Raw genomic sequence first — 57,671 nt, forward strand, 5'->3', positions numbered from 1 at the left:
GGTGTACGTCCCGTAGGTGCCACAGGCGGCGGAGGTGGTCTGGATCGCGGTGATCACCCAGCCGGCCGGGACGGCGGACTGTCCGCAGTCCTGGAGGGTGCTCTGGGTGGTGACCTTCAACAGCGAATACAGCGGGTAGCTGCCACAGCCCGCGCCGTTCTGCATCGCCGTGATCACCCAGCCCGCCGGAACCGGGGAGTTGCCGCAGGCCTGGATGCTCGTCTGGTTCGTCAACTGGACGATGGTGTACGTCCCGTAGGTGCCACAGGCGGCGGAGGTGGTCTGGATCGCGGTGATCACCCAGCCGGCCGGGACGGCGGACTGTCCGCAGTCCTGGAGGCTGGTCTGGGTGGTGACCTTCAACAGCGAATACAGCGGGTAGCTGCCACAGCCCGCGCCGTTCTGCATCGCGGTGATCACCCAGCCCGCCGGAACCGGCCAGTTGCCGCAGGCCTGGACGGAGGTCCGGTCGCCCAGCGGCACGAGGGTGTAGGTGCCGTAGGTGCCGCAGGCCGGGGAGACGGTCTGGATCGCCGTGATCACCCAGCCCGGCGGGATCGGGGACTGCCCGCAGTCCTGGAGGACGGTCTGGTCGGTGACCTTCAGCAGCGAGTACAGCGGGTAGCTCCCGCAGGTGCCGGCGCCGCTCTGCATCGCGGTGATCACCCAGCCGGCGGGTATCGGCCCGTTCGAGCAGGCCTGGACCGAGGTCAGGGCCGAGGCGTCGGCGATGGTGAAGAGCCCGTAGCCGCTGCAGCCGGACCACTGCTCGCTGACGATCACCCAGCCGGTGGGCACCGGGGTGTAGCCACAGATCGTCGTCGTCCCGCCGGCCTGCGGCGCGGTCCGCACGGCCTGCACCGCCCCGGCCGTCCGCGCGGCCGGCGAACCGACCGTCTGCGCGGCCGCCTGCGCGACCGGCGCACCGGCCAGGGTCAGACCTCCCAGCAGCAGCGCGGCCACCGCCAGTCGGCGGGACAAAAACCGTCTCAGTCCGGGCATGCGCATCCTTGATCCTCCCGATCGTTCCGGCCTGTTGGCGCCTGAGATCTTGTCAGGCCCACACCCTCGTGACCAGACCTGCGGGGACGGGGGACGGTGTGCTGCGGGCCCCGGCGGACCGCGATGTCCGACCCGCTGCCTACTCTGGGTCCGAGTCGACGATCAAGGGGGCAGGACCGTGCGGATCGAACGTCACCAGGTGGACGGGGAGCGGGTGGCGCAGGCCCGCGAGGACTTCGTGAACCGGATCGGCAGGCAGGTCCACTCCTACTCCCGCGCCGGCCTGATGACCACGACCGAGTGGCAGCTGATCGCCGACTCCTTCCTCGACTACCTCGGAGCGCTCTCCACCACCCGGCCGGACCTGGACTCCGCCGAGGCCAAGGCCGTCCTCGCGGACGCCGCCGAGGCCGCCGCCGGCGCCGTCTCCTTCGCCGCCTACTACCCACACGACCGCTTCAGCGTCTTCCTCGACTACCCGAACTTCGGGATGGGTTACGACCCGGAGTACGGGCAGGAGCGCGACCCCCGCCACCGGGTCACCGCCCGGGAGTGGCTCGACGCCTTCTGCCTGGCGATCGTCGCCGACAAGGACTCCGTCCACGTCGAGGCCTTCAGCTGGGCACGGCAGTTGATGCCGGACGAGCCGGTCACCCCCGCCCTCGAACTCGTCGACGGCTTCGTCGCGCACTTCTTCGAGGAGGCCGGCCTCCCCGCCGCGTCCACCGAACCGCAGCCTGGTCTGCGCGCGCTGCGCGCCCTGACCGACGGGGACCGCGACGCCTTCGACGCCGCCCTCCTCGCGCTCGTCCAGGACGGCCCGCACGGCACCGGACCGGCGAGCCTCCTGCCGCTCGTCCCGATCGCCCTCGCCGCTCTCGCGTACCGCACCCACGGCTGGACCCCGGCGGTCGACACCGACTACCTCCCCCACGCCCTGGTCACCGGCTTCGAGACCCCCGGCCCGCGTGTCCGGGCCCTGGGCCGCGACCCGCGCCCCGACGCCGTGGCCCGGCTCGCCGCCGGGCCCGTCGACCTCGACCGACCGTTCCCGGCCCGGCCGCTCAGCCCGGACGGCGCGGCGCGGTTCGAGCGGCTCACCCTGGAGGCCATCACCCCGAAGGAGGGCGAGCCGCTGGACGCGTGGGAGCTCACGGGCGCCCTGCGCTACCAGAGCCACCTCCTGTCGGCGCGCGCCTCGGAGTCCGCCGACGCCACCGATGCCCTGCTCGCCGACCTGCGGCTCGGCTCCCAGCTGGGGGCCGCCGTGTTCCGGGTCGCCCTCGCCAAGCCGGGCACCGAGGCCGAGGTGACGATCGACGGGCGGATGCTGCGCTTCCCCGCCCGCCGGGACAGGGACTTCGGCCCGACCTTCTGGGAGAGGGCCCTGTCCTTCGCCCTGATCACCGGCAGCTACGAGGACCTCGAACCGCTCGTGCTGGCCGGTCCGGCGATCGCCGCCGAGGACCGCTACCCGTTCGCCTCGTACCGCACCGCCCTGCACGACCACCTGCGCGGAGCCGACCCGGTCCCGGCCACCGAGCGGGCCCTGGAGGAACTGGAGCGAACCAGGGGCCACGGCTTCCTCCCGCCCCCGGTCGTCCTCTTCTCACAGCTGGTCCGGGGTGACGAGACCAGCTTCAACCTCGCCCTGCTGGACGCCCTGGAAGCCCACAGTGACCACCACTCCGTCGCCGACCGCGCCACCTACCCGGGTGCCGCGCTCAGCCTCGACGTCCTCGGTCTCGCCTGCCACGCGCGCCGCAGCCGCGGCTGGGCCGTCCACGTCCGGTCGCCCTACCTCCCGTCGCGCCTGCTCCGGGCGGCCGGGCGCGCCCGAGGGGGTGTTCGGGAGCCGAAGGCCGCACTCTGACCGCCCGACGGTCCGGCAGGTGTCGACGGCACCCGGGCCGTCAGCCGTGAGGAACGGGAGAACGGGGTGGTCGGCCAGGCGGTTCCGGCTGGTGGCTTCGGAGCGTCGGTCACACCCCCGGGCAGCCCGGCCGCCCGCCCGGCTGTCAGTGGCGAGCGCTATGTTCACGAACGTCGATCAGACCTGGTGGAGGGGCATCGTGACGGATCCCGAGAGCGGGACGATCAGCTGGGAGGAGGTGCGCGCGCTCATCGCCGCGCGGGTTCCGCAGGGGGTCATCGAGCGGCTCTCCCCCGTCCCCGCCGCCGAGCTGGGCCATCTGCGCGCTCCGCTGCGCAAGCTTCGCGCCGAGCTCTCGCGCGAGCTCTCCTCGGGCGACACGACCCGGTATTCCGCCGCCTACGATCAGCTCGCCGCGCTCCAGTTCGCCGGAATCCACTCCGCCGCCACTGCCGCCCAGGCCCTCGAGTGGCTGACGACCCGCCCGCTCCTCGACATCACCTGGCCCCTGCCCGGCGGCGGTTCCACCAACCCGGACCACCACGTCCTGCTGACCGCCCTGCTCTCACCGCACCGGGATCAGGCGTTCCACCGCGAACTCGCGGTCCGGCTCGCCGAGTGGCTGCCCGCGCGGGGCCGCCACGACCGGTGGCTGATCACCCACGGCCTCGCCGTCTGGTCGGGCGCCGAAGTCCCCGTCACCGACGGCTACGTGATCGGCTGGTTGCGCGAAGGTGACTCGATCCGCTACCCGTACCACCGCGAGATCGGCGAGTGGTTCGCCCTGCGGGGCCTGCGCGAGCCGGTGCCGCACCACGACACCCTGCTCTCCTGGCTGCGCGCCCAGCCCAGGCTGGCCGAGTTCGTCCGCCGCCTGTTCGAAGTCCCGGACGTGGGCACCGAGTTCACCGATCCCTACGCCGCCCGCTTCGGGCCGGACAACGAATGGCCCAAGGCGCTCACCGCTCTGGCGGGCGAGGGCGTGCTCGACCGCGCCGAGCTGATCGACCTCTGCCTCGGAAAACTCCTGCGCGGCGACCGGCCCGGCAACCTGCGAGGTTTCCTCCAGCTGTACGCCGCGCTGGCGCTCGACTCCGAGGAGGTCCTCGCCCGGGCCCGCGATCACGTCCGGCTGGCCGCCGACGGCGCACCGACCGCCGCCAAGGCCGCCCAGGCGGCGCTGGTGCCCGTCGACGACCGGCTCTCCGCCGAAGTGTTCACCGAGTTGACGGCCACCGTCCTGGCCCGCCCGGAGAAGACCCTCGCCACCACCCAGCTGAGCCGCGCCGCCGCCGCCCTGCGCCGCGACCCCGCCACGGCGGACGGCCTGCTGCCCGCCGTCGGCGTGGCCTTCGCCCACCCGGCTCCGGCCGTCCAGGAGCGCGCCCTGCGTCTCGCCGCCCAGCACCTGTCCGGCGTCGCACCGGCCACCGCCGAGGCCGTGCGCAGCGCCGCCGCCGCCCTCGGCCCGGCCCTGCGGCCCGAGTCCCACCGTTTGCTGGCCATCCGGGCCCCAGGGGTGGCGGAAGCCGCCGAACCGCACGCCGCCGAACCGCTCGTGAGCCAGGTCGCGCTGCCTGCCGCACCCGCCGGCCCGCTCGACCTCGCCGAGCGGCTGGCGGCCCTGACGGCCGACCGGGTGCCGGACCCGGGCGAGTTCGAGGTGGTCCTCGCCGCCCTCGTCACCGAGCACCACCGTGACGCCGCGGCTCTCCACGCCGCCCTCGCTCCGCTCACCGCGGGCCGGCGCGACGAGCCGATCACGGTCTGGCAGGCCCACCGCCTCGAGGAAGCGCTCGGCTGTCTGCTCGACGCCCTGACCGGCCGCGGCCACCCGGCAGCGCGGCACGCCGCCGAGATGCTCGAGTGGCCCGCTCACCTCCGCAGTCCGGGGACCATCCCGGTGCTGCGCGTGCTGGAGGCCGCGGCCCGGATCGGGCAGGCACCGGTGCCGCTGCTGCTCGCCACCCCGACCGCCGCCGACGGCGCCGTCGATCCGGCGGTGTTCACCGAGCGGTTGGCGGCGCACCGGGCCGCCGGGGCCGTGCCCTGGCCCGCCGACCTGGCCCAGTCCCTGCTCCGGCTGCCCCCGCACGCGTCGGCGGCGGCCCGTTCGGCCGCCGCCGAACTCGGCTGCGAGCTGCCGGCCGACACCCCGCCGCCCACGCCGGACGCCTTCCACATCCAGGTGCCGGGCCAGGTCGAGCGGGCCGCCCCGTACGGGGTGCTCGACACGATCGTCCGTATCGCGCCGTTCGTCCGCGCCCCCGAACCCGCTCCCGAAGGCGTCACCGGTCTGCTCCACGCCCTCCCCGACCCGGCCGAAGCCGGTCTGTTCGTCGGCATGATGGGACCGCGTCCCGGCCTGCTCGCCCAGCTGCCCTGGGTGGCGCCCTGGCATCCGGAGACCGTCGCCGCACACGGCCTGCCCTCCCTGGTGTCCCGGACGAACTCCTCCGGCCACCACGTCCTCAACCCCTGGCTGCCCCGGCTCGCCGAGGTCCCGGGTGAGCCCGCGGCGGTCTACCACCTGGCGCTCGTTTACGGGCTGACGGCCGCCCGTGCGGAGAACCGCACCGTGGCGCTGGACGCCCTGCTGGTCCTGAACGCGCGCGGGCGGTTGCGTCCCGAGGTGCTCGGCCAGTGGATCGCGGCGCTGTGGCGGCTGACGGCGGCCAAGCCGAACCGGTTCCTGCCCGTCCTGGCCGACGCCGCGCGCAGCGGTGCGGGCCGACCGGTCTGGGAGGTGCTCGCTGCCCTGATCTCCGTGCTCGCCACCGAGGAACCGGGTGTGCGCGGACTGGCGGACGCCCTCGCACTGGGCGCCGAATGCGCGGCGGCGGACGGCATCCGGACCGCTCTGCCCGCCCTCGACGCCCTCACCGTCTCGACCGCGCCCCGCCGCGTGCGGACGGAGGCCGCCCGGCTGGCCCGAATACTCGCCTCGTGACGCGCCCGCGGCCCCGGGCGGAAGGTCGGCGGGTGGGCGGGCCGACTGGTCGACAGGTCGGCGGGTCGGTGGGTCCGCGCCGGGGAGCGTGTGCGGTTGCTGTCGGGGACGCGGTGCCCTGCTCGGCGTGTCGCCGGCGGTCATGGGGACTGCAGGGAAGGCGCGGCGGTGGGTCCGTCGGCGGACAACCGCTGGGCCAGGTAGATCGGGACGACGGAGATCAGGACCAGGACGGCGGCCACGACGTTGACGACCGGGGCCTGGTTGGGCCGGGCCAGGTTCGCGTAGATCCAGACGGGCAGGGTCTGGAGGCCTGGTCCGGCGGTGAACGTGGTCACCACGATCTCGTCGAAGGACAGCGCGAAGGCCAGGATTCCGCCCGCCAGGAGTGCGGGCCGCAGGGCCGGGAAGGTGACGTGTCGGAAGGTCTGGAAGGTGTGTGCGCCCAGATCGGCCGAGGCCTCCTCGGCCGAGGGCGAGGTCCGGCGCAGCCTGGCGACGACGTTGTTGAAGACGACGACGATGCAGAAGGTGGCGTGCCCGATGACGACGGTGAGCATGCCGAACCCGATGCCGGCCGGACCGAGCACCGTACGGAAGGCTGCGTTGAGAGCGATGCCGGTGACGATGCCGGGCAGCGCGATCGGGAGGATCACGAGGAAGGAGACTGCTCGCCGGCCGAAGAACCGGTACCGCTGGACGGCGAGGGCGGTCATGGTTCCCAGGACCAGTGCCACCGGGGTGGCCCCGGCTCCCGCCTGCAGTGAGGCGACGAGTGCGTGGCGGACGCCGTCGGACTGCCAGGCGCGCACCCACCACTCGGTGGTGATTCCGGCCGGGGGCCAGGCGAAGGAGCGGTTTCGGTTGAACGAGTTGAGGAGGACCAGCAGCAGTGGCAGGTAGATGACGGCGAGGCCGCCGATCATGGCCACGCGCAGCACGATCCGGGTGCGGCGGGAGAGGATCACGGCTGTCCGGTTCCCTCACAGCGAGTCCAGGGCGCCCGAGCGACGCACGGCGAGCAGGTAGCCGACGATGATCACCACCGGTACGCAGGACAGGGCGGCGGCCAGCGGCAGGTTGAGCGTGACGTTGTCGGCGATCGCCGTGCCCAGCATCTGGGTCCTGCCGCCGACGATCCGCACGGCGATGTAGTCCCCCAGGCTCAGGGAGAACGTGAGGACGGATCCGGCGAGCACCGAGGGCTTGACCAGTGGGAGGACCACCGAGCGGAAGGTCCTCCCGGCGGAGGCGCCGAGGTCGGCCGAGGCGTCGAGGAGGCCGGGAGGCAGGTTCTCCAGACCGGCGAGGATCGGCAGGATCATGTAGGGCAGCCACAGGTAGGAGAGGACGACGACGATCGCCGCCGTGCCGTACCCCGGGCTGGTCAGTCCGAAGGGGCTGCCGAGCCAGTCGAGGATGCCGCCCCGGCTGAAGACGACCCGCCAGGCGTACGCCTTGACCAGGTAGCCGGCCCAGAGCGGGGTCAGCACGGCGACCACCAGGAGCCTGCGGGTGCGCGGCCGGACGACCAGGGCCATGGCGAAGGCCATGGGGAACGCCACCGCGGTATCGATCGCCGTGACCGCGGCGGCGATGGCGAGCGTGCGCAGTGCGATGGTGCGGTAGACCGGGTCGGTGAGGACGGTGGTGAAGTTGGTGGTGTCCCAGACCCGGACGACGTTGTAGGTGAAGCTGTCGACCGTCCAGAAGGCAGAGAGGAGCAGGACGGCGAGCGAGCCGAGGTAGGCGAGCACCAGCCAGGCCATCGGCGCCGCCAGCAGCAGTGTCAGCCGCAGCCCGGCGTGCCGGTGCAGGACGGAGGCCGTCCGCCGCAGGCCTCCCCGCCGCGGTGGCGGGGCGGTCACGTCGTTCGCCACCGGTCAACCCTTGATCCCGGTCCAGGCGGCGGTCCAGGCGGCGTAGTCGGTGCAGGACGCCCCGCGGCCGTCCAGGCAGTTCTTGACGGGTGTGGTCCAGGAGTGGACGTTCCTCCAGTAGGCGTCGTCGGAGGCGTGGAAGACGGTGCAGAAGGCCTTGTCGGATGTGTGGTCGCAGGCCTTGGCGTTGGCGGGGGCCTCGCCGAACCATTCGGCGACCCGGGCGTTGGCCTCCGGCGAGACGATCCAGTCCATCCACCGGTAGGCGCAGTTGGGGTGTGCGGCCTTCGCCGACACCATCCAGGTGTCGGACCAGCCGGTCGCGCCTTCCTTGGGGAGCACCGCCCGGACGGGCACCTGGTCGACCTGTGCCATGTTGGCGATCACCTGCCAGGTGGTTCCGATCACCGTGTCGCCGGTCTTGAAGGAGTTCTCGGCCTTCTGGTAGTCGCTCCAGTACTCGCCGATCGCCTTGTGCTGGGCCTTCAACAGGTCGACGGCGGCCTTGAGTTGGGCATCGTCCAGGGCGTAGGGGTTCTTGATGCCCAGGTCCGGTTCGGTCTTCATGAGGTACAGCGCCGCGTCGGCGATGGAGATCGGGGAGTCATAGGCGGTGACGTGCCCGGCGTAGGCCGGGGCGTCCTCGAAGACCGCGCGCCACGAGTCCGGTGCCGGTGAGACCTTGTCGGTCCGGTACATCAGCAGGTTGGCACCGCGGCCGTGCGGGATGCCGTACATCCGGCCGTTCACGGAGTTCCACGGCTGGTTCTTCAGGTTCTCGAAGACGTCCGCGTAGTTGGGCACCAGGCCGGTGTTGACGGGCGCGACGTCGCCGGCCGCGATCAGCCGGAGCGTCGCGTCGCCGGACGCCGAGACGGTGTCGTACTGGCCGGTCTTCATCAGGGAGACCATCTCGTCCGAGGTGCCGGCGATCTTCGTGTGGACCTTGCAGCCGGTCTGCTGCTCGAAGGGGTGGACCCAGTCGACGTTGCGGTCGTCCGAACCGTCTTCGGCGTAACCGGCCCAGGCGATCAGGTTCACCTGGCCCTCGCCGGCGCCGAGGGATCGGAGCGCGGGCAGTTCGGGTGGGTTCGGGCCCTGGGCGGAGTTCGTTCCGGTGGTGCCGGCGCACCCTGCGATCAGGAGGAGGGCGGCCGCGACCGCGGTCACCGTGCGGGCGAAGGTGCGTTTCGGGGCGGGGACGGGCATGCGCGAGGTCCGATCTTCGGGGGGAGGGTTGGGAAGCGGTTCTCCGCGGGCTACTCGGCGACGCGGACCATGTGCCGGCGCTGCCAGGCCAGTACGACGTCGGTGCCGCTGTGACGCAGGACGGCGGCCGCGCCGTCCTCGGCGTTCTGCCGTACGGCGGTCAGCCGACCGCCGGCCTCCAGGTCGATCAGGAATCTGGTGTGGCCGCCCGCGTAGAGGACGTCGGCCACGCGCCCGGTCGTCGACAGCTCGTCGGGGGTGACGGGGTCGTCCGGGCGCGTCAGGCGGATCTTCTCCGGTCGGATGCTGAACGGTCCGGCCTCCCCCACGACCTGTTCGGCCACCGGGCCGTCCAGGAGGTTGGAGGTGCCGACGAAGCCGGCGACGAAGGCCGTGGCGGGACGCTCGTACACCTCGGCCGGAGACCCGACCTGCTCGATCCTTCCCGCGTTGACCACCGCGAGGCGGTCGCTCATCGTCAGGGCCTCCTCCTGGTCGTGGGTGACGAGGACGAAGGTGATCCCGACCTCGCGCTGGAGTTGTTTGAGTTCCAGTTGCACGTCGTGGCGGAGCTTCAGGTCGAGGGCGCCGAGCGGTTCGTCGAGCAGCAGCACCTTTGGGCGGTTGACCAGCGCTCTGGCCAGCGCCACCCGCTGACGCTGCCCGCCGGAGAGCTGGGAGGGCCGGCGCGGCTCGAAGCCTTCGAGCCGGACCCCGGCGAGCGCGGCACGCACCCGCCGGGCCCGCTCGGCCCTGGGCACCCGGCGGACCATCAAGCCGTAGCCCACGTTCTGCGCGACCGTCATGTGCGGGAAGAGCGCGTAGTCCTGGAACACGGTGTTGACGTCCCGGTCGAACGACGGCAGGCGGGTGACATCGGTTCCGCCCAGCAGGACCCGGCCGGAGGTGGGGGCCTCGAAGCCCGCGATCATGCGCAGCACCGTGGTCTTCCCGGACCCCGACGGGCCGAGGAGTGCGAAGAACTCGCCCTCGCCGACCTCCAGGTCCACGCCGTCGACCGCACGGACGCCGCCGTCGAAGGTCTTCGTCAGCCTTTCGAGCCGGACCGCCGCAGGGGCGGCGGGCGCCGGTCGCGGCGGTCGGTCGTCGTTCGTCATGTCGTGCGGCCCTCTGCTCGGCGTCGCCTGCCCCCTCCGGAGAGCGGGCCGTGCGGCCCGGCCCGCGGAAACCCGGGAGCATTCACTCGGTCCGGCCACGAACGCCCGCGGGCCGTACGGCGGTTGGGGCCGGTCTCCTTCGAGTTCCCCGACAGGCTCGCCGCGCCGGGCTCGCGCAGCCCACGGAAGCACCGCGGTTCCAGCCGACGATGCGGGTCCAAGACCACTTCTGCCGCCCTCCGTCTACGGACCGGACAGCAGCAGAGTGCCGGGCACCGGCCCTCGGCACCCCAGGAACCGGGCACATGTCACCCGTACGTGGCTGGGCGCCGACGACTACCGGGTCCGTCGACCGACCCGGGCCCGGATCAGCCGCTACCCGACACGGGGCCGCGGCCGCGGAGCTGATGCCTCGTCGCGGTGAGCACCGTTGCGGTACCGGGGCCGCGCCTCGGCGCGAGGGAGCGCTGCCGTGCCGCAACCGGCGGCGGGGACGGGTGCCGGCCGTGTGCGGATCCGGGACCGCGACCGTGGGGGAACGGCCGCCACTCGTGCGGTCCGCTCCGTCGTACCGGTTCCCGGCGTTGGAGTGTGGAACGTGCTCTGGCCGTTCGTTTGACCGTGGTTGGGGCGGACAGCCGGTTTCCGCCGCCTGTCGGTGGTTCAGGGGGTCGGGGCGGGGAGGCGGGTGGTCGGCCGGGTCCGTTCGTGGGCGTGGGCGACGCGCAGGAGGGTGGGTTCGGCGAGCGGGCGGGCGAGGAGCTGGAGGCCGATCGGCAGGCCGGCGGCGTCGTGGCCGGCGGGGACGGTGAGGGCGGGGACTCCGGTGATGTTGGCGGGGGCGTTGAGGCGTACGTAGGCGTCGGAGACGGACTCGACGGTGCCGTCGGGCCAGGTGACGTCGGCTTGGCCCGCGGGGGCAGCGGTGAGCGGGACGCTCGGGGCGGCGATCACGTCGACGTCCTGGAACAGCCGGTCCCATGCGGCGCGCATGAGGGTGCGGGAGCGCTGGGCGCGCAGGTAGTCGCCGGCGCCGAGGAGTTCACCGGCTTCCAGGAGGACGCGCACGTCGTCCTGGTAGAGCTCGGGGACGGTGCGCAGGGCGCGTTCGTGGTAGGCACCGGCCTCGGGGACCATCAGGCCCCACTGGGTGGCCTGGATGTAGCGGGTCATCGGGATGTCGACCTCGACGAGCCGTGCCCCGAGGCTCTCCATGGCGGCGATGGCGTCGCGGACAGCGGTCTCCACCTCCGGGTGGACGTGGTCGAAGTAGTAGGTGCGCGGCGCGCCGACCCGCAGCCCGGTCAGGTCCGTCGAGGCGTCGGGCCGGTAGCCGGTGACGGGGACGGACAGCGAGGCGGGGTCGCGCGGGTCGTGCCCGGCCAGCGCGGTCAGGACCAGGGCCGCGTCCTCGACGGTGCGGGTGATGGGGCCGACGTGGTCCAGCGACCAGGACAGCGAGGTGACGCCGTGCCGGGGGACGAGGCCGTAGGTGGGCTTGAGGCCGACGACCCCGTTGAGGGCGGCGGGGACCCGGATGGATCCGCCGGTGTCGGTGCCCAGGGCGAAGGTCGCGGCGCCCGAGGCGACGGCGACCGCGGAGCCGCCACTGGAGCCGCCGGCGACCCGGTCGCGGTCCCAGGCGTTGCGGGTCTGCGGGGTGGTCAGGCCGAAGGCGAACTCGTGGGTGTGGGTCTTGCCGAGCAGGATCGCGCCGGCGGCGTCCAGGCGTGCGGCGACCGTGCTGTCGGCGCTCGCCCGGTGGCCGGCGCGGACCCGGGAACTGGCCGTGGTGGGCGTGCCGTTGACGTCGATCAGGTCCTTGACGCCCATCGGGATGCCGTGCAGGGGCCCGCGGTGGCGGCCGTGCGCGATGTCGTGTTCGGCTTCGCGCGCGGCCCGCCGGGCCCGTTCGGCGGTGACGGTGACGTAGGCGCCAAGGTGCCCGTCGACCGTCTCCAGGCGTTCGAGGACGGAGTCGACCAGTTCGACGGGCGACAGCCGGCGGGCGTGGATCGCCTCTGCGGCCGCGGTGAGGGTCAGTTCATACGGCTGCATCGGGCTTCTCCTGGACGGGGTGGTAGGCGGCGGCGGGCGGAACGTCCGCGAAGTCCAGCTCACGCAGGACCGACACGACGCGGTGGATGTGTTCGGCGACGGCGGCGACCACGGCATGGCGTTCGGCGGGCAGGACGAGTCCGGCGCGGACGGCCCAGCGGGCGGCTTCCGGTGGTGTGAGGTCGGCTGGTGTGAGGTCGGCGGGCACGGAGGTGCTCCTTCTCGGTCAAGGGGGTGCGGCGGCGGGGTCCGGGTGTGGTCAGGCCGGCAGGCGGGTGCCGGGCTCGGCGTGCAGCCGGTAGCGGCCGTCCTCGCGGCGGACGGTGCCGGCCGTGGGGTGCGGGAAGTGGGTGCCCAGCAGCAGCGTGTCGGTGTCGGCCAGGGAGTCGAGCAGCCGGGCGCGGGTGCGGATCGCCTGGGCCGGGTCGAGGTCGACGCAGCTGTGGACGTGGGGGTGGGACAGCTGCACGGGGTGGTGGATGCTGTCGCCGGTGATCAGCGCCCGGCGGTCGCTGCCGCGCAGTTCGACGGCGACCTGGCCCGGGGTGTGGCCGGGGGCGGGGACCAGGAGGACGCCCGGGGCGACCTCGTGTCCCCACTCGGGCACGGTCACCGGGTCGTACTGTCCGGCGTCGCGCACGGGGTGGACGGAATCGCGGAACATCTGGGTGCGGGCCTCGTCGAGGTCGGCGGCGGCCCAGTGGTCCCATTCGGTGCGGCTGGTGAGGTAGCGGGCGTTGGGGAAGGTGGGGGTCCAGTCCCGGCCGGTGCGGCGGGTGTTCCAGCCGACGTGGTCGGTGTGCAGGTGGGTGGTGATGACCAGGTCGACGGACTCCGGCGGGAAGCCGGCCTCGGTCAGGCGCTCCGGGAAGTCGGTGTCCAGGCCGTTCCAGGCCGGGTTGGCACGCGGCTTGGCGTTCCCGATGCCGGTGTCCACGACGATCCGCAGCCCGCCCGCCCGTACCGCGAAGCTGTGGCTGGCCAGGCGGGGCACCTCGGCGTCGGCGAAGTCGGGGCGCAGCCAGGGGGCCTGGTCGAGGACCTCCTTGGTGGCGTCGGGCAGCAGCCAGGGGCCGGTCTGGCGCGGGAGTTCGATCTCGTCGACCCGGTGGACGGTGATGTCGCCGAGACTCCATGCCGTGCCGGTGGCGGGGGTGGTGGTACTCATCGACGGGTCCTTTCGACGGGGCGGTGCGGGAGGAGCTGTGCGGTCGGGTGACCGGGGGCCGGGTGTCGGGTGTCGGGTGGCCGGGGGTCAGGCGGTGTGCGGCCGGCGCGTGGCGCGGGCCAGGCCGGTCAGGGCCAGCAGGAGGACCGCCACGGCGTACAGCGCGAGGGTGGTCGACAGGCCGTACCGGGTGGTCAGCAGGCCGGCGAGGACGGCGGGGACGCTCATGGCCAGGTAGCTGAGGACGTGGTAGGCCGCCAGGGTGGCGGCGCGTTCGCGCGGGGCGGCCGGGGGCAGCAGCAGGCGCAGGGCGCTGTGGGTGACGGCACCGAAGCCCGCGCCGGCCAGGGCGGTGCCGGCGAACAGGGCGGGCAGGCCGGACAGGTGGGGGGCGCCGAGGGTCAGCAGGACGCCCGGCACCAGGAGCGCGGTGCCGGCCAGGTTCACGGTGCGGGCGGGCCGGGTCCGGGCGGTGTAGCCGGCCATGACACAGGACATGGAAGCACCTCGGAGCCTTAAGGCGAATGCTTTGCGTTAAGCACTCTAGGCATCCGGGGCACCGAATCGCAAATATTTAGCTTTTAGGTGTCGGGGAAGGCGCGGTACGGCCCAGCGCCGCCGCGACCAGGTGGTCCGTGTAGTCCCTGGACAGGTCCGAGGGGCGGAAGAGGATCCGGTACATCAGCGGGGAGACGACGACGTCCAGCAGGGTCTCCACGTCCGGCACCGCCTCCCCCCGCCCGGCCGCCCGCACGCCCACGGCCTTCAACTGCTCGGCGGCGTAGTCGGAGCAGCGCACCGCGTTGCCCTGCCCGGGATCGCCCAGCAGGGCGTCGCGGATATAGGTGCGCCCCGCCGTCGAGCCCATCTCCTCGGCGAACTGCTCCACCCACGCCTCCAGATCCGCCCGCAGGCTGCCGTGATCGGCCGGCGGGGCATCGGGACGCAGCCGCTCCACGGCCACATCGGACAGCAGCTCCCGCAGATCCCCCCAACGCCGGTACACGGTCGAAGGCGTCACCCCGGCACGCGCCGCGATCAACGGCACCGTCAACGCCTCCCGCCCCACCTCCGCCTCCAGATCACGCACCGCCTGGTGCACCGACTGCTGAACACGGGCACTGCGCCCGCCAGGACGTGTCGTCGCTCGGGAAGTCATACCCACAGCTTAATGCGAAGAAATTGCGTCCGCCCGGCCCCGAACCCGCCCCGCCCCAGCCGGGCGAGCCCGCGCACCCAGGGAGTGACGGCCACCAACCGCTTCGAGCCCCTCACGGCCACTGGCAGGAAACCGCCGCCAGGCCGGACCCGCGACGGTGGCAGGCGGCCTCGTCCTCGGTCGGCTGACGGCCCACCGCACCGTCCTCATCGGCACCGTGGGCGTGCTGCTGGGCACCGCCGTGATCGAGGCCGGAGTCGCCGCCGGGCTGCTCCCGCTGCTGTGGGTGGGTGCCATCATCGGCGGCGTGGGCTTCGGTGCCTCCTTCTCCGGCGCCCTCCGCGCCATCACCCCGCTTGCCCGTCCCCAACAGCGGGCCGGACTCTTCGCGGCCGTGTACGTCGCCGCCTACCTGAGCTTCGGAGTCCCGGCCATCATCGCGGGGCTACTGATCGCCCCCGTCGGCCTGCTTGGCACCGTCCTCGGCCACGGCGTCGCCGTGGCGGCCCTCGGACTGATTGTCCAATACCGCCTCGACGCCGATGCACGGCCCTGATGGGAAGGCCACGGTGGACTGCTCCGGTCGCGCCGTGGCCACCAGGTCAGTCACCCTGGTTTCCAGTCATGAACACGCCTTGGAGGACACTGTGCAACCGATTCTGGTGACGGGGGCCGCCGGCCGCGTGGGCGCGGTCGGACGGTCCGTGGTCGAGGACCTGCGGCAGCGAGGCCTCCCGGTCCGCGCCATGGTACGCAGCGACGACGAGCGCGCCGAGGCGCTACGGGCGACGGGCGCCGAGGTCGTCCTCGGGGACCTGACCCGCGTCGACGACGTTGCCGAGGCGCTGGCCGGCTGCCGGCGGGTGTACTTCGGCATGGGCGTCTCCGCCCAGTACCTGCAAGCCGCCCTCACGACGGCGGCCGTGGCACGGGCGGCGGGCCGGCTGGAGGTGTTCGTGAACATGTCGCAGCTGACCGTCTCCGAGCTGGGCCTGAGCGACACGGGCGAGTCGCACCAGCACCGGCAGCAGTGGCTGGTCGAGCAGGTCCTCGCCTGGTCGGGGCTGCCCGTGGTCGAGCTCAGGCCCACGGTGTTCCTGGAGAACCCACTCTTCCGCGTCGGTCTGTCCTCGATCCCGGTGGACGGCACCATCAGGCTGCCCCTCGGAGGGGCCCGGACCTCCCCCGTCGCCGCCGCGGACGTCGCCGCGGTCGTGGCGCAGGTGCTGGCCGAGCCGCAGCCGCACCTCGGCCGGGTGTACGAGCTGACCGGCCCGCGCTCACTGGACGGCCCGGGCCTCGCCGCCGAGGTCTCCGCGGCCCTCGGCCGGCCGGTCCGCTACACCGACGTACCGCTGGAGGAGTGGATCGACCACGACCTCAGGCCGCTGGAGCTGCCGGCTCACGTGTTCCAGCACATCTCCACCATGGCCCGCCTGCACGCGGAGAACCGCTACGACCGCCGGGCCGACGGTGTGGAGCAGGTCACCGGCCGCCCCGCCACCGGCGTCGGCGACTTCGTCCGGCGCAACGCCGACCGCTTCGCGATCTGACCGACGCCCCCGACGACGGCCCCGGCCTCCCGGCGCGGAGTCCCCTTCTCGGCAGCCCACTCGGGCCCTGCGTTCGAACCGTACGCGTTACGCCTTGACGGTCCTGAAAGTGCCCCGGTAGTCCGCGGGGGACGTGCCGACGTGGCGGTGGAAGGCCGCCCGGAAGGCGGCCGGGCTGCCCAGGCCGCTGAGCCGGGCGACCTGCTCGACGGGTGTCGTGGTCGTCTCCAGGAGTTCGCGGGCCCAGTCGATGCGGGCCGCGGTGAGCCAGGCCATCGGGGAGGTGCCCGTCTCCTGCCGGAAGCGGCGGATGAACGTCCGGCGGGACATGTGCGCGCGGAGGGCCAAGTCGTCCACTGTCTGTCGGCGGGCGAGGTTGTCGAGCATCCAGGTGCGGACCGGTCCGAGGCCGTCGCCACGTGCCACCGGCCGGAATCGGTCGATGAACTGCGCCTGTCCGCCCTGGCGTTGGGGTGGGGCGACGAGCACCCGGGCGCGGGCGTTGGCAGCCGCGGCGCCGAAGTCCCGTCGGATGATGTGCAGGCAGAGGTCGATGCCCGCGGTCACGCCCGCCGAGGTGAGGACGTCGCCGTCGTCGACGTAGAGCTGGTTGGGCCGCACGTCGATCCGGGGGTATCGGCGTTGCAGCGCGGCGGCGTCCCGCCAGTGGGTCGTCGCGGGGCGCCCGTCCAGCAGCCCGGCGGCCTGCTGTTCGCCGCGACCGTCCTGCACGACCTCGGCACCGGCACCCTGGCGAAGGGCCAGGCCCGCTTCGAGGTGGAGGGCGCGGACCTGGCAGCCGACCTGCTGCGCCGGCACCACGTCCCCGAGACGGACGTCGACCGCGTGTGGGAGGCGATCGCCCTGCACGCCTCCACCGGCATCGCCGAGCGCCGCGGCCTGCTGTCCTACCTCACCCACGAGGGCGTGGGCACCGACTTCGGCCGCAACGCGGACGTCGTCGCCCCGCACGCGCAGCGGATCCACGCCGCCTACCCCCGGCCGGCCATGGTCCGCTCGCTCGTCGACGCGATCGTGGAGCGGGCCGCCCACTCGGAGACCGCGGCACCCCGCTACTCGATCGGTGGTGAACTGCTCCGCGAACGCCGGGCCGACGGCATCACCGGCCTGGAGCTCGCCGCCGCCACGTCCCCCTGGGGGGAGTAGCAGCCGACCGCCGAGGCCGGTCGGACCCGCCACGACTGGAGGGCCCCGGTCGCACCGCGCAGACCGAACGACGAACGCGCGAGCGGCGTTCGGACTCGTGACGGAACGACGAGGGAGGTTTCCCCCCGATCCCGCCGTTTCCGCGGGCGAACCCGAGCGGTTCCAGGACAGCGGCGGTCCGGGTACGGGACGCTGAGGAACCGGCCAGGGCCGTGCGGCGAGACCGCCGCGACCGGCCGGAGCGACCCGAGACCGGGATGGTGGGATGACCGTTCAGGACACCTCGACCGCCGGTACCGCCCGGCACGGCGACTTCACCGAGCTGCACCGGCGCGTCTCGGCCGCCGGTCTGCTGCGCCGGCGCCCGCTGTACTACGCCTGCCGGAGCGCGGCGCTGTTCGCCGCGCTGGCGGCGCTCCTGACCTGGTTCACCGTGCTCGGCGCCAGCTGGTGGCAGCTGGCCCTCGCGCCCCTGTTCGCCCTGGTGCTCGGCCAGTTGGCACTGCTCGGCCACGACGTCGCGCACCGTGCGGTGTTCACCGGCCGGCGGGCGACCGACCTGGCGGGCATCCTGCTGGGCAATCTCGTGGTCGGGATGAGTTACGGGTGGTGGGTCGACGACCACAACCGGCACCACGCACACCCGAACCGCGAGGGCCACGACCCGGCCGCAGACTCCATCCTCTTCGCCCGGACCACCGAACAGGCCCTCCGGACCAGGGGGTTGCGGCGGTTCGCGGCCAGACACCAGGCCGCGCTGTTCTTCCCGCTGCTCTCCCTCCAGGCACTCGGCCTGCTCGTCGCCACCTGCCTGGCCCTCACCCGCGGGACGGTCCGTCACCCGACCCTCGAACGTGTCCTCGTCGCACTGCACTACGCCCTGGCCACGGCCCTGCTCGCGGTCGTCCTCTCCCCGCTCCAGGCGCTGGCCTTCACCGTGCTGTGCACAGCGGTGCTCGGCGTGTACCTGGGCTGCGTCTTCGCGCCCAACCACAAGGGCATGCCACTGACCGGCCCGGAGGCGGAGCGCGAGGACTTCCTCCGTCGACAGGTCCTGCCCTCCCGCAACCTGCGGGCCGGCCGGTTCGTCCACGGCGTCTTCGGAGGTCTGGGCCACCAGATCGAGCACCACCTGTTCCCGGGCATGCCCGTGGTGGCGCTGCGCCCCGCCTCGCGCATCGTCCGTGCGTACTGCGCCGAGATCGGCCTGCCGTACCGCGAGGCGAACCTCGCCGACTCCTTCCGGGAGATCCTGCGGGACCTGCGGGCCGTCGGCCGTTCCCTCGCGGCGGCGCAGGCCCCGGCGAAGTCGCGGGGCGCCCGGTGATCGGCGTCCCGGACGGCCCGACGCCGCCGTCGGCCGCCGGGTGGCCGGCCGGAAGCGAACGGCTCCGGGTCCTGATCGTCACGGAGTCCTTCGCCCCGCGGATCGACGGGGTCGCCCACAGCGTTCTCCGGACGGCCGAGCACCTCGCGGCCCGGGGCCACACCCCGGTCGTCGTCGCGCCGGCCGAGCGGGCCACCCGGCGGTACGCGGGCGGGCGCCGTGAGCGGGCGTACGGCTACGAGGTGGTCCGCGTCCCATCCCTGCCGCTGCCGGGCTACCCGGAGGTGCGGGTCGCCCTCCCGGGACGGCAGGTGGCCGACGCCGTCGGACGGTTCGGTCCGCACGTGGTCCACCTGGCCGGCCCGTTCGTGCTCGGGGCCGCCGGGGCTGCCGCGGCCGCCCGGGCCGGCCGCCCCTGCGTCGCGGTCTACCAGACCGATCTGGCCGCGTACGCCCGGACCTACCTGCCGGTGCTCGGCGCGGCCGGGCCCCGACTCGCCTGGCGGCGGCTGCGGCACATCCACGCCTCGGCCACGCGGACGCTCGCGCCCTCCCGGGCTTCGCTGCACGCCCTGGCCGCGCACGGCATCCCCAGGATCCACCTGTGGCCACGCGGCGTCGACTGCGCACGCTTCCACCCCCGGCATCGCGACGAGGCCCTGCGGCAGCGACTGGGCCGCCCCGGCGAGATCCTGATCGGGTACGTCGGGCGCCTGGCCCAGGAGAAGCAGCTCGACCGGCTCGCGGAGGTGTCCCGGATCCCCCGCGCGCGGCTGGTCGTGGTCGGCGACGGCCCCTGCCGCGCCCGGCTGCAGGCCGCACTGCCGGACGCCGTCTTCCTGGGCCGCCGCACCGGCCACGAACTCGCCCGGCTCTACGCCTCGTTCGACGTGTTCGCCCACACCGGACCGTTCGAGACCTTCGGCCAGACCCTCCAGGAGGCGATGGCGAGCGGCCTGCCCGTGGTCGCCCCGGCAGCCGGCGGCCCGTTGGACCTCGTCCGGCCCGGACGCACCGGCTTCCTCGTCCCGCCCGGTACGACCGGAGGGTTCCGGGATGCCGTCGAGCGGCTCGCCCGTGACCACGACCTGCGGCGTGCGTTCGGACAGGCCGGCCGCACCGTCGTCACGGACCGCAGCTGGGAGACGGTGGGCGACCGACTCGTCGAGCACTACCGGCTCGCCGTCGCGGAGACCGCCGGCTCCTTGCGGTGCTGAGCCGGCCGACGGGGCGCGACGACCGACCGCAACGAACGAACGGACCACCATGCACCAGCACCTCGCGGCCGAGTACCTGCGCAGCAGCGCCCCCGCCGCCGGCACCGCCGTCTTCCTGCACGGGCTCGGCGGGTGGACCCACAACTGGGCGGCGCTGATGGACCTCCTGCGGACCTCGGTGCACTGCCTGGCCCTCGACCTCCCGGGCTTCGGGCGGTCCGCTCCCCCGCCCGACGGCATCGTCACCGTCGGACGTCAGGCGGCGGCCGTCGCCCGTCACCTCGAGCGCACCGGGCACCGCCGCGTCCACCTGGTCGGCAACTCCCTCGGCGGCCTCACCGCCCTCCACCTCGCCGCCCGCCGGCCGGACCTGGTCGCGACGCTGACCCTCGTCTCCCCGGTCCTGCCCGCCTTCCCACCACCCCAGGCCCTCCGCGTGGCCCTGCTCGGTCTGCCCGGAGCCTCCCGACTGTACGCCCGACGCGTCTCCACGCAGAGCCCCGAACGGCAGCTGGACGACCTCTACCGGCTGATCTACGCGGACCCGGCCCGGGTCGGCCGCGAGCAGCGCGCGACCGAGGCTCGGGAACGACTGCGCCGGTCCGAACTGCCCCACACCCACGCCATGCTGGCCGAAGGAGTACGGGCCGTGGTCCGCTCACAGCTGCACCGAGGCCGGTCGTCGGCCTGGTCCCAGGCAGGCCGGGTCCAGGCGCCCACCCTGCTCGTCTACGGCCGGGAGGACCGCCTCGTCCCCTTCCGTACGGCACCCCGGACCCATGCGGCCTTCCGCGACGCACGCCTTCTCTCGCTGCCGGACGTCGGACACGTCGCGATGCAGGAGCGCCCCGCCCAGGTGGCCACCGCGCTCCGCGCCCTGATCGCCGATTCGGAGCGCGCCCCGGCACAGGTCGGCACCGGGCCCGCGACGGCCCCGGGCGCTCCGGCCGCCCGGCAGTGTGCCCGGTACCCGCCCGGCAGGAGTCAGCGGGTGCGTTCGTAGTGGCGGCGCGCCTTCTCGTGGTTGCCGCAGACCGCCATCGAGCACCAGCGGGCGCGGTTGGCACGGCTGCGGTCGCGCGGGAACAGCCGGCACCCGGCGTTGGCACAGGGACGCAGTCGGCCGGGCAGCCGCTCCTCGGTGGCGGCCCCGGTAGCCGCTGACCGGGTGGCACGGCAGGGGCCCGCCCTGCCGCGCCGTCCGGTGGTCGGTCAGCGGCCGGCGGCCCGCGCGATCAACTCCGCGACCGCGTCCGGACGGGAGGCGTAGACGGCGTGACTGCCCGACACCTCCTCGGCCCGGGCGCCGGCCCGCTCGGCCATCGCGCGCTGGGCGGGCGGCGGGATCATCCGGTCGTCGGCGGCGACCAGGTACCAGCTCGGCCGGGCCCGCCAAGCGGGCTCGGAGACCGCGCCGTTGAGCGCGTCGAGCCCCCAGGGGACCTGGGCGTCGGCCATGAAGGCGGCTGTGGCGGCGGGGATGTCGGCGGCGAAGGAGGCGGCGAACTGCTCCCGGTCGAGGAAGAGGAACCCGTCCCGTGGCGGCAGGATCGGCGGCACCGGCGCGCCCGGGGCCGGGTCGGCGATCAGGGTGCCCACCGACTCGCCCTTGTCCGGGGCGAAGGCGGCGACGTAGACCAGCGCGGCGACCTTCGGGTGGTTGCCCGCCTCGGTGATCGGCGATGGCGGCCCGCACCCGCATCCTGTCCGCCATCGCCACCTCCTGCGACCACCGGCCGGCCCCGCCCTCCCGGATGAGGCCGGCCGGCCGCCCGCGACCACGCCTGTGCCGGAGGCGCGGGGCTGGTGATCACTCGTCTGCGGCGACCCGTAGCCGGAGGGTGAGGATCTGGAACGGCCGCAGTGTCAGCTCCACCCGGCGGTCGCCCGCCCACACCGCAGGGGTGTGATCGGGTCCGGCAAGAGGACGTTCCAGCAGATCGGTAGCGACCGCGGTCTCCAGGGGGAAGCCGGTGGTCAGGGTGGCCTGTGCCCGTCCGCCGTGGGCCTCGTAGAGGCGCACCACGACGTCGCCGGATCGGTCGTCGGCGAGCTTGACGGCTTCGATGACGACGGCGTCGTCGTCCGCCCCGACCAGCGGCTTCACCGCCACCGAACCGAGGATTGCCTGATCCGGCAGGTTGAGGTGGTAGCCCTCGCGTACGGCGTCGGCGATGTCGGCGCCGATGACGAGGCCGCAGCGGAGCCGGTGGTGGCCCTGGTCGGCGTCCGGGTCGGGGAAACGCGGGGCGCGCAGCAGAGTGAGCCGGACGGTGGTGGTGGTGCCGCCGTCGGGACGGACGTCGCGGGTGACCTCATGGCCGTAGGTGGAGTCGTTGACCAGTGCGGCGCCCCAGTCGTTCTCGCCGACGTGCAGGTAGCGGTGGGCGCAGATCTCGAACTTGGCGGCGTCCCAGCTGGTGTTGGTGTGGGTGGGGCGTTTGACGTGGCCGAAGGGGATCTCTGCGCTGGAATGATCGGCGCGCAGGTCGAGCGGGAAGGCTGCCTTGAGCAACTTCTCCTTCTCGTGCCAGTCGATCTCGGTGTCGATGTCGAGCCGGCGGGAGCCCACGCGCAGTGAGAGCAGCTGCTCGATCCGCGAGTCTCCGAAGAGCCGGACGATCCTGACCCCGCCGGGCGCGGCGGTCACCGTCTCGGCCTCGGTGAGGTCGTGGACGGTGTTGCGGTAGAACTCGTCGATGTCCCAGGCGTCGTACTCGTTCGGGAAGTCCTGGTGCAACTGCAGCAGGTTCGCCGCCGCACCGGGGGCGACGGCTTCGCGGCCGGCCGCGAGATCGATCGCGGAAGTGACCAGGCCGCGGGCGTCGATCTCGATCCGCACCAGGCCGTTGTCGAGGACGAAACCGTCGCCGCACGCGACGGGAGCGACGGCCGGGTCGGCGAGGGCGGGGCGGACGGCCGCGCCGAAGGCGGGGATGCCGCTACGGTCGTACGGGGAGGCGTTGAAGACGACGGTCTTCTCACCGTCGCCGGCCAGCGCGCGCTGGGCCGTGTAGACGATCCCGTGAAGCTCATCGAGGACCTCGGCGTAGGTCTGCTCGGCCTCCCGGTGCACCCAGGCGATGGAGGAGCCGGGGAGGATGTCGTGGAACTGGTGCAGCAGCACCGTCTTCCACAGTCGGTCGAGCGCCTCGTACGGATAGGGGAAGCCTGCACGAACGGTCGCCGTGGCCGACCAGAGTTCGGCCTCGCGCAGCAGGTGTTCGCTGCGCCGGTTGCCCTGTTTGGTGCGCAGCTGGCTGGTGAGTGTGCCGCGGTGGAACTCCAGGTAGAGTTCGCCCGCCCAGACGGGTGCCTCGGGGTACTCGGCTTCGGCACGGGTGAAGAAGTCGGCGGGGGGCTCGATGACCACCCGGGGGGATCCCTCCAGGTCGGCGAGTCGGGCGGCGCGGGCGAGCATCTCGCGGGTGGGGCCGCCGCCGCCGTCGCCGTAGCCGAACGGGAGCAGGGAGCTGTTGGCCGCACCCTTGTCCTGGAAGTTGGCGACGGCGTGGGCGAGTTCGGCGCCGGTGATCTCGGCGTTGTAAGTGTCGACGGGCGGGAAGTGGCTGAAGATCCGGGTGCCGTCGATGCCCTCCCAGCGGAAGGTGTGGTGCGGGAACTTGTTGGTGGTGTTCCACGAGATCTTCTGGGTGAGGAACCACCGCACTCCGGCGAGCTTCATCAGCTGCGGCATGGCCGCGTTGTAGCCGAAGGTGTCGGGCAGCCACATCTCCTGGGTCTCGGTGCCGAACTCGTCGAGGTAGAAGCGTTTGCCGTGGATGAGCTGCCGGGCGAGGGCCTCGCCGCCGGTGATGTTGGTGTCCGGCTCCACCCAGAGGCTGCCGACCGGCAGGAATTGCCCGCTCTTCGCCTTCTCCTGGACGCGGGCGTACACCTCGGGGCGCTTGTCCTTCAGCCAGGCCAGCTGCTGAGCCTGGGACATGGCGAAGCGGAACTCCGGATGCTCGTCCATCAGTTGGGTGACATTGGAGACGGTCCGGGCGACTTTGCGGACGGTCTCGCGCAGTGGCCACAGCCAGGCGGTGTCGATGTGCGCGTGCCCGACAGCGGAGATCCGGTGGGCGCTGGGCGCCGCGGGAGCGGCCAGCGCGGGGCGCAGCACCTCGCGCGCGGCGGCGGCGCTCCCACTGACGTCCTGCAGGTCGACGGCGTCCAGGGCGCGCTCGATGGTCTGCAGGAGCTGCCAGCGGCGGGGCTCGGCCTCGGACAGCTGGTGCATCAACTCGCCCAGCACGTCCAGGTCCTGGGCGAGTTCCCAGACCTGGGTGTCGAACACGGCGAGGTCCAGGCGGAGCAGCTGGTAGAGCGTCTCGCCGGACTGCCCCGAGCCGGTCATCCAGGACGGCTTGCTCCCGAGCGTGGTCGGCGTGTGGCTGTCGCACAGGGCCGGGTTGGCGGCGGCCTCGATGTAGTAGGTGAACTCCTCGCCTCCGGCGGCCGGGCCGGCGATCGGCAGCCAGGCGTTGCGCGGGTTGATCGCCTTCACCACGTTGCCGTCGGCCCGGTACACCAGGCCCTCGCTGGAGAAGCCCGCGCCGGTGACGTTGAAGCCGAGGTCGAGGACGGCCTCGACCCGTTGCCCGGCCCACTCCTCCGGGACCTTGCCGGTGATCTCGAACCAACTGGTGGACCACGCCGGCCCCCAGCGGTGGCCGACCGACACCGGCCGGTACGGCGCGGCGAGGCCTTCGGCAACCGGCACCGGCTCCCCAGGGGCGTTCCAGACCCCCACCCGCAGCGGGACGGTACGGCCGTACACGGCGGGCCGGATCCGCTCGGTGAGCACCCGCTTCAGGCGCTGTTCGATGAGGCGTTGCTTGCTGTGCATGATCGGCCTCCGTGGCTTCGTCAGTCCTGGGTGGGGCCCAGGTCGGGCAGGTTCCGCAGTTCGACGGTGCGGGTGACGGCGGCGTGGAGTTCGAGGACGGTGATCTCGTTGCGGCTGGGACGCAGGACCGGCGCGGGCACGAAAAGGGTGGTCTGCGGGCCGCGGGACCAGTAGCGGCCGAGTGGGAAGCCGTTGATCCAGGCGTGCCCCTTGGTCCAGCCGGTGAGGGCGAGGTAGCCGTCGGCCGGCCGGCCGAGCACGAACGAGCCGCGGTGGAAGGCCGGCCCGACCGCGGGCCGGGCGGTGTCCGCGAGGGTGAAGGCGAGGTCGTCGAGGCGGGTCAGGGGCAGCGGGCGACTCTCCCAGTGGGCGAGCTCGGCGCCGTTGACCGTGACCTCGCCGAGGAGTCCCTTGCGGTCGTGGATGCCGGGCCCGTAGTTGACCCGGCCCTGGTTCTCCACCAGCACCGACAGCTGCGCACCGTGCCGCGGCGAGAGGAACGCGAGGGCGTGCTCGCGCGTCTCGCGCTCCAGGACGCCGACCGGCTGCCCGTCGACGAAGACCTGCGCCCGGTCGCGGACCTCGCCGACCCGCAGCACGGCCGGTCCCGCCATCGGGACGATCGTCTCGTAGAGCACGAACCCGAAGTCCTGGCCGAGCTGCTCCATGCTCAGCGGACGGCCCGACGGCACGGCCCGGCCGAGGGCGTGGACCTGGTCCAGCAGGCCGGCGCACTCGGTGAGCTCGACCGTCCCGGGGGCGAGCTTCGGAGCGGGGGCGGGCACCGGTTCGGCGGGGACGGGCGCGTGTCTGGCGATGACCTCGCGGAAGGCCTCGTACTTGGGGGTGGGGTCGCCGGCCTCGTCGAGGAGTGAGTCGTAGTCGTAGGAGGTGACGGTGGGCCGGTAGGTGCCCTTGTCGTTGGCACCGTTGGTGAAGCCGAAGTTGGTGCCGCCGTGGAACATGTAGATGTTGACGGACGCGCCGGCTGCGAGCAGCCGTTCCAGGTCGGCGGCCGCGTCGGCGGCGTCCCGGGTGGTGTGGACGCCACCCCAGCGGTCGAACCAGCCGATCCAGAACTCCGAGCACATCAATGGCCCGGTCGGTTGGTGCCGACGCAGTTCGGCGAGGCCGGCGTCGACGCGGCTGCCGAAGTTCACGGTGCGCAGCACGCCGTCGAGGCCGCCACGGGCGAGGTCGGCGGGCTGGTCGCAGGTGAACAGGGGCACGTCGACGCCGTGGGTGTGCAGCAGGTCGGCGAGCTCCGCGAGGTAGACGGTGTCGGAGCCGTACGCGCCGTACTCGTTCTCCAGCTGGACGGCGATGACCGGCCCGCCGCTGGTGGACAGGTATGGCTTGACGGCTGCCATCAGGTTGGCGAGGTAGTCGTCGACGGCTTCGAGGAAGCGGGGGTCGCGGCTGCGCAGTTCGATGCCGTCCTCGGCGAGCAGCCAGGAGGGCAGGCCGCCGCACTCCCACTCGGCGCAGATGTAGGGGCCGGGGCGGAGCAGCACGTGCAGGCCCTCGTCGGCGGCCGCGTCGAGAAAGCGGGGGAGGTCGAGACCTCCGTCCAGCCGGAATTCACCGGGCCGGGGGGCGTGGAGGTTCCAGGGGACGTAGGTCTCGACCGTGTTGAGTCCCAGCAGGCGCGCCTTGTGGAGCCGGTCGGCCCACTGCTCCGGGTGGACGCGGAAGTAGTGCAGTCCGCCGGAGATGATGCGGAACGGTCGGTTGTCGAGACGGAAGCCGTCTGCGGCGATCTCCAGCTGCGGCATGCCTTGGTACTCCTCGGGGGGGTGGGGCTGAGATCAGGGGTGGGTCAGCTCAGCGGGCGGCAGAGCAGGGCGTCGGGGACGTAGTGGTCCTGCCAGCCTCCATGAGCGATGCCGGCGACGTACTCGTTGTCGGCGCACTGGCCCTTGTAGTCACCGGAAGCCCAGTCTCCGTGTATCGAGCCGGCGTTGGAGGGGTTGTCGCCCCAGTCGAACCACACGGTGCCGCGGCCGGCGGTCGGCAGCGTGGTGGCTGCGGGTGCGCAGAGCAGGCCGGAGAGCGAGTTCCCGTCGACGCTGTAACCGACCGCGAAGTGGTTGTCCGGGCACTGCAGTTTGAGGTAACCGGAGGCCCAGTCGCCGTGGGTGACGAAGCGCTCGTCGGTGACGGTGACCCAGGGTCCGCTGGACTTCGCGGGCTGGGAGGCGTCGGTGCACAGGCCGCGGCTCTTGGAGCGGCTGACGCCGAGCAGTCGCTGGGAGTCGGGGCAGTTGCCCTTGTGGTTGCCGGGCCTCCAGTCTCCCTGGGCGAGCATCCTGGCGGAGAGGTTCTGGTCGCCGTGATCGAGGTTGATCATGTTCCAGTGATCGGCCTGCGGCACGGGGCCGGTCCTGGCGGGCGCGTTGACCAGCTTGTTCCAGTCGCCGGCCCGCCAGTCTCCGGGGTCGTTGACGCTGAGCTTCCTGCCGGTGGCGTCGTAGTTGATCAGCGCCCAGTTGTCGTTCGGCTTACCGGTGGCGTCCATCCAGCCGATCAGTGGCCACTGGGCGAAGTCGGTGTCGTTCTGTACCAGGATGTCGGTGAAGTTCTTGAACCAGACCCTCTCCTTGGCGTCGGCCTCCCTCTTGTCGGGGTTGTCGCCGTTGCCTCGGCCGCCGTCGCCGAACTCGCTGATCCACACCGGGGCGGTGAAGTGCTGCCCCTCCTGGGTGACGAACAGCGCCTCGTCGTTGACGGCCTGGACCAGTTGCTGCGGGGTGAGGTCCCGGTAGCGGGGGTCGTTGGTTTCGCCGTTCTGCCAGCCGCCGTCCGAACCGGTGTGGTTGGGTCCGGTGAAGCCGTAGAAGTGCGCGGAGTAGACCAGCTTGCCGGATCCGATCAGGGTGTTGGACAGGGTGCGCACCGGCGTGAGCATCGGTCGGCCGTGGCTGAACAGCCCGGAGGGGATGCCCTGCCAGTTGATGCCCTCCATGATGATCAGCATGTCGGGGTCGGCCTGGAGGATCTTGTTGCCGGCCTCTTCGAAGGCGGCGTATTCGTCATGGGAGTCGCCCCAGCCCCAGTTGGGGTCGTCCCAGGTGTCGCGGCGGACCTCATTGCGCAGGTCCGCGCCGACCACGCGTTTGTTCGCCTTGTACCGGTTGGCCAGGAACACCCAGTCGTCGACCCACTGCTCGGTGGACTGGCCGCTGTTCCACCGCTCGTTGCCGTCCAGGCCGCAGCAGAACCGGTAAGTGGTGGTGTGGTTGTTGGGGATGACGGCGAACCCGTCGGCGGTGAGGGCGGCGACCACCGCGTCGTACACCTGCAACGGGGTCTTGCCCTTGAGCTGCGGGTTGGCGGTGACGGCGGAGTCCGGGACGACGGTGCTGTCGTGGATCATCGCGTTGGCGAACGGCAGCCGGATGCTGTTGATCCCGAGGGCGTGGAAGTCGGCCGTGATCTGGCTGAGCGGCGTGCGGTCCAGGCCGAGCGGGATGTTGTTCGACATCTGCTTCGCCTGGTGGTTGACCACGTCGTTGACGTCGCCGCTGCCCTCGTACGTGCCCTGGGCGCCGGCCCAGTTGCCGGCCTTGAGCTTGAAGCGGTTGCCGCCCGCGTCGACGATGTACCGGCCCCGGGTGGAGAGCGGGCCGGTCCAGGAGGCGGCGAGCTGGGCGCCCGTCATCGCGACGGGATCGGCGGTGGTGGCGGCCGAGGTTGGGGTCGCGGCGGCACCGGGGGCGGCACCGACGAGCAGGGCGGCCGCGGCGAGGAGGGCGGGAAGGCTGCGGGTGGTGGGTCTCGCGCGGCCGTACGCGGTTCTGGCAGATCTCATGGCGAATCTCCAGGAGAGCGGGGCGGGAGGAAGGGGTGGTGCGGGCCCCCGGGCCCGAGATCAGGTCTCGTGTTCGGGTCCGGGGCATCAGGGGAGACGGCCCGGGCGGCTCAGCCCTTGAGACCGCTGGTGGCGATTCCTTCGACGATGTAGCGCTGGGCGATGAGGAACATCGCGACCAGCGGGGCGACGGTCACGACCGCACCGGCGAACAGGCCGGGCAGGTTGATGGTCTGTGAGGTGAGGAAGGTGGACAGGGCGATCTGTGCGGTCCAGGCGGACGGGTCCTGTCCGATGACCAGCGGCCACAGGAAGGCGTTCCAGCTGTCGATGAAGGCGAGCGCGCCGAGCGAGGCGAGCATCGCACCGGAGGAGGGCAGGGCGATCCGGCGGTAGAGGCCGAGCCAGCCGAGGCCGTCCAGGCGCCCGGCCTCCTCGATCTCGGCCGGGAACTGCAGGTAGAAGTTGCGGAACAGCAGGACGGCGAAGGGATTGAACAGCCCGGGCGCGATGACGCCCCACAGCGTGTTGACCCCGCCCATCGAGCCGACCACGACGAAGGACGGGACGAAGGTCACCGACCCGGGGATCATCAGGGTGGCCACCACCAGCGCCAGCAGGAAGCCGCGTCCCGGCACCGGGATCCGCGCGAAGGCGTAGCCGGCGGCCGAGGCGAGCAGGGTCGACAGTGGAGCGGTGATCCCGGCGATCAGCAGGGAGTTGCCGAGTGCCTGCCCCATGTGGAGGGTGGGGTCCTCGAAGAGCGCGGTGAAGTTCTCCCAGTGCATCTGCGAGGGCCACCAGGTCCACCGCGGCGAGGTCAGTCCCTGGGAGTCCATCAGCGCGTTGCGCAGCATCAGGTAGAACGGCGTCAGGAAGACCACCGTCAGCAGGCCCACCAACAGGCCGCGCGCGCCGGGGCGCACCCGCCTCAGCAGGGTCGACGTCATGGTCGGCTCACTCCTCGCCCTTGCCAAAGCCGGTGAACCGGCCCTGAATCAGAGTCACTCCCACGATCAGCGCGGTGAGTACGAAGGCCCCGGCCGATCCGAGGCCGTAGTTCTGGGCACCCATCGCGGTGTTGTACAGGTAGACCAGCGGGGTTTGCACCGGGGCCGTGCCCGTCCCGGAGAGGCCGCTGCTGAACAGGTTGTAGAACTCGTCGAAGGCCTGGAAGGCGGCGATGAACTGGAGCATCAGCACGGCGACCGAGGTGTTGCGCAGCATCGGGAGGGTGATGCGGCGCAGCGTCCGCCGTCCGGTGGCGCCGTCCAGGGCGGCGGCCTCGTACACGTCCCTGGGGATGGCCTGAAGACCGGCCAGGAAGAGCACCATGTAGAAGCCGACCTGGAGCCAGAGGCGGACGGTGACCAGGACGATCCAGTACAGCGGCGGGTCGGTGGTCTGCAGCCAGGGCACGGCGTCCATGCCGAACCAGCCGCCGACCATGTTGGCGATGCCGGCGGGCAGGCCGTTGAACAGGCACATCTTCCACAACAGCGAGGCCGCGACGTAGGAGACGGCGGTGGGGATCAGGAAGGCGGTCCGCACCAGCGCCCGGCCGCGTCTGACCCGGTGCACCAGCAGCGCGAGGCCGAGCGAGACCCCGAACGTGATCGGGACGATGACCGCGGTGAACAGCAGGATCTGGACCAACGAGGAGCGGAAGGCCGGGTCTCCCAGCAGCTGTCGGTAGTTGTCCAGACCGACCCAGTGGCCGAGCGCGATGGTGCCGTGGGCATCACTGAGACTGAGCAGCAGGCTCCAGCCGATCGCGACGTACTTGAAGACACCGAGACCGATCAGCATCGGGGCGGTGAGCAGGGCGAACGCTCCCCAGGCGCGCCGGTCGGCGCGCCGCCCGCGGGCCGGAGCCAAGCCCCTCGGCCGAGCCGAAGGGCGCCTGGCCCGCTCGGGGCGCACGGTGGTGTCCGGGCTGGCGGCCATCAGGATCGCTGCTTGTCCACGGCGGTCTGGGCCTGCTTGGCCGCGTCGGCCAGGAGTGCGGCGGGATCGCCCTGCCCACCGACGATCTTCGCGGCGGCCGCGGCGAGCGGGGTGGAGACCGCGGTGTCCCAGGTGTTGGGGTTGTGCCTGCCGTACTTGGCGGCGAGTTCGGCGGTCTCCTTGGCGGTGCCCTGGGCGAGCTTGTCGGCGGCGGCGGCCACGGAGGTGCGGGGCGGAATGTGGAAGCCGTAGCTCTCCGCGAAGTCCTTCTGGAGGTCGGTCTGTTCCACCCACAGCCACTGGACGAACTTCTTGGCCGCGTCCGTGTGCTTGCCCTTGGCGTTGACGCAGCTCGTCCAGCCACCGACGTGCAGGACCGGGGTGCCACCGGGTTTGAAGGCGGGCCAGGGCAGGACGCCGAAGTCGTCGCCGAGTGCGGTCCTGATCGCGGGCATCGCCCACAGGCCGCACCACTGCATCGGAACGACGCCCTGGGTGAAGGCGGACGGGTCCCACCAGTCGGTGGTGAAGCCGAGCAGTAGGGACTGGTCGTCGTGCAGGCGCTTGAGGCCGGCCACCGCTTCGACGGCCTGCGGGGACGCGTAGGCCACGGTGCCGTCGGTGACCAGGTCGCCGCCGTTGGAGAACACGGCCAGGGACGGGGTGTCGCCGATCCCGTCGTTGCCGACGAACAGGCCCTTGCCGTTCTTGGTGGTCAGCGCCTTGGCGGCGGCGGCGAGTTGGTCGAAGGTGGTGGGCGGGGTGATGCCAGCCTTGGCGAGGGCGCTCTTGCGGTAGTAGAGCATCATGACGTCGTCGACCATCTTGACGCCGTAGAGCTTGCCGTCGACCGTCACGTAGTCGATGTCGCCCGGGTTGAAGTCGGCCTCGGCAGCGCCGTACAGGTCGTCGAGGGCGGCGATCTGGCCCCGCCGGGCCATGCCCGCGCTGAGGTCGCCGATCTCGAAGACGTCCGGGGCGCCGTCGGTGAGCAGGGTGGCGTTGAGCTTGCTGGTGTAGTCGCCGGGCACCCAGGTGACCTTGACCGCGATGTCCGGGTGGGCCTTGGTGAAGCTCTCCGCGTAGCGGGTGGCGGCCTGCTGGGTGCCCGCCTCGCCGTAGGCGTGGAACCAGACGTTCAGCGTGGTCTCGGCGCCGGACGAGCCGCCGCCGAGGGGGCTGGTGCTGCAGCCGACCGCCGCGCCGGCGACGAAGAGGAGGGAGCCGCCGAGGAAACCGCGTCGGCTAAGCTGCGGCCTGTATGCGCTCATGTCGCATCCTTGAGGGTGGGGGTGTGGGTGTGTCCGTCCCGGTCGGTGTCCGACGTCAGTTGCTGCCAGGCATTGACGGACACCGACCGGGTGTGCGGTGTGATGCGGTTGTCGTGACGGTGGTGCGGCGGCTCCCGTACGTCCGGCGGAGCCGCGGTGGTGCCACGGGTTACGGGAAGAGCGCCTGGATGCCCAGGACGGCGGCTCCTCTGGCCCACTCCTCCCAGGGGAGCGGACGCAGGGTCAGTGGGCACTTCGCCGCAGCCTTGAAGCAGTGGGCGGCGTAGGCGTCCTTGATGTGCACTCCGAACAGGTCGTAGGTGTCGAGCCCCTCGCCGGTGACGACGACGCGCTCGGGGCCGAACAGGTTGACCAGGGTCGCGATGCCGGTGCCGATCGCGTGCCCGGCCCGGGCGAAGGCCTCGCGGGCGGCGGGGTCTCCGCCGCGGGCGAGCTCGACGGCGCCGTCGAAGTCGAGGTCCGGTCGGCCGGCGCCGCTGCGGATCGCGCCCAGGATGGCATCGCTGGAGGCGATCGCCTCCACGCAGCCCACCTGGCCGCAGTGGCACAGCGGTCCCGCCGGATCGATGCTGATGTGGCCCACCTCGCCGGCGACACCGTACGCGCCCGCGATCAGCCGGCCGTTGACGACCAGTCCGGACCCGATGCCCGCACCGATGGTGATCAACGCGAAGTACTCGGTGCCGATGCCCTCCCCGAACCAGTGCTCGGCGGCGGTGATGGCCTTGACGTCGTTCTCCACGGTGACGCTCAGGCCGGTCGCCTTCGCCACCGTCTCGGCGAGCGGGACGTCCCGCCATCCGGGGAGCACCGAGTAGCGGACGGTGCCGGCGGCACGATCCACGTCGCCGGAGACCGCGATCCCGAGGTGGCGGGTGCGGGTGCGGAACGCGGGGTCGGCGTCCAGGAGCTCGTCGACCAGCTGGGTCAGCAGTACGCTCACCGCCTCTGGGCTGCGGTCGCCGAGCCCGCAGCCCGCGGTCACCCAGGCCTTGGCCCTGAGGTCGCAGACCGCGCCGAACAGGCGATCGGCGCTGATCTTGACTCCGACGAAGAACTCCCGGTCCGGGGTGACCGCCAGCGGGTTCACCGGGCGGCCGGCCCCGGGCGCCGTGCGCTCCGGAGGGAGTTCGTGCAGATAGCCGTCCTCGATCAAGGGTCGCGCGGCCTTGGTGACCGCCGTCGACGACAGGCCCGTGCGGCGGGCCAGTTCGACCCGGCTGAGCGGGCCCTCGGCCAACAACATGCCGAGGACCGCGGTTTCGGCCGGCGCGGTGACCAAGGGCTGCGAATGGTTGGGAAACACGGCTGCAACCTACTCGTAAATAAATAACTTCGTCCAGTATTGATTCCAGCAAATTTTCAGCCTAATCTCAGCTCGCTTCCGTGCTGTCACGCACCAGGGCCCCGCCCGGACGGCTGCTCCATCGCCCGGCCCGGTCCCGCCGCCCTCCTGACCTCCGGGAACCATCCGTGCCTGCTGACACCCCTGCCGTCGCCTTCGATCCCGCCCTCGGCCTCGCAGTCCTGCACACCCCGAACAGCACGTACGCGGTTCGGATCGGCGCCGACGGCAGCCCGCGCCATCTGCACTGGGGGCCGGCCCTCGACGCCGCCTCGCTCACCGACCCCCGCTCCCCCGCCGACAGCAGCTTCGAGGACGAGGCCGCCGCCGACGAACTCGCCCCACAGACCGGTGCCCGCTTCGGCCCGGCCGGCCTCCGGGTGCGCTTCGCCGACGGCACCGTCGGCGCCCAGTGGCACTTCGACGGCCACCGCATCGACGACGGCGAGCTGCGCCTGCGCCTGGTCGACCGCCGCTACCCCCTGGCCGCCGACCTCTGCTACCGCGTGCGCCCCGGCAGCGACGTGATCGAGCGCTGGACCGAGCTGACCCACACCGGTGAGACCGGGCACATCGTCATCGACCGTCTGGACTCCGCTTCCTGGACGGCGCCGCCCCTCTCCGACTACCGGCTCAGCCACCTCGTGGGCGGCTGGTTCAGCGAGTTCCAACTCCAGCGCGACCGGCTGCCGGTCGCCGAGACCGTGCTCACCAGCCGCCGCGGCATCACCGGCCACCACGCCAGCCCCTGGCTGGCCCTGGACGACGGCACTGCCACCGAGGAGCACGGCGAGGTCTGGAGCACCGCCCTGGCCTGGAGCGGCAGCTGGCGGATCACCGTGCACCGCAACCCGGTCGGCCGCGCCACGTGGACCGGCGGCTTCGGCCACGAGGGGCTCAGCTGGAACCTGCGGCCGGGCGAGACGCTCCAGACTCCGGTCTTCGCGGGCCTCTACACCCCGGACGGCTTCGGCGGGGCCAGTCGCGCCTGGCACGCCCACGTCCGCTCCCAGGTCCTTCCGGAGCCCGACCGGGACCAGCCCGTGCTCTACAACTCCTGGGAGGCCACCGGCTTCGACGTCGACACGGCCGGCCAGCTCAGGCTCGCCGAGCTGGCCGCACGGCTGGGCGTGGAACTCTTCGTCCTGGACGACGGCTGGTTCGGAGCCCGCACCGACGACCGAGCCGGCCTCGGCGACTGGACGCCCCGACCGGCGGCCTTCCCGGAGGGCCTGCGGCCGCTCGCCGACGGGGTCCATCGCCTGGGCATGGCCTTCGGGCTCTGGGTGGAGCCTGAGATGGTCAACGCCGACAGCGACCTGTTCCGCGCCCACCCCGACTGGGCGGTCCACACCCCCACCCGGGACGCCACCGAGCTGCGCAACCAACTCGTCCTCAACCTGGCCAGGCCAGAAGTCGAGGCCTGGGTCCACCGGACACTGGACCGACTGGTCGCCGAGAACGACGTGGACTGGCTCAAGTGGGACGCCAACCGCCCCTTCACCGAGGCAGGTTGGCCAGGCCACCCGGACCCTGACCGGCTGTGGATCGATCACACCCGGGCCGTCCACCGGATCATGGACCGGCTCCGCACCGACCACCCCGGCCTGCGGATCGAGGCCTGCGCCGGCGGCGGCGGCCGCGTCGACCTCGCCATCCTCGCCCGCACCGACCAGGCCTGGACCTCCGACAACACCGACCCCGTCGACCGGATCTCCATCCAGCACGGCTTCAGCCAGCTCTTCCCGGCACAGGCCATGGCCGCCTGGGTCACCGACAGCCCGAACGGCATCACCGGCCGCACCACCCCGCTGCGCTTCCGCTTCCACGTCGCCATGGCCGGCGCGCTGGGCCTCGGCGGGGACCTCACCCACTGGACGCCGGAGGAGCTGACCGAGGCGGCCGAACTGGTCGCCCGGTACAAGGAGATCCGTCCCCTGGTCCAGCACGGCGAGCAGCACCGACTCACCGGCGCCGGCGGCACCACGGCCGTCCACTACGCGGCGGCGGACGGCACCGAGCACGCCCTACTCGCCTGGCGCCCGGCCACTCGCTTCGGCCACCAACCCGCGCCGCTGCGCCTGCCCGCCCTGGACGGCCAGGCCCGCTACCGGGACCTCGACACCGGGGAGGAGTACGGCGGCGCCCTCCTGCGGCACCGGGGAATCGAGCTGCGCCTGCCCGTCGGCGACCACGCCAGCCGCCTGATCCGCCTGCGCCGCCTGGGCTGAGCGGCGCCCACCGTTCCTGTGCAGCCCTCCGAACCGGCCGTCCCGGCCCTCCGCCACCGACCCCCGGAGCTCCTGACATGACCACACGACGCGTGCTGGCCGCCGCCTCTGCGGTGGCTGCCGGTGCGCGCTCGTACGCGGCCATCGGCCAGTGGTCGGCGAACGCTCCGCAGCACGCCCTGGCCCGGCTGGGCGCGCGGGTCGTGGGTGCACTGGGCGTGCGGGTCGCACCGAGTGCCGCCACGGTCCGGCGAGTGATCGGCCTGGTCTGCCCGGGCGGACTGGCCGATCTGACCGGTGCCGATCCTGCCGGCTCGGACTCGATCGCCGTCGATGGCAAGGCCGCCCGCGGCTCCCGGCACGGCACCTCACCCGCAGCCCACCTGCTCGCGGCGATGACCGGCGACGGTCGGACCGTCACTCAGCTGCGAGAGCCCGGCAAGACCAACGAGATCGCCTGCTTCGCCGCCCTGCTGGAGCCCTACGACCTGGCCGGGGTCACGGTCACGGCCGACGCCCTGCACACCCAGCGCAGTCACGCGCGCTTCCTCCTGGAGAAGAAGAAGGCCCACTACCTGCTGGTAGTCAAGGCCAACCAGCCCGAACTGCACCGCAGGCTACGGGCGTTGCCGTGGAAGGACGTCACCGCCCGCCGCTACGACCGCGAGATCGGCCACGGCCGCAGAGAGACCCGGGCGACAAGGGCACTCACCGTCACCGGCCTCGGACTTGACTTCCCCCACGCGGCCCAGGCCGTGCGCATCCTGCGCCACCGCACGGACCTCGCGACCGGCGCCGTCAGCCGCCAGACCGTTTACGCGATCACGGACCTGACCTCGCAACAGGCCTCGCCCCAGCGGCTCGGCCGACTCGCCAGGTCGCAGTGGACGATCGAGAACCGGCTCCACTTCGTCCGCGACGTTACCTTCGCCGAGGACGCCTCGAAGATCCGCACCGGCCACGGACCCGAGAACATGGCAACCCTGCGCAACCTGGCGATCAACGCTCTCCGTGCCGCCGGGCACCGCAACATGGCCGCCGGCCTCCGCCACACGTCTTACGAGCCCTTCACCCGCCCACTCGACCTTCAGGGCATCGCCTGATCAGCACATTCGAGCGATCACGAGACTTTGCAGCGCACCTGGGCCGGTACTGCGCGACAGTGCCTGCCGGGGGCCTTCGTGCGCACTGGGGTCACCAGCGGAGGTTGTCGCTGGTGGTAGCGAAATCGAGCCGCGACGTTCTATGGGAGAGGGACGACCGTCCGGGTGACCTACCCGGGCGAGAAATGTTCGGTCTCGATGACACCGAGCGTCCGTCGGCCCGAGCCAGTGGAGCAGTGGGCCTTCTGGCTCCAGTCCCGCACCACGGCCCGCGCGCCAGTGCGTACACGCTCGCCACGCGCGACCAGTCGTTCCCGGCCGACCTGATCGCCGCCATGGCAGAGGAGGCCGAGAAGGTCGTCGCCGCTGACGGGTAGCTCCACAGTGGCAGGTGGAACGCGGCCGTTAGCGACTCGGTCGACTGCTTCGCCGGACAGGTCGATTTCGCCGCCGTCGTCTCGCGGTCCACCTGCTTGGAAGTCGAGCAGCCCCACGCGGGCTTCTACATCGCTTAGGGCGTCCGCCAGTAGGTCATCGGATGCGTGGGTTCCGGGGCCGGGTGTTCCAACGGTAAAGGGGCCAGGCGCGGCGGATCAGGCAGCGGACGGTGATGATGGTGGCGGCCAGGGCGAGGAAGAACTCGATGGCCGCTCTGCGGCGTTCGGTGCAGCGTCGGAGCTTGCCGAAGTTGTTCATCCAGGAGTTCGTGCGCTCCACCACCCAACGGCCTCCGGTCTGGATCGGGGTCTTCGCGCCTCGTGAGGCGACGTGGGCGTCGATCCGGCGGGCGGCCGGGTCGTCGTGGACCACGCGGTAGTCGTATCCGGCGTCCAGGGCGAGGCGCGGGTGTTCCGGCAGTGGTCCGAGGGCCGGTTCCAAGGCGGTGAAGCGGTCGAGGATGGCGGGCAGCAGGGTGTGGTCGCGGGTGTTGGCCGGCGCGGGCTCGGTGATCAGCGGCATGCCTGTTCCGTCGGTCAACTGCGAGCGTCTCAAACCGAGTTTGGCCCGGTCGACCGGGTTCTTGCCGGCGCACTCGCCACCGGAGGGCGCCTTGGTGATACAGCCGTCGGCGCTCAGGCGGTCGAGTTCGAGGCCGATCATGCGGTCGTAGGCGGCGAGCGCGAGCAGTCGCAGATCCTCCATCACGCCGGCGGCGATCCACTCGTCGCGGCGCCGGCGCAAGGTGGTGGCCGAGCAGTTCGCGTCCGCGGCCCGTTCGTATCCGCAGCCGAAGACCAGGACCTGCACCAGGCGGTCGAAGACGACGGTGTCGCTGATCCGCGGGTTGTGGCAGCCCAGCGGATGCCGGTCCTCACGCACGGGCAGCAGCGCGAGGAATTGGTCGCGGATCGGGTCGAGAATGCATGATGGGACGGCAGGCACGGATCCCCCGGTGATCATGAAGCGTAGAGAACTCCATGATCGGGCGAGCCGTGCCCGCCCTGCCGCCACCACCTACTGGCGGACGCCCTAAGCCGACCCTTTACTAAGCCGACCCTTCGGCTTCCCCCTCACCCCGGGGGCCGGACAGGGACCACCGGAGTGACCCACGAGGGCCTGTGCCGCGCATCCGCGCGGGCACGGGCCCCCTCGTGCCGTTCCCCGGCCGCACACCCGTACGGCCGGCGGTGCGGCACCCCGGGACCGGCACGATCACCTGACCTGCCGGCCCTCCGATCTCACCCCGGGGTGCGTGTCACCGAGTGCGGCCCACGGGCCGGCCCCGGGCGGCTAGCGTCACCGGCCGCGGCTCGGTCGGCTGATCCTCGGCGAGACGCGGGCCTGGCCGGCGGTCGGCGACGGCCCGCTCCGCCCGGGTGGCGTGGCGGTCGCTCGCTTCACGCGAGGCTGGCCGACGCTTCACCCGGAAGTTCGGCCGGCAGGTAGTCGTAGCCGAATCGGCCTGGCATCGCCTGGGCGAGCGCCCGGACCAGCGCCGCCTCCGGTGTGGCCAGCTCGGCGGCCAGCCGCCGCAGCTCCGAGTGCTGATGGTCGATCACCTCGTCTGCCACGAGGTAGGCGCCGAGGTCGTCGGTCTCCGGTTGCAGAATCATGCCATCCACGGTGTCGCGCGCACTGTCCGCCGCGGGCGGAATTCCACCCCCTGGACAGGGGCCTTGGGCCGCTGTGGTTGCCCATGCTCACCGACAAGGAGCGCACGCCCTCCAGCAGGCCTTGCGCCGTGAGCGTCACCAACGGGAGATCGCCGACCGTGACCGCGAGGCCGCCTTCCAGGCCCACTCCTGGATCCACCGGTCGCGGCTGATCGCAGCCTGTGTGAGACTTGTCCGCATCTGGTCACTGAGAGTGACTGTCTTGTATCGCGCAGCGACATCCGGTGAAAAGAGTGGGACCTTGTCCGATATCCAGGCGTTCGACGTCATCATCGTCGGCTCCGGGGCTGCCGGCGGAATGGCGGCGCACGAGCTCTGTGCGGCGGGCGCCCGCGTCCTGATGCTGGAGGCGGGCCGGGACTACGATCCCGGGACCGAGACGCCGATGTTCAACACGCCGCAGGACGCGCCGCTGCGGGCGGCCTCGACGTCGGACAAGCCGCAGGGCTTCTACGACGCCACCGTCGACGGCGGCTCGCAGATCGCCGGTGAGCCCTACAGCCAGGCGGACCCCCCGAATCCGGACAAGTCGAATCAGTTCAGCTGGTGGCGGCCGCGGATGCTGGGCGGCCGCACCAACCACTGGGGTCGGGTGGCGCTGCGCTTCGGACCGTACGACTTCAAGCCGAAGACCCGTGACGGACTGGGCTTCGACTGGCCGATCGAGTACGCCGACCTGGCGCCGTGGTACGACAAGGCCGAACGCCTCGTCGGAGTCACCGGCCTTCCCCACGGGATCGAGAACGCCCCCGACTCCCCGCCAGGCGTCCAGCTCCCACCGCCGTCCCCGCGCGCCTTCGAGATCGTCCTCGGCCGGGCGTTCGAGCACCTGGGCATGAAGGTGGCGGCGATCCGGGCGGCCGTGCTCACCCGCCCGTTGAACGGCCGCGCGGCGTGCCTGTACTCGACCCAGTGCACCCGTGGCTGCGCCAGCCGCTCCAACTTCCAGAGCACGACCGTCCTCATTCCCCCCGCCCGCGCCACCGGCAACCTCACCGTCGTGTGCAACGCCATGGTGTCCCGGGTCGACGTCGACGCGACCGGGCGGGCCACCGGGGTCACCTACAACGACCGGGTGACCGGCTCCGAGTTCTCGGTCACGGGGCGAGTGGTGGTGCTGGCGGCGGGAACCTGCTCGTCGGTGCGCATCCTGCTCAACTCGCGAAGCGCCGCGTTCCCCAACGGGATCGGAAACGGCCACGGGCTGGTCGGCAAGTACCTGATGGACTCGGTCGAGTTCTCGCGCTCGTCGCGAATTCCGATGCTCGAAAAACTCCCCGTGCTGAACGAGGACGGCATCTTCACCCCGCACATCTACGTGCCGTGGTGGCTGCTGCCCGAGCAGGCCGCCGGGCAGCTCGGGTTCCCGCGCGGGTACCACATCGAGCCGCGCGGGGGCCGCAGGATGCCGACCACCGGCGTCAAGAACCTGATCGACGACGGCAGCGCGACCTACGGCGACGCCCTGCGGACGGAGGTCCGGCGGAAGTACGGCACGGACGTCACCCTCATCGGCGAAGGCGAGATGATCCCGAACGAGGACTCCTTCTGCGAGCTCGATCCGACGGGCAAGGACAAGTGGGGAGTTCCGGTCCTGCGGTTCCACTGGAAATGGGGAGATTCGGAAGTCCGGCAGGTCACGCACATGCACGACACCTTCAACAAGGTCTTCAGCCTGCTCGGCGGCGCACCGGACACCAGTCCCGTCGCGATGCCGCAGGGCGGCGGAGCGGTCCACGAGGTCGGCGGCGCGCGGATGGGGACCTCGCCGCAGAACTCCGTGCTCGACGCCTACAACCAGTGCTGGGACGTGAGGAACCTGTTCGTCGTCGACGGCGCCGCGTTCGCGTCGAGCCCGGACAAGAACCCCACGCTCACCATCCTCGCCCTGGCCGCGCGGAGTTCGGCCCGCATCCTCGAACTGCTGCGGAACGGCGGGATCTGACCGCACCAGGCGCCCAAAAGCCAAGCGAGGGCGACCGGATGACGGTACATCGGAAGCGAGAGGAAGAGATGGACCAGCACAGTGCCGCCGGGGTCGGTACCGCACCGCAGGGCTACGGCACCGACCCCAACCTCGTGACGCCGCACACACCTTGGCCGCGCACGCTCTCGGAGCGCGAGCGCGCACTCGCCGCGGCCCTCGCCGACATCGTTCTGCCGGGCACCGCCGAGTACCCGGCGCCGAGTGCGATGGGGATCGCCGACTTCCTCGACGACTGGGTAAGCGCTCCCTACCCGACGCAGCAGGGCCACAGGACCGTCATCACGACCGGCCTCGCCATGGTCGACGCGGAGGCGCGGCGCCAGTTCGGGACGGGGTTCGTCGAACTGGACGGCTCCCGGCAGCGCACGATCGTCGACCAGATCGCGTCGACCACCGCGACGGACCGGAGCTTCTTCATCAGGTTCCGGGCCCTGCTGCTCATCGGCTACTTCACCTCCGACGTCGGCTTCAAGGCGATCGGCTATCCCGGGAACGTGCCGTTGCTCGCCTTCCCGGGCGTCCCGCCGGAGGCGCAGCGCATCATCGACGACGAACTCAGGAAGTTGGGGCTGTAGCGTGAATCCGGCGACTGCGGGCACTCCGCGCATGAAGACCATCAGGGAGTACGTCGAGACGGGAGTTCTGCCGCTGGACGACCTCAAAGGCGCCTTGCACCTCGCGATGCGGCTGGAATTCGCCACCATCCCGCCGTACCTGTGTGCGCAGTGGTCGGTCAAGGTCGACCCGGACCGCACCGAGGGTGTGCTGCACAGAATCGTCAGCCAGGAGATGAACCACTTCGCGCTGGCCGGAAACCTGCTGGCCGCGATCGGCGGCCGGCCGTCGATCGCGCACCCGGACTTTCTGCCGACCTATCCGGCCGACGAGCTGCCCGGCTGCATTCCGCAGCGGCTTCCGGTCGATCTGAAGCCACTGGTCAAGGACCAGCTCGCGGTGTTCATGCAGATCGAGTACCCGGAGTTCCCCCCGATCGCCCTCCGCACCGGGCGGCCGCCGGCCACGATCGGCGCCTTCTACGACACGATCATCCAGACGTTCCAGAAGCTCGAGCCGGCGATCGACCCGAAGGCCCACGCGGTGGAGGTGCCTTTCGCGAAGCCGATCAGAACCGTCGCCGACGCGATCGACACGATCGACCGGATCAAGACCGAGGGGGAGGGGACGCAGGGCTCACCCGATCAGCCGCCGGGGGAGGGGGACAGCGGCCACGCGCACTACTACTTGTTCAAGGAGCTCTACGTCCAGAAGCGGCTGGTCAAGACCGGCGACAAGTGGAGCTTCAGCGGAGCTCCTGTCAACCTGCCGGAGGTGTACCACTTCGCGCCCTCCCAGGACCGGCCGAACCCCTCGACCGAGTTCAACCGCACCCTGTCGAAGCTGCTGGTCGACCTGGAGACGTGCTGGACGTCCGGCGCGCCGCCGAACGTGGCGGCCATGTTCCAGCTCCAGATCCTCGGGCGGGACCTGATCAAACGGGGGATCCGTCCGGAGTTCCGGTGGGATGACGCAGCGGCCTGAGCGCGCACTCCAACGGCGTGCTGACCATCGTCGTCCTCGCCCGAGAAGCCGGCGGCCCCCGCAGCACCCGCACTAAAAGGTCCTAACAGAAGCCCCGTGACGTGTGACCGTCCGTTGATCGGCGGATCGGGGGAAGTCGCAGCGGTGCGGGCGGTACGGAAGGCGAGGTGCCGGGGCGGTGACAGTCGACACTGCTGGTCGCCCTCGACCGCCGCGCCCCCTTCGAGGACGTCCGCGACTTCGCCCACGAGCTGGCGGAGCTGCTCGCCGACCGGCACCCGGAGCTGCTCACCACCGCGGCGCGCAAGCAGGCCCGCAAGAGACGGCTCTACCTCGACATCCAATGCAACGCCTACGGCCAGAGCGCCGTCACCCCGCACGCCGTCCGAGCCCTGCCCGGCGCCCCGGTCGCCACACCGCTGAGCTGGAGCGAACTGGACGACCCCGACCTCACCCCGCAGCGCTGGACTCCCACCACCATCGACGAGCGCCTGGCGAGCGACGATCCCTGGAAGCAGGAACTGCGCCGCGGCCGCTCCCTGAAGGCGGCCGACCGGAGGCTGGAGAAGCTCTGAGCCGGGGCACTCGTGCTTCGTGGCCTTGAGGATCCGCCTTGGCTGGGGTTGCCCTCATCGACTCGCCACGTGCGGATCTGAGCAGCCATCTCCTGCGTGATCGTCGCCGGATCCATGGTGTTGTGTGTCATTCCACCGGCCATGGGGACGTTACGGAGAAGGTGGCCACCGAATGACGTCCTGGCCTGCCCACTGGACAGACCCGATGGCTTCACCTTCAGGACTCGGCAGGTGCGCGCCGTCGGGAAACTCCCAGCCCCTTGGGGCTGGGAGTTCCGCGCGCTGATTCGACAAGATCCAAAAGAGAGGGCCCAGACCGCACGGCGGGCGGGCCCCGCCGGAGTCAGGGGTTGCAGGTGGCGGGGGTGGTCGAGGTGTTGGGCTTGGTGCACAGGGGGCCCAGGCCTGTGACGGCATCGGGGCGCGTGATGAAGGCGAGCGGCCCAGCGTTGTGCTCGCCGTTGAACGGCGTGGTGCCCGTGAAGCCACAGGCCGCCGCGTCACTGGGGCTGTTGAACCAGAATCCGACGTGGAAGGTGTTGGTGGGCGGCAGGGCGGCGTCCGGGTCGAAGCCGAAGATCTGGTCGAGCAGGATGGTCTGGATCCGCGCCCGACCCTCCCCGTTGTGGTCGGTGTGGAGGTCGGACTGGTACCAGGCCAGGCCGAAGCTGCCGGTGAACCTGGGGTCCGGTTTCCCGTTCGCCAGCTGGTTGCTGCGCTGGATCGTGAACAGGTCGAAGTCGAGGTCGGGCTTGAAGCCGTGCAGCTGGATGTCCATGGTGTCGTTCAGTTCACCGCGCTGGACCTCGGCGTCGACGCGCGGCGTGCTGCCGTTGGCGGACAGGCACGGAAGGAACTTGGTGTTGGGGAACAGGTGGAACTGGGTCGTGTCGTTCAGGCTGTTGTGCGGTGTGAGAGCGGTGGCGGTGCCCGTGCCGGAGATGGTGAGGGCGGCCAGTGCCAGCGCGATCCCGAAGGCGCGGCGCGGGCGAAGCCGATGCAGCGACATGAGTCTCCTTTCAGAGAAGATTGAAACCCTGAGTCACGGAAAGTTGCATATAGTGACTTTGACTTCAGTCTGTACCACCACATAGCCCGACAACCCGCCCGGCACGCTGCTCGCCCCTCACCTCACCTCTTCGCCCCCGCCCCGACCGGGCGCCAGGCAAGCACGCACCGAGCCGCGCCTTGCGTTTCGGGTAGTCACGGGCCTGCTGCTGCCGGATCTCCCACCACGGGTCGCGCCCGGCTCGGCCACCAGCGCGGGCGATCAGCCCGCGGTCCGCGGGCCACAGCAGGATCACCTCGAATTCACGCTGGTCACGACGTACGTCTCCCCGTTTCCCGCCTGCCCGCCCCTGGGTGTGGACAGCAGCTCGCGGCCCCGTTCCGGGGTCAGCAGGGGTCCGAGCAGGGGGTCGGCCACCCATCCCAGCGGCGCCAGGTGGTCGGGTCCCAGCGGTTGCCATACCGGCAGAGCGTCCATCAGCGTCCGCCATGCCCCGTCGGTGTTGCCCCACCGCGCCAGCTCCCGTGCCCGTTCGACCGCTTCGCCGAACGGTCCGGTCGCCGTGTACCGGTACGTGCCGTTGCGTACCTGCTCCAGCGTCGCGTAGGCCAGCGACACCACGTCGTCACCGGCTCCCCTCAAGTGGAACATCAGGGTGGCGTCGTCCCTGTACGAGTGTGCCGCGTGCTCGGCGACCAGTGCCGGCAGCAGCTCGGGCGCGTACTGCGGGTCGGTCACCACGTCCTCGAAGTACACCATGTAGGTCCGTCCGAGCAGGCGGCGTATCTGGTCACCCAGCCCGGCGGCCCGCGGTCTGCCGTACTCCTTCGCCTCGTCCAGCGTGTGCCCGGCCCGTTCCCAGTCGCCGCGCAGCGCGTCCAGCCGGGCCTGCTCCACCAGGGCGTCCAGCTCCCGCGTCGTGTCGTTGGCGAACTCCGGCTTCCCGTCGGCCGTGTGTGCCCGCAGGCTGTGGAACTCCCGGTACATGCCCCGCATGAACTCGACGAAGTTCGCGTACCGCTCAGGTGGCGCGGCCCGCCAGCCAGCCCACGTGTAGACGGCCCACTCGCCGTCCTCACCCACGTCCTCGGGATCCAAGAGGACGCAGGTGCTGTCGGACTCGACGTCGAGCTGGAGCCCACGCCGCCAGAGGTTCGCATCCCGCCACTCGGCGGGTCCGGCATCGTCGTCCAGGTACTCCTCGAACATGTCCGCCAGCCCGGACTCGTTGTTGTGCCAGCGCGCGTCCGTGGTCCCCGCCAGCAGCCGGATGAACCCGCCGGCGTGCTGCCAACCGTCGCTGGCCTTGAGGAATTCCCGGTACGACGGGGGTATCCGTCGGCCGAGGCGCTCCTCCATGGCGGCGATCCGTTCCTCCGACGCGGGAGGTAACCCCAACCACCGAACCCGCCGGGCGGCTTCGTCCTCCTGGCTCCGCGTCTCATCATCGGGCAGGGAATCCGACCAGTCCCCGCTCCATCTGAGCAGGAACGACCGCCAGTCGAACGGTGTCGTATTCGTCATGCGCCCGATGCTGTCATCCGCCGCTGACAGTGCTTGTTGACGCCTGGCGGCATCGGGCGGCCACCGACACTTCTCGTGACCGACCCGATGACGTTCTCGCGTCCGGCGACACAGGTCAGCCGGATCCGCAGGGCGGTTGTCGGCGATGCAGCAGAGTTCGCGTCAGTACGGCCCTGAGGGATGTGGGCGCCGACGGCCTGCTCACCCGGCGCGGCCGTGGCCTGTGGGCGCGGGTCTTGCGGCCCCGGAGGACGGCCGGCGGGTGCGGTGCAGCTGTGCATCCCGGCCTGGGGCGCGCCGGGCCTCGGGTCGCCGGCAGATCCCGGACGGCCTGGACGCCCAGGCCCGGCCCGTGTGCGTTCCTGCCGCCGGGCCGGGGGTTCAGCCGGAGGCGGCTCCGGGCGGCTCCGGCAGCTCCTGCTCGGCCCAGATCACCTTGCCGTTCGGGGTGTGGCGCGTGCCCCAGCGGTGGGTGAGCTGGGCGACCAGGAACAGCCCGCGCCCGCCCTCGTCGGTGCTGCGGGCGCGGCGCAGGCGCGGCGAGGTGTTGCTGGCGTCGGAGATCTCGCAGATCAGCGCGGACTGGCGGAGCAGGCGCAGCCGGATCGGTGCCTCGGCGTACCGGATGGCGTTGGTGACCAACTCGCTGACGATCAGTTCGGTGGTCATGGTCAGCTCGTCCAGCCCCCCCCTCCCGCAGCCGGCGGGAGGCCGCGGCGCGGACGCCCGCGACGGCGGACGGGTCGCACGGCACGTCCCAGGACACGACCTGGTCGTCGCCGAGCGCGCGGGTCCGGGCGAGCAGCAGGGCGACGTCGTCGGGCTTCGGCCCGGGCACCAGCTGCCGGACGGCGTCCGCGCACAGCTCGTCCAGCGGCGCGCCGCGCCGCGACAGCGCCTCGGCCAGCCGGGCCATGCCGATGTCGACGTCCCGGTCGACGCCCTCGATCAGCCCGTCCGTGTACAGGCCGATCAGGCTGCCCTCGGCCAGGGTGAGCTCGGTGGACTCGAACGGCAGGCCACCCAGGCCAAGCATCGGGCAGGCCGGCAGGTCGAGGTAGCGTGCCCGGCCGTCGGGGGATACGAGCACGGGCGGCGGATATCAGGCACATGCGCATCCCGCACGGCGGCGCCGGCGAGGTCCCCGTCCGCATCATGGCCCTGGCCCCGCTGCGCAACAGGCAGCTGCGGTTCATCGTCGCCTTCCACGGCGTCTGACCGCCGCCCCGTGCGGTGCCGTTCCGAGGCAGCAGCACCTCATGCGACGCCAACTCCCGCGGACGGCTCGACCTACGGCAGCCGGGCCGGCCACGCGCTGCCGTCCGTACACCACGCCGGGCGGCAGCGTCGAGGTCCCCGCGTAACCTCAGCCCCGCGGCGGTGGCACTTACCTGCGTCATTCGGGCAGGACCCATTCCATGAGCTCTCACGGCAGCGGGCTGTCACCGGCATGGGTCGCACGAAAGGTCGTCTCCTACGACGAACTCCAAGTCGTGGCCGGCTCGCTGTGGTGGCTGCAGTCCGATCCTGACCACGGTGGAGTCCGGCGCGTCATGAGTACGGACCGCACCGGCACGGTCTTCGCGGTGACCCCACCCGAATTCTCAGTGGGAAGCCAGCTCCACGCGTACGGCGGCGGCAGCTTCGCCGTGGTGACGGACGGAGTGTGGTTCGTCGGCGACGACGGTTCCCTCTTCCACCAACCGTTCGGCTGCGCGGCCGACAAGATCGTGCCCGTCCGTGGCTCTGCACAGTACGGGGACCTGGCGCCGGCCGACGACGGTGGTGTGCTCGCCGTTCGTGGCGACGGCGCTTCGGACGAGATCGTCGCAGTGTCCGTGTCCGGATCCGTTCGGGTGTTGGTCCGCTCCTCCGAGTTCCTCGCCTGCCCTCGGCTCGCAGGAGAGGAACTGGCGTATCTGGCGTGGAATCGAGACCAGATGCCGTGGGACAGTTGCAGTCTCCTGCTGACAGACATCCGAGCGAATGCTCTCGGGCCGAGCCGTGTCGTGGCCGGCGGACGCTCGGAGTCCGTGGTCCAGCCTTCTTGGGGTCCGGACGGATTGCTGTACTTCATCTCCGACCGAACGGGCTGGTGGAACCTGTACCGGCTTCGCGGTGACGAGGTGACGACGGTCCTGCCGATCGACGCGGATTGCGCGCCGGCGCCGTGGGAAGGGGGCTACCAGTCGTACGGATTCGCCCCTGACGGCGCCATCCTCCTGACCGTCATGGACGGCTTCTCCACCGAGCTCGTGGCCATCGATCCCGCTGGCAGCCGGCGTCGGCTCGCCCCGAACCTCACCTCCGTGAAGCCGTACATCGCGGTCGACGACGAACGGCTCGCCGTGATCGGCTCGACTCCGGCGTCCGCTCCGGGCCTGTGGTCACTCGACCTCACGGCACAAGCCGACGCCCCTGCTGTCCCGTTGGGCGTGGCCTCCGAGCCCGCTCCGCCCTGGACACCTGTCCCTCCGTCGATCGACGCCGCGCCAGGCGCGGGAGGTCGTGTGCGCTTCCTGCTGCACCGGCCTGCGGGGGCGGCGAGGCCGACACCGCTTCTCGTACGAGCGCACCCCGGTCCGACCGACGACGTACCTCTGCGGTTGGACCGGGTGACCCAGTACTTCGTCAGCCACGGCTTCGCCGTCGCCGACGTCCTCTACCGGGGCAGCACCGGCCAGGGCCGTGCGTTCCGCCAGGCCTTGCACGGCCACTGGGGCGACTACGACGTCGAGGACTGTGCCGCAGTGGCCGAACACCTTCGATCAACCGGCGTGGCACGACCCGAAGCCATCTTCATCAGCGGAGCGAGCGCCGGCGGGTACACAGCGCTTCAGGCAGCGAGTCGCCCCGGCCCCTTCGCCGGTGCGACAGCCACCTCGGCCATCATCGGCCCCACACGGTGGGAGCTTTCCGTACCTGCGTTCCAGCGCCCTCACGCGGCCGTGCTTCGGGGACCTGCCGGGGCAGCGGTGCCGGACCGGATCCTCTGCCCCGTGCTGGTGATCCATGGCGCTGCCGACACGATCACGTCCGCCGAGGAGGCGCTGCAGTTCGCCCAGGAGCTGGCCGACCTCGGCGGTGACCAGGCCAGCCTCCTTCTGGACAGCGGCGACCACTACCTCTCGGCGCCCGCAGCACGCGAGCAGGCTCTCCGCGCCGAACTCGACTTCTATCACCGCATCATGCGCCACTCAAAAGAGTGAGAGCCACGTCGTCGGCTTCCGGAAGCACGGCACGGGCGAACTCGCGCAGCTCCCGAACCGGCGCGTAGTCGGAATGGACCTGCACGTCAGCCAGGACTCCGGCGACCCGCTCGACGCATCGGCCCGACCCTGTCCTGGCCGCGTAGGCGACGGCCTCACGGCCTGCTGCGCACGCCCGGTCGAGGTCCCCGCTACGCAGCCAGGTGGCGGCGAGCAAAGCGGCGTCGATGGCGCGTCGGCGGACCCTGTCCTCCCCCACACCGCTGAGAGCCTCGGCAAGCTGGCTCCTCGCGGCCGGAGCGCGACCGAGGTCGTGAAGGCAGTGGGCCACCTCGTCCGCGAGGTAGGCGTGATTGAAGTAGCGGATCCAGGCGGGTTCGTCCTGACGGTCCGCGACGTCGAGCAGCTTCTCGGCCTGCACGATCAGCTGGGTCGCCTCGCTCTCCCTGCGCATCCTGGCGTTCGCGCGCGCCACGACCGCGGTGATGGCAGGCCGGATCGCCGGGCTCACAGCCGTCCCAGCCGCTGCTTGAGCCGAACCCGCCCAGCGCAGGGCGGTCTCCGGATCGCCGCAGTGCAGCGCCAGGTGCCCGAGGTTCACCGCCACGAGGTAGGCGCTGTACGCCTGGTCGTTGCTCACGGCCGTCAGGGTGAGGGCGCGCTGGTAGTACGCCTGGGCCTGGTCGGGGCTGCCCGTGTCGACCGCCTGATATCCGGCGAGCTCGCAGAATCCGGCCGTTAGTCGCGCGCGTCGACGCGCGACCTGCTCGTCCGAGGCCGGGCGACGGAGGAGTGCTTCGAGTTCGTTGTCGATGTAGGAGCTGACCTGCCGCCGGTACTGCCGGGTCCCGTGCGTGTGGTCGAGCTGACGGAACATCTCGAGCAGCGCCCGTAGCCTCGGCGACCGTGGAGTGGACGGCCTCCATGGGTACTGGGCGCGTTTCGCTTCCAGGAACCACCCATGCCGGCGAAGGCCGCCTGCACCGACTCACCCGGGATGCCGTGGCCACCATCACGGACCTCGACGGCGCTGACACCACCGAACTCGTCAAGCTCGGCAATCACATGGACCTGTGCGGCGTCCGCGTCCAGACCGTTCCATATGAGTTCGGCCAACGCGCCCACCGGGTCGGAGCGGCGTGCGACGTGCTCAACGAAGTCGGGCTTCACCTCGATCGGAATCCGCATTGCGGCAGCTTCCCACTTCGCAGTGTCAGTTGGTCAGCCCTCTGCAGGGACCAACTTCACTCATAGCCCAACGGCACCGTGCGCCCCGGCAGCACCCAGGGGTCACAGCATGACCGGCGGCCCAGGAGGTCCGCGAGGCAGCGGCCGAGCCGGAGCCACCCCATAAGTCTGGCCAGGCGTACCGCGGGAATCGGCGCAGTGACATGGTGCCGACGACGAAACCGTCCCGAGATCCCGGATCACCTGCTGGGCCGACGCCAGTTCATTCAGCGAAGCGGCGCCCGGGTGCGCTATGGGTCGCCGCAGGCGGCCGCCTCCTGGGCTGCAGGAAACCACCACCCCAGGAGGCTCCCATCCAAATCGCGTCGGCCGCCGCCGTGCCCCCGCCCCTGGACGGCGCGCCGACGCGGTGGAATCCAGGGGCACGAGGCGGGCGCGACTTCGGAAGCTGCCCGCGGCCCGAACGGGGGGGTGGGCCGGGACCGCCGAGGTTCAGGCCCGAGCGGGATGGGTGAGGGCATCCCAGGCGGCGTAGCCGCCGAGGAGGTCGGAGACGTCGGTGTGGCCGTGGTGGCGGAGCAGGCTGGCGGCGATGGAGGAGCGGTGGCCGCCGGCGCAGTGGACGACCAGGGGGCGGTCGGTGGGGATCTCGCCCAGGCGGGCGGGGAGTTCGGCCAGGGCGATGTGCAGGGATCCTTCGACGGCGCCGGCTTCGCGTTCGCCGCAGGTGCGCACGTCCAGGACGGTGGGGGGCTGCTCGCCGGCGAGTGCGGTCCGGAGCCTGTCGGCGGTGAGGCGGCTGGCGGGGGTGAGGTCGGCGGCGAGGGCGGGCAGGGCGTTGCCGGGGTTGCGCAGGTAGCCGGCGATGTGGTCGAAGCCGATGCGGGCGAGGCGGGTGACGACCTCGTCCTCGCGGTCCTGCGGGGCGATGATCGCGATGGTGCTGTCCGGGGTGAGGACGGTGCCGGCCTGTTCGGCGAAGCGGCCGTCGAGGGGGACGTTGACGGCGCCGCGGACGTGTCCCGCGCCGAAGTCCTCGGGGCTGCGGGCGTCGAGGACGACGGCGCCCGCGGCGCGGGCCTCCTTGAAGCCTTCGGGGCACAGCGGACGGTCGGCGTTCGCGCGGTCGAGCAGTGGGCGGTCCTGCCGGTTGAGGGCGGCGTCGTGGCCGAAGTAGGCGGGAGCGACGGACTGGCCGGCGGTGACGATGCGGACGAAGGTGTCCTGGTCCATGGACTGGCAGGCGTAGTTGGTCCGGCGCTGCGCGCCGATCGTGGAGCGCTTCTCGCTGGAGAGGTTCTTGCCGCAGGCGGAGCCGGCGCCGTGGGCGGGGAAGACCAGGGTCTCGTCGGGCAGGGCCATCAGCTTGCGGTGGACGCTGTCGTAGAGCATCGCGCCGAGTTCCTCGGCGGTGACGCCGGCGGAGGCGAGCAGGTCGGGGCGGCCGACGTCGCCGATGAACAGGGCGTCGCCGGTCAGCACGCCGTACGGGACGGTGTCGTCGGGCTGCTCGAAGACCAGGATGCTGATCGACTCGGGCGTGTGCCCGGGGGTCTCCATGATCTCCAGGGTCACGTCGCCGAGCTCGATCCGCTCACCGTCGGCGAGCTTGCGGATGGCGTACTCGGTCTCCGCCCGCTGCCCGTACCCGATCCAGGCGCCGGTGCGGTCGGCCAGTTCGAGGTGGCCGGCCAGGAAGTCGGCGTGGAAGTGGGTGTTGATGACACCGACGACGGTCAGGCCTCGCGCCCGGGCGTCGGCGAGGTACTCGTCGACGTCCCGGCGGGGGTCAACGATCACGGCCTGGCCGCTGGTCTCGTCGGCGATCAGGTAGGACGCCTGGGAGAGACAGTCGAGGTAGTACTGGCTGAAGATCACGGGGTGTCTCCTTCGTTGAGGTCTGAGCAGCCGACCACAGCGGCGTGGGGCGCCACAGCGCCGTCTTGATACCCCCAGCGGTATATCTCGGAGCATACGGCTTCGGGAGTCGATACGGGCGGGGGTATGCCGAACGATTTCGATAATACCCCCCGGGGTACTATCGTGGAGACATCGAGGGAGAACGGCCGCCGCCGCACCCGGGCATCGAGCCGGGTCAGGCGGGGCCGAGGACGCGCCGGTCACACCGCCGCACCGGGCCACCGGGCCCGTACGGACGCCCGCGCCACCCCTGATCCGCCGGACCACGCAGTCCGGTCTGCACCACTGGAGAACCACATGTCTTTGCTGCCGCACGCCCACAGGTCCGACACCCACGGACACAGCGCCCCCGGACACACCACCCCCGCCGAGGCCCACGACCTCGCCCGCACCGGCGCCGCCGTGCTGCTCGACGTCCGGGAGGCCGCCGAGTTCACCGCCGGGCACGCCCCCGGCTCGCTGCACCAGCCGCTGATCGGGCTGGTCGCCGGTGTTCCGCTGCCGTCCGAGGCGGCCGGTCGGACCGTGCTGGCGATCTGCCGCTCCGGCAACCGCTCCCAGCGGGCGGCGGAGCTGCTCGCGCAGCGCGGCGTCCAGGTGCTGAACGTGGCCGGCGGCATGAACGCCTGGGCGCTGGCCGGGCTGCCGGTCACCACGCCCGGTGGCGGCGCCGGGCACGTGATATGACCACGCTGCTCCTGGCGCTCGCCGCCGGTGCGGTCGTCGGGCTCGCACTGGGCGGGCTGGGCGGCGGCGGCAGCATGCTCGCCGTCCCCGCCCTGGTCTACCTGCTGGGCTTCAGCCCGGCGCCGGCCACCACGGCCAGCCTGGTGATCGTCGCCGCGACCTCGCTCACCGGGCTGCTCGCCCACGCCCGGGCGGGCCGGGTCCGCTGGCGCACCGGCGCGCTGTTCGCCGCCGCCGGACTACCCCTCGCCATGGCCGCCGGGGCGTTGTCCACCCATCTGCCGGGCGCGCTGCTGACCGGCGCCTTCGCGGTGCTGGCGGCGCTCGCGGCCTGGCGGATGCTGATGCCGCCCAAGGTCCAGGCGCAGGAACGTTCCGCCGCAGGAGTCGGCCGCTCCACGGCGGCGGGCGCCGGGCTCGGCGCCGTCACCGGACTGCTCGGCGTCGGCGGCGGCTTCCTCGCCGTACCGGCCCTGGTCTCGGTGCTCGCCTTCACCATGGCCGAGGCGGTCGGCACCAGCCTGCTGGTCATCAGCGCCAACTCGCTCGCCGCCCTGCTGCCCCGCCTCGGGGCGACCGGCGCCATCGACTGGGCCGTCGCCGCGCCCTTCACCGGCGCCGCGATCCTCGGCGCCTGGGACGGCAAGCGGCTGGCCGACAAGCTCAGCGGGCGCACCCTCCAGAGGGCCTTCGCCGTCGCCCTGCTCGGCGTCGCCGCACTGATGCTGATCACCACGCTGGCCTGATCACCGCGCCGACCTGATCACCACCCTGGCCTGAACACCGCGCCGAGCCGAACCACGGCGAGCCCGGCCACAGCGCCGGGCACCCCCGACCTCACCCCCACCCCCACCCCCACCGCTCTCCCCCCACCCGAGAGGACCCGCATCCCCATGACCACGCCGCTGACCGTCGAGCAGTTCCAGCCCCGCCTCGGGCAGCTCACCCTCATCGACGTCCGCTCCCCCGGCGAGTACGCCGCCGGCCACATCCCCGGCGCCCTGAACGTCCCGCTCGACCAGCTCGACCGCGCCCTGCCCGCACTGCACGAGGCCGCCGGACAGGGCGAGATCGCCGTGGTCTGCGCCGCCGGGCCGCGCGCCGACAACGCCTGCCGGCAGCTGGCCGACGCCGGCATCCCGACCCTCACCCTGACCGGCGGCACCAACGCCTGGGCGACCGCCGGCCGGCCGCTGGACCAGGTGGCGGGCGCCCGCCGGGTGTGGGCGCTGGACCGCCAGGTCCGCATGGTGGCCGGCTCGCTGGTGCTGGCCGGCGTGCTGGCCGACCTCGTCCTGCCGGGTGCCCGCTGGGTCTCCGCGGCCGTCGGCGGCGGGCTGGCGTTCTCCGCGCTGTCCAACACCTGCGCGATGGGCTCGATGCTCTCCAAGCTCCCGTTCAACCGGCCCCGCCCTGGCGCGCCGAGCCTGGACCAGACGCTCGCGAAGCTGAAGCGCTGATCCCCGCGCCCTCGTACATGAAGGCCCCTGCCCACCCCCGTCGGGCAGGGGCCTTCACCTCTTCTCCCGGTCACCTCCAGGAAGCCGTCACCCGCCTCCAGGAAGTTGTCACCGCACATCCCGTTGACGCGACCGGACCAAGGATGTGAAATGTCACCCATCACATGCGACGCATCATAGCCCGCATCCCTGCGGATTTGAACGTTCAAAGACCATCCGCCCACAGACCGACCGGAGGTAGCTCCGCCATGCCGCCCCGCCCCCGCGCCTTACCCACCGGTCTCGCCCTCCTGGCCGTCCTCACCGCCCAGGCCCTCGGCGCCGCCCCGGCCCCGGCGGCCACCGGCACGCCGCTCGTCGACGGCGGGAGCTACCTCCTCGGCTCCGCCCTGGACGGCTCCTGCCTCGGCCCGCAGTACGCCCTGGCCGCCCCCGGCACCCCGGTGGTCGGCGCGGCCTGTGGGCGACTGCTCAGCCAGCGCTGGCAGCTGCACCGCACCGGCGGCGACTACCTGCTGGTCAACGCCGCCGACGGCCGCTGCCTCACCCTCGGCGGCGCGGACCGCCGCCCCGCCACCGCCGACTGCGGAACCTCCCCCGAGGCCGAGCGCTTCACCGTCTCCCGCGCGCCGCAGGGCACCTACACCCTCACCGCCCGAGGCACCGGCGGCTGCCTGACCGCCGACCCGGCCCCGGTGGACCACCACTGCGACCACCGCCCCGCCCACCGCTGGACGCTCACCCGCACCGAGCCGCTGGTGCTCGCCGACCCCGGCTTCGAGCAGAACCGCCAGGGCGGCGCCGCCACCGCCGGCACCGCAACGGACGGCACCGCCGCCACCGGCGACTGGACCTTCACCGCCCACACCGGCACCGCCACCAACAACCCCCACGGCGGCAGCCGCCTCGCCTACCTCGACGCCGGCCCCGGCTACGCGGTGAGCCAGCAGGTGACCGCCGTCACCGCGGGCTCCTACGACCTGTCCGCCTGGATCGCGACGGGCGGCGCCGGCGGCAGCTTCTCGGTGAGCGTCAACGGCGCCGTGGTGCGCTCCCTCCCGCTGCCCGAGCAGTCCACCTACGCGAAGTACACCCTCCCCCGGGTGCCGGTCGCCCCCGGTGACCGGCTGACCCTCACCATCGGCTCCTCCCCCACCGGCTGGGTCAACGTGGACGACGCCGCCGTCGCGCCGTCCGCCCCCAACGACCCGGTGATCAGCTCCTCCGACCCCGAGGTCGTCGCCCTCTTCGACTGGGCCAAGACCAAGGCCAACAGCTGGGTGCAGCAGGCCGGCACCACCGGCGTCCGCGACCAGGACGAGAACCACCCCGGCGGCACCGGCACCACCACCTACGACGCCACCTACTGGGCCGGCTACCCGTTCCGGTCCGCCTTCTACAGCCGCGACTTCGCCCACCAGCTGACCGGCGCCCACCTGCTCGGCCTGGACGCCGAGAACAAGACCATGCTGCGCGGCTTCGCCGCCTCCGCCACCGAGACCAACCGGCTCTACCCGGTCTGGGCGCTCAACCTCGACGCCCGCAACTACGCCGCCATCGACTACCGCGGCCCGGACCGCTTCGTCCGCGAGCTGCCCGCGCCGTTCGAACTCGTCCAGCAGGCCGGCGAGGCCTACCGCTGGACCGGCGACCGCGACTACGCCGAGGACCCGGGCCTCGGCCGGTACGTCCGCAACACCCTCGGCCCGTTCGTCGCCGGCCACCCCGGCCCGGTCGACAACGGCGGGGTGCCGATCCCCCAGGCCACCAGCCGCTCCATCTTCGCCGGCACCGCCAGCTACGCCGAGAACGCCACCCGCACCTACGCCGAGGCGGGCGACGCGGTCGGCTCCCAGTACCAGGCCTACCTCGCCGCCGCCACGCTGGCCGACGCCCGGGGCGACGGCGCTGCCGCCACCGACTACCGGAAGGCCGCCGACCGGCTGCGCACCTACGTCAACTCCACCTGGAGCGTGGACAGTTCACAGCCCGGCGAGGTCGTGCACGGCTACGACACCACCGGCAAGCCGATCACCGGCTGGGGCTACGAGGCGAGCGTGCTGATGCCGGTCAAGCGGCTGCTCGACCCGGGCCCGCGCCGGGACGCCCAGCTGGCCGCCATCGACGCCGCCGACTCCGGCCCGGAGCGCTCCGCCAACCTGGAGGCCTACACCTACCTGCCGGACGCCTTCTTCGCGGGCCACGACGGCACCACCGCCTGGAAGTGGATGCGGCACGTCTACGAGAGCACCGGCGAGCCGCACACCAGCGGCGCGATGCTGAACGGCGACTACCCCGAGGTCCCGTTCACCCTGCTGTCCCAGACCGTCCAGGGACTGCTCGGCGTCACTCCCGACGCCGCCGGGCACGCGCTCGCCACCACCCCGCAGCTGCCCGCCTCGATGGGCTGGCTCCAGGTCGCGGGCATCCCGGTGGGCGGCGGCACGGTGACCGTCCGCCACGACGGCGCACAGCGCAGCACCGTCACCAACACCGGTACCGGGCAGCTCACTTGGGAGGCCCGCTTCCCCGGGCGGCACGCCCGGATCACCGTCGACGGCGAGCAGCGCGAGGCCCGCGCCACGACCGTCGACGGCGTGACCTACACCACCGCCACCGTGACCCTCGCCCCCGGCCGCTCCGCGACCGCGGCCGTCACCGACTGACCCCCACACCGCACCACCGCGGCCGGCCGGCCCCACCCGGCCGGCCGCGCTCTCCCCTGGACCATCCTGACGATCCGCCACGTCCCCCACATCCTCAGGAGTGCGCACATGAGCCGAACCCGCCGCCGAGTCGCGGCATCCCTGCTCTCCCTCGCCCTCGCCACCGCCGGCCTCGGAACCGTCGGCCTCGGCGCGGCCGCCCCGGCCGCCGCGCTCGGAGCCGTCGGCCTCGCCCCGGCCCCCGCGCTCGGCAACGGCAACGCCCTGACCCCGCCGATGGGCTGGAACTCCTGGAACTCCCTCGGCACCGAGGTCACCCAGGACCAGGTCGTCCAGACCATCGACTTCATGACCGCCAACGGCCTGGTGACGGCCGGCTACGACACCGTCACCATCGACGACGGCTGGTCGCTCTGGCACCGCGACGGCCAGAGCACCGACCTGGTCCGCAACGCCGACGGCGGCCTGCAGCTGTACGACGCCGCCGGGAAGCCGGTCAGCGGCACCGACGGGACCGGCAACGACCCCACCTCCGGCCACCTGGTCCCGCGCCCCGACCACTTCCCCGACCGGACCGTCGGCGGGCGCACCGTCAACGGCATCGCCTACCTCGCCCAGTACGCGCACAGCAAGGGCATGAAGTTCGGCCTCTACGCCACCGACACCTACCTCACCTGCCAGATGCACCCCGGCAGCCTCGGCCACGAGTCCACCGACGCCGCCGACTTCGTCTCCTGGGGCGTCGACTTCGTCAAGTACGACGACTGCCCGTACGGCCCGCCGATCACCGGCCCGGACGGGCACAACTACGGGACCCAGGGCGAGGGCAAGGAGCTGACCCGCTCGATCTACGCCCGGGTGCAGACCTTCCAGCGGGCCCTGGACGCCGCCTCGGCCGCCCAGGGCAGGCCCAAGGTCACCCTCAGCGTCTCCGCCCAGCCCGTCCACACCGGCCTGCCGTACCTGCTCCCCGCGGACGACCCGGCCCGCACCGACCCGGTGGTCCAGGCCGCCGGGACGGCCCCCTTCCACGCCCCCGGCTACGCGCCCACCGGCATCTGGTGCGGCCAGGTCGCCAACCTGTGCCGGATCGGCGGCGACCGGGACAGCGAGCTCGACGGGGTGCTCTGGAACGGGCAGTTGAGCACCGCGCTGCAGTACCCGGGCAACGTACGCCCGGGCAGCTGGAACGACCTCGACATGATGTTCACCGGCTGGCAGGACGTCTACGGCCTGTGGGGCACCACCGACACCTGCGTCTGCCACAAGCCGTTCACCGACGACGAGTCGCGGACGGAGACCTCCGTCCTCGCCATGCTCGCCGCACCCCTGATCTCCGGCGCCGACCTGCGCACCGCGGCGCAGTCCCAGCACAGCGACCGCGGCTACACCTGGTCCACCGGGATCAACGACGCGAGCCTGGCGATCCTGAAGAACCGCGAGGTGATCGCCGTCGACCAGGACGGCCTGGCCAAGCCCGCCACCCTGGTCGGCGCCCGGCCGGCCGACGGGCGCGCGCCGGTGGTCCTCA

At 72.1% G+C, this 57,671-nt stretch carries 44 protein-coding genes and 5 pseudogenes (1 of these 49 cut by a window edge); 20 read left to right on the forward strand and 29 right to left on the reverse strand.

Features of this window, described 5'->3' with window-relative positions:
* Window positions 1-1,002, reverse strand: a 1,002-nt coding sequence (locus ACGF13_RS20560) for a hypothetical protein (RefSeq protein WP_392877053.1), incomplete at its 3' end; no start/stop codon positions are given.
* Window positions 1,003-1,180: 178 nt separating this feature from the next.
* On the opposite strand from ACGF13_RS20560, the gene ACGF13_RS20565 reads away from it, so the two are divergent.
* Window positions 1,181-2,875, forward strand: coding sequence for an immunity 49 family protein (locus tag ACGF13_RS20565; RefSeq protein ID WP_392877055.1), 1,695 nt, complete (start codon window positions 1,181-1,183; stop codon window positions 2,873-2,875).
* 199 nt (window positions 2,876-3,074) lie between these two features.
* Window positions 3,075-5,825 (forward strand): DUF6493 family protein, encoded by a 2,751-nt coding sequence (locus ACGF13_RS20570; RefSeq protein ID WP_392877057.1) that lies wholly within the window; start codon window positions 3,075-3,077, stop codon window positions 5,823-5,825.
* Window positions 5,826-5,965: 140 nt separating this feature from the next.
* Here ACGF13_RS20570 and ACGF13_RS20575 read toward each other — a convergent pair whose 3' ends face one another.
* The 9 genes from ACGF13_RS20575 to ACGF13_RS20615 all read right to left on the reverse strand — a co-directional run bounded on the left by ACGF13_RS20575 (window position 5,966) and on the right by ACGF13_RS20615 (window position 14,417).
* The gene (locus tag ACGF13_RS20575; protein WP_392877587.1) at window positions 5,966-6,751 is read right to left on the reverse strand and encodes an ABC transporter permease; all 786 of its coding nucleotides are present in this window, start codon (window positions 6,749-6,751) and stop codon (window positions 5,966-5,968) included.
* 57 nt (window positions 6,752-6,808) lie between these two features.
* Complete coding sequence (locus ACGF13_RS20580) at window positions 6,809-7,705, reverse strand: ABC transporter permease (protein ID WP_392877059.1); 897 nt, start codon at window positions 7,703-7,705, stop codon at window positions 6,809-6,811.
* Between the two features lie 3 nt (window positions 7,706-7,708).
* A complete protein-coding gene (locus ACGF13_RS20585) occupies window positions 7,709-8,914 on the reverse strand; it encodes an ABC transporter substrate-binding protein (protein WP_392877061.1) in 1,206 nt (401 codons plus the stop codon).
* A 50-nt stretch (window positions 8,915-8,964) separates the two neighbouring features.
* Window positions 8,965-10,032 (reverse strand): ABC transporter ATP-binding protein, encoded by a 1,068-nt coding sequence (locus tag ACGF13_RS20590; RefSeq protein WP_392877063.1) that lies wholly within the window; start codon window positions 10,030-10,032, stop codon window positions 8,965-8,967.
* Between the two features lie 663 nt (window positions 10,033-10,695).
* On the reverse strand, window positions 10,696-12,090 hold the full coding sequence (locus ACGF13_RS20595) for an amidase (protein WP_392877065.1): 1,395 nt from the start codon (window positions 12,088-12,090) through the stop codon (window positions 10,696-10,698).
* Entirely contained in the window at window positions 12,077-12,298 is a 222-nt protein-coding gene (locus ACGF13_RS20600) for a hypothetical protein (protein WP_392877066.1), read from the reverse strand. The genes ACGF13_RS20595 and ACGF13_RS20600 overlap by 14 nt, the downstream gene beginning before the upstream one ends.
* A gap of 51 nt (window positions 12,299-12,349) precedes the next feature.
* Complete coding sequence (locus ACGF13_RS20605) at window positions 12,350-13,258, reverse strand: MBL fold metallo-hydrolase (protein WP_392877068.1); 909 nt, start codon at window positions 13,256-13,258, stop codon at window positions 12,350-12,352.
* An 87-nt stretch (window positions 13,259-13,345) separates the two neighbouring features.
* Window positions 13,346-13,756 carry a hypothetical protein gene (locus ACGF13_RS20610; RefSeq protein WP_392877069.1) on the reverse strand — a complete coding sequence of 137 codons (411 nt, stop codon included), beginning with the start codon at window positions 13,754-13,756 and terminating at the stop codon, window positions 13,346-13,348.
* A 76-nt stretch (window positions 13,757-13,832) separates the two neighbouring features.
* A complete protein-coding gene (locus ACGF13_RS20615; protein ID WP_392877071.1) occupies window positions 13,833-14,417 on the reverse strand; it encodes a TetR/AcrR family transcriptional regulator in 585 nt (194 codons plus the stop codon).
* A 157-nt stretch (window positions 14,418-14,574) separates the two neighbouring features.
* Here ACGF13_RS20615 and ACGF13_RS20620 point away from each other — a divergent pair, with 157 nt between their 5' ends.
* Both ACGF13_RS20620 and ACGF13_RS20625 read left to right on the forward strand, forming a co-directional pair.
* Window positions 14,575-14,973 carry a hypothetical protein gene (locus tag ACGF13_RS20620; RefSeq protein WP_392877073.1) on the forward strand — a complete coding sequence of 133 codons (399 nt, stop codon included), beginning with the start codon at window positions 14,575-14,577 and terminating at the stop codon, window positions 14,971-14,973.
* Between the two features lie 106 nt (window positions 14,974-15,079).
* Entirely contained in the window at window positions 15,080-15,970 is an 891-nt protein-coding gene (locus ACGF13_RS20625; protein WP_392877589.1) for an NAD(P)H-binding protein, read from the forward strand.
* 87 nt (window positions 15,971-16,057) lie between these two features.
* Here the strand turns inward: ACGF13_RS20625 and ACGF13_RS20630 are convergent, their stop codons facing one another.
* On the reverse strand, window positions 16,058-16,591 hold the full coding sequence (locus tag ACGF13_RS20630) for a GlxA family transcriptional regulator (protein WP_392877075.1): 534 nt from the start codon (window positions 16,589-16,591) through the stop codon (window positions 16,058-16,060).
* A gap of 45 nt (window positions 16,592-16,636) precedes the next feature.
* Between ACGF13_RS20630 and ACGF13_RS20635 the strand changes: the two genes are divergently transcribed.
* From ACGF13_RS20635 to ACGF13_RS20650, 4 genes are all read left to right on the forward strand, one after another.
* Window positions 16,637-17,137: a hypothetical protein gene (locus ACGF13_RS20635; protein ID WP_392877077.1), complete on the forward strand. Its 501-nt coding sequence runs from the start codon at window positions 16,637-16,639 to the stop codon at window positions 17,135-17,137.
* Between the two features lie 265 nt (window positions 17,138-17,402).
* Window positions 17,403-18,464 carry a fatty acid desaturase family protein gene (locus ACGF13_RS20640; protein ID WP_392877079.1) on the forward strand — a complete coding sequence of 354 codons (1,062 nt, stop codon included), beginning with the start codon at window positions 17,403-17,405 and terminating at the stop codon, window positions 18,462-18,464.
* 71 nt (window positions 18,465-18,535) lie between these two features.
* Window positions 18,536-19,681, forward strand: a complete 1,146-nt coding sequence (locus tag ACGF13_RS20645) for a glycosyltransferase family 4 protein (protein ID WP_392877591.1) — start codon at window positions 18,536-18,538, stop codon at window positions 19,679-19,681.
* A 49-nt stretch (window positions 19,682-19,730) separates the two neighbouring features.
* A complete protein-coding gene (locus ACGF13_RS20650; protein ID WP_392877081.1) occupies window positions 19,731-20,684 on the forward strand; it encodes an alpha/beta fold hydrolase in 954 nt (317 codons plus the stop codon).
* Here ACGF13_RS20650 and ACGF13_RS20655 read toward each other — a convergent pair.
* The 9 genes and pseudogenes from ACGF13_RS20655 to ACGF13_RS20695 all read right to left on the reverse strand — a co-directional run.
* Window positions 20,666-20,830 (reverse strand): annotated as a pseudogene (locus ACGF13_RS20655) (CGNR zinc finger domain-containing protein); the annotation flags it as partial. The gene ACGF13_RS20650 and the pseudogene ACGF13_RS20655 sit on opposite strands and share 19 nt — an antisense overlap.
* A 63-nt stretch (window positions 20,831-20,893) precedes the next feature.
* Window positions 20,894-21,358, reverse strand: a pseudogene (locus ACGF13_RS20660) (alpha/beta fold hydrolase); the annotation flags it as partial.
* Window positions 21,359-21,491: 133 nt separating this feature from the next.
* On the reverse strand, window positions 21,492-24,533 hold the full coding sequence (locus ACGF13_RS20665; RefSeq protein WP_392877083.1) for an alpha-mannosidase: 3,042 nt from the start codon (window positions 24,531-24,533) through the stop codon (window positions 21,492-21,494).
* Window positions 24,534-24,553: 20 nt separating this feature from the next.
* A complete protein-coding gene (locus ACGF13_RS20670) occupies window positions 24,554-26,308 on the reverse strand; it encodes a beta-galactosidase family protein (protein ID WP_392877085.1) in 1,755 nt (584 codons plus the stop codon).
* Between the two features lie 44 nt (window positions 26,309-26,352).
* Window positions 26,353-28,344, reverse strand: coding sequence for a glycoside hydrolase family 5 protein (locus ACGF13_RS20675; protein ID WP_392877087.1), 1,992 nt, complete (start codon window positions 28,342-28,344; stop codon window positions 26,353-26,355).
* A gap of 110 nt (window positions 28,345-28,454) precedes the next feature.
* Window positions 28,455-29,294 (reverse strand): carbohydrate ABC transporter permease, encoded by an 840-nt coding sequence (locus tag ACGF13_RS20680; protein ID WP_392877089.1) that lies wholly within the window; start codon window positions 29,292-29,294, stop codon window positions 28,455-28,457.
* A 7-nt stretch (window positions 29,295-29,301) separates the two neighbouring features.
* Window positions 29,302-30,291, reverse strand: a complete 990-nt coding sequence (locus ACGF13_RS20685) for a carbohydrate ABC transporter permease (protein ID WP_392877091.1) — start codon at window positions 30,289-30,291, stop codon at window positions 29,302-29,304.
* Window positions 30,291-31,562, reverse strand: coding sequence for an ABC transporter substrate-binding protein (locus tag ACGF13_RS20690; protein WP_392877093.1), 1,272 nt, complete (start codon window positions 31,560-31,562; stop codon window positions 30,291-30,293). Before ACGF13_RS20690 ends, ACGF13_RS20685 begins: the two co-directional genes overlap by 1 nt.
* Window positions 31,563-31,731: 169 nt before the next feature.
* Window positions 31,732-32,889, reverse strand: coding sequence for an ROK family protein (locus ACGF13_RS20695; protein ID WP_392877094.1), 1,158 nt, complete (start codon window positions 32,887-32,889; stop codon window positions 31,732-31,734).
* 167 nt (window positions 32,890-33,056) lie between these two features.
* Between ACGF13_RS20695 and ACGF13_RS20700 the strand changes: the two genes are divergently transcribed.
* Window positions 33,057-35,159, forward strand: a complete 2,103-nt coding sequence (locus ACGF13_RS20700) for an alpha-galactosidase (RefSeq protein WP_392877096.1) — start codon at window positions 33,057-33,059, stop codon at window positions 35,157-35,159.
* 77 nt (window positions 35,160-35,236) lie between these two features.
* On the forward strand, window positions 35,237-36,262 hold the full coding sequence (locus tag ACGF13_RS20705; protein WP_392877098.1) for an ISAs1 family transposase: 1,026 nt from the start codon (window positions 35,237-35,239) through the stop codon (window positions 36,260-36,262).
* A gap of 170 nt (window positions 36,263-36,432) precedes the next feature.
* On the opposite strand, the gene ACGF13_RS20710 is transcribed toward ACGF13_RS20705, so the two are convergent.
* The 3 genes from ACGF13_RS20710 to ACGF13_RS20720 form a co-directional block, all read right to left on the reverse strand.
* Window positions 36,433-36,756: a hypothetical protein gene (locus ACGF13_RS20710; protein ID WP_392877100.1), complete on the reverse strand. Its 324-nt coding sequence runs from the start codon at window positions 36,754-36,756 to the stop codon at window positions 36,433-36,435.
* Between the two features lie 37 nt (window positions 36,757-36,793).
* Window positions 36,794-37,645 carry an IS5 family transposase gene (locus ACGF13_RS20715; protein WP_392877593.1) on the reverse strand — a complete coding sequence of 284 codons (852 nt, stop codon included), beginning with the start codon at window positions 37,643-37,645 and terminating at the stop codon, window positions 36,794-36,796.
* A gap of 455 nt (window positions 37,646-38,100) precedes the next feature.
* Entirely contained in the window at window positions 38,101-38,316 is a 216-nt protein-coding gene (locus ACGF13_RS20720) for a hypothetical protein (protein WP_392877102.1), read from the reverse strand.
* Window positions 38,317-38,617: 301 nt separating this feature from the next.
* Here ACGF13_RS20720 and ACGF13_RS20725 point away from each other — a divergent pair, with 301 nt between their 5' ends.
* From ACGF13_RS20725 to ACGF13_RS20740, 4 genes are all read left to right on the forward strand, one after another.
* Window positions 38,618-40,321, forward strand: coding sequence for a GMC oxidoreductase (locus tag ACGF13_RS20725; protein WP_392877103.1), 1,704 nt, complete (start codon window positions 38,618-38,620; stop codon window positions 40,319-40,321).
* A gap of 68 nt (window positions 40,322-40,389) precedes the next feature.
* On the forward strand, window positions 40,390-40,938 hold the full coding sequence (locus tag ACGF13_RS20730) for a gluconate 2-dehydrogenase subunit 3 family protein (protein ID WP_392877105.1): 549 nt from the start codon (window positions 40,390-40,392) through the stop codon (window positions 40,936-40,938).
* Between the two features lie 31 nt (window positions 40,939-40,969).
* Entirely contained in the window at window positions 40,970-41,902 is a 933-nt protein-coding gene (locus ACGF13_RS20735) for a ferritin-like protein (protein WP_392877107.1), read from the forward strand.
* 194 nt (window positions 41,903-42,096) lie between these two features.
* Entirely contained in the window at window positions 42,097-42,477 is a 381-nt protein-coding gene (locus tag ACGF13_RS20740) for a hypothetical protein (protein WP_392877595.1), read from the forward strand.
* Between the two features lie 343 nt (window positions 42,478-42,820).
* On the opposite strand, the gene ACGF13_RS20745 is transcribed toward ACGF13_RS20740, so the two are convergent.
* The 3 genes and pseudogenes from ACGF13_RS20745 to ACGF13_RS20755 all read right to left on the reverse strand — a co-directional run.
* On the reverse strand, window positions 42,821-43,486 hold the full coding sequence (locus tag ACGF13_RS20745; RefSeq protein ID WP_392877109.1) for a hypothetical protein: 666 nt from the start codon (window positions 43,484-43,486) through the stop codon (window positions 42,821-42,823).
* 333 nt (window positions 43,487-43,819) lie between these two features.
* Window positions 43,820-45,010 (reverse strand): annotated as a pseudogene (locus ACGF13_RS20750) (SMI1/KNR4 family protein); the annotation flags it as partial.
* Window positions 45,011-45,391: 381 nt separating this feature from the next.
* Window positions 45,392-46,112, reverse strand: a pseudogene (locus tag ACGF13_RS20755) (ATP-binding SpoIIE family protein phosphatase); the annotation flags it as partial.
* Window positions 46,113-46,428: 316 nt separating this feature from the next.
* On the opposite strand from ACGF13_RS20755, the gene ACGF13_RS20760 reads away from it, so the two are divergent.
* The gene (locus ACGF13_RS20760) at window positions 46,429-48,219 is read left to right on the forward strand and encodes a S9 family peptidase (RefSeq protein ID WP_392877111.1); all 1,791 of its coding nucleotides are present in this window, start codon (window positions 46,429-46,431) and stop codon (window positions 48,217-48,219) included.
* Here ACGF13_RS20760 and ACGF13_RS20765 read toward each other — a convergent pair.
* From ACGF13_RS20765 to ACGF13_RS20775, 3 genes and pseudogenes are all read right to left on the reverse strand, one after another.
* Window positions 48,197-49,096, reverse strand: coding sequence for a hypothetical protein (locus tag ACGF13_RS20765; protein ID WP_392877610.1), 900 nt, complete (start codon window positions 49,094-49,096; stop codon window positions 48,197-48,199). The genes ACGF13_RS20760 and ACGF13_RS20765 overlap by 23 nt on opposite strands.
* 32 nt (window positions 49,097-49,128) lie before the next feature.
* Window positions 49,129-49,407, reverse strand: a pseudogene (locus ACGF13_RS20770) (ATP-binding protein); the annotation flags it as partial.
* Between the two features lie 492 nt (window positions 49,408-49,899).
* Window positions 49,900-51,285 carry a rhodanese-like domain-containing protein gene (locus ACGF13_RS20775; protein WP_392877113.1) on the reverse strand — a complete coding sequence of 462 codons (1,386 nt, stop codon included), beginning with the start codon at window positions 51,283-51,285 and terminating at the stop codon, window positions 49,900-49,902.
* Window positions 51,286-51,624: 339 nt separating this feature from the next.
* On the opposite strand from ACGF13_RS20775, the gene ACGF13_RS20780 reads away from it, so the two are divergent.
* The 5 genes from ACGF13_RS20780 to ACGF13_RS20800 all read left to right on the forward strand — a co-directional run.
* The gene (locus tag ACGF13_RS20780; RefSeq protein ID WP_392877115.1) at window positions 51,625-52,014 is read left to right on the forward strand and encodes a rhodanese-like domain-containing protein; all 390 of its coding nucleotides are present in this window, start codon (window positions 51,625-51,627) and stop codon (window positions 52,012-52,014) included.
* Complete coding sequence (locus tag ACGF13_RS20785) at window positions 52,011-52,760, forward strand: sulfite exporter TauE/SafE family protein (RefSeq protein ID WP_392877116.1); 750 nt, start codon at window positions 52,011-52,013, stop codon at window positions 52,758-52,760. Before ACGF13_RS20780 ends, ACGF13_RS20785 begins: the two co-directional genes overlap by 4 nt.
* 147 nt (window positions 52,761-52,907) lie before the next feature.
* Entirely contained in the window at window positions 52,908-53,474 is a 567-nt protein-coding gene (locus ACGF13_RS20790) for a rhodanese-like domain-containing protein (RefSeq protein ID WP_392877118.1), read from the forward strand.
* 248 nt (window positions 53,475-53,722) lie between these two features.
* Complete coding sequence (locus ACGF13_RS20795) at window positions 53,723-56,140, forward strand: hypothetical protein (protein WP_392877120.1); 2,418 nt, start codon at window positions 53,723-53,725, stop codon at window positions 56,138-56,140.
* A 108-nt stretch (window positions 56,141-56,248) separates the two neighbouring features.
* Window positions 56,249-57,671: the 5' portion of an alpha-galactosidase gene (locus tag ACGF13_RS20800; RefSeq protein ID WP_392877122.1), read on the forward strand. It continues 665 nt past the right edge of the window; 1,423 of the gene's 2,088 nt are visible here — the first part of the coding sequence; it begins with the start codon at window positions 56,249-56,251; the stop codon falls past the right edge of the window.

Source organism: Kitasatospora sp. NPDC048286 (assembly GCF_043201735.1).
Taxonomy (GTDB): Bacteria; Actinomycetota; Actinomycetes; order Streptomycetales; family Streptomycetaceae; genus Kitasatospora.

Bases quoted from the DNA above. Each gene is read 5' to 3' on its own strand.
- ACGF13_RS20575 (WP_392877587.1), bottom strand. From the start codon at position 6,751: ATGATCGGCGGCCTCGCCGTCATCTACCTGCCACTGCTGCTGGTCCTC.
- ACGF13_RS20585 (WP_392877061.1), bottom strand. From the start codon at position 8,914: ATGCCCGTCCCCGCCCCGAAACGCACCTTCGCCCGCACGGTGACCGCG.
- ACGF13_RS20590 (WP_392877063.1), bottom strand. From the start codon at position 10,032: ATGACGAACGACGACCGACCGCCGCGACCGGCGCCCGCCGCCCCTGCG.
- ACGF13_RS20595 (WP_392877065.1), bottom strand. From the start codon at position 12,090: ATGCAGCCGTATGAACTGACCCTCACCGCGGCCGCAGAGGCGATCCAC.
- ACGF13_RS20605 (WP_392877068.1), bottom strand. From the start codon at position 13,258: ATGAGTACCACCACCCCCGCCACCGGCACGGCATGGAGTCTCGGCGAC.
- ACGF13_RS20610 (WP_392877069.1), bottom strand. From the start codon at position 13,756: ATGTCCTGTGTCATGGCCGGCTACACCGCCCGGACCCGGCCCGCCCGC.
- ACGF13_RS20615 (WP_392877071.1), bottom strand. From the start codon at position 14,417: ATGACTTCCCGAGCGACGACACGTCCTGGCGGGCGCAGTGCCCGTGTT.
- ACGF13_RS20640 (WP_392877079.1), top strand. From the start codon at position 17,403: ATGACCGTTCAGGACACCTCGACCGCCGGTACCGCCCGGCACGGCGAC.
- ACGF13_RS20650 (WP_392877081.1), top strand. From the start codon at position 19,731: ATGCACCAGCACCTCGCGGCCGAGTACCTGCGCAGCAGCGCCCCCGCC.
- ACGF13_RS20665 (WP_392877083.1), bottom strand. From the start codon at position 24,533: ATGCACAGCAAGCAACGCCTCATCGAACAGCGCCTGAAGCGGGTGCTC.
- ACGF13_RS20670 (WP_392877085.1), bottom strand. From the start codon at position 26,308: ATGCCGCAGCTGGAGATCGCCGCAGACGGCTTCCGTCTCGACAACCGA.
- ACGF13_RS20675 (WP_392877087.1), bottom strand. From the start codon at position 28,344: ATGAGATCTGCCAGAACCGCGTACGGCCGCGCGAGACCCACCACCCGC.
- ACGF13_RS20680 (WP_392877089.1), bottom strand. From the start codon at position 29,294: ATGACGTCGACCCTGCTGAGGCGGGTGCGCCCCGGCGCGCGCGGCCTG.
- ACGF13_RS20685 (WP_392877091.1), bottom strand. From the start codon at position 30,291: ATGGCCGCCAGCCCGGACACCACCGTGCGCCCCGAGCGGGCCAGGCGC.
- ACGF13_RS20690 (WP_392877093.1), bottom strand. From the start codon at position 31,562: ATGAGCGCATACAGGCCGCAGCTTAGCCGACGCGGTTTCCTCGGCGGC.
- ACGF13_RS20705 (WP_392877098.1), top strand. From the start codon at position 35,237: ATGACCACACGACGCGTGCTGGCCGCCGCCTCTGCGGTGGCTGCCGGT.
- ACGF13_RS20720 (WP_392877102.1), bottom strand. From the start codon at position 38,316: ATGATTCTGCAACCGGAGACCGACGACCTCGGCGCCTACCTCGTGGCA.
- ACGF13_RS20730 (WP_392877105.1), top strand. From the start codon at position 40,390: ATGGACCAGCACAGTGCCGCCGGGGTCGGTACCGCACCGCAGGGCTAC.
- ACGF13_RS20735 (WP_392877107.1), top strand. From the start codon at position 40,970: ATGAAGACCATCAGGGAGTACGTCGAGACGGGAGTTCTGCCGCTGGAC.
- ACGF13_RS20745 (WP_392877109.1), bottom strand. From the start codon at position 43,486: ATGTCGCTGCATCGGCTTCGCCCGCGCCGCGCCTTCGGGATCGCGCTG.
- ACGF13_RS20760 (WP_392877111.1), top strand. From the start codon at position 46,429: ATGAGCTCTCACGGCAGCGGGCTGTCACCGGCATGGGTCGCACGAAAG.
- ACGF13_RS20765 (WP_392877610.1), bottom strand. From the start codon at position 49,096: ATGTTCCGTCAGCTCGACCACACGCACGGGACCCGGCAGTACCGGCGG.
- ACGF13_RS20780 (WP_392877115.1), top strand. From the start codon at position 51,625: ATGTCTTTGCTGCCGCACGCCCACAGGTCCGACACCCACGGACACAGC.
- ACGF13_RS20785 (WP_392877116.1), top strand. From the start codon at position 52,011: ATGACCACGCTGCTCCTGGCGCTCGCCGCCGGTGCGGTCGTCGGGCTC.
- ACGF13_RS20790 (WP_392877118.1), top strand. From the start codon at position 52,908: ATGACCACGCCGCTGACCGTCGAGCAGTTCCAGCCCCGCCTCGGGCAG.
- ACGF13_RS20795 (WP_392877120.1), top strand. From the start codon at position 53,723: ATGCCGCCCCGCCCCCGCGCCTTACCCACCGGTCTCGCCCTCCTGGCC.